The following is a 57,671-nucleotide window of genomic DNA, read 5'->3' on the forward strand; positions in this document are numbered from 1 at the left end:
ATGAGGCGCCTTATGTATATATCAACTTATTGCTAAGTCGCGATTAGCTCTTTTGTCTACGCATTGCGTCAAAGAACTCATCGTTAGTCTTGGTCATCGACAGCTTACTGATAAGGAAGTCCATGGCATCAATTTCAGACATTTCGTGAACAATTTTGCGAAGGATCCACATTTTCTGTAGTTCGTCTTGCGCAGTAAGTAGCTCTTCACGACGGGTACCTGAGCGGTTAAAGTCGATAGCTGGGAATACACGTTTTTCTGCAATCTTGCGGTTAAGGTGAAGTTCCATGTTACCTGTACCTTTAAACTCTTCGTAGATAACTTCATCCATCTTAGAGCCGGTATCAATTAGCGCTGTTGCGATAATGGTTAAGCTACCACCTTCTTCAACGTTACGTGCAGCACCGAAGAAGCGCTTAGGCTTGTGTAGTGCATTTGCGTCAACACCACCGGTAAGTACTTTACCTGATGAAGGAATAACCGTGTTATACGCTCGCGCCAATCGAGTGATTGAGTCAAGCAAGATAACCACGTCTTTTTTATGCTCTACAAGACGCTTCGCTTTTTCAATTACCATTTCTGCCACTTGTACGTGACGGCTTGCTGGTTCATCGAAGGTCGATGCAACAACTTCACCCTGAACAAGGCGGTGCATCTCGGTTACTTCTTCCGGTCGCTCGTCGATAAGTAACACCATTAACTCACAGTCTGGGTGATTAGCGGCGATTGACTGGGCGATATTCTGAAGCAGGAGTGTTTTACCGGCTTTAGGCGGTGCAACGATAAGGCCACGCTGACCTTTACCGATTGGCGATGCTAAATCGAGTACACGAGCCGTGATATCTTCCGTTGAACCGTTGCCGCGTTCCATACGCAAGCGGTCTGCTGCGTGAAGCGGTGTAAGGTTTTCGAAAAGGATTTTGTTACGTGAGTTTTCAGGCTTGTCGAAGTTAACTTCGCGAATTTTTAACAGAGCGAAATATCGTTCACTGTCTTTCGGTGGACGAATTTTTCCAGCAATCGTATCACCTGTACGCAAATTGAAGCGTCGGATTTGGCTTGGCGATACATAGATATCGTCTGGCCCTGCAAGATACGAAGAGTCAGCTGAGCGTAAGAAGCCGAAACCGTCCTGTAAAATTTCTAGTACCCCATCACCAAAGATATCTTCACCGCTTTTTGCGTGTGTCTTTAGGATTGAGAAAATGATGTCTTGTTTTCTGGCGCGCGCCATGTTTTCCAGGCCCATTTCCTCGGCCAGGTTAACCAACTCGCTTATTGGTTTGTTCTTTAATTCAGTTAAATTCATACTGGTGGGTCTTTGTGCTTGAACTTCGCTTACAGGACTTAAAGTCACTCTGTTCTAGTTTAGATTTGATATCACCCGGATGTGGGCGTAAGCAGAATGCTGCTCGGATGAGCGCTGAGGAAAAGTTAGCACTATATTTAATCAACGTCCAGCGTTTTACCACCGAAATGTTAAATAAATTGATACGCCCTTTTCTAAAACAATTTGTAAGTACCTGTGATGCAAATAAAAACCGGTGCTTTATTCGCACCGGTTTTTTATTTTGTTTCAATTACAGATTTTCGTTTAGGAATTCTGTTAATTGAGCTTTTGATAGCGCGCCAACTTTAGTGGCAGCAACGTTACCGTTTTTGAAAAGTAGCAATGTAGGAATACCACGAATACCATATTTAGGTGGAGTTTCGTTATTTTCATCGACATTCAACTTGCCAACTGTTAACTTGCCTTCAAACTCGGTCGCAACTTCTTCTAAGATTGGTGCGATCATTTTACACGGGCCACACCATTCGGCCCAGAAGTCAACCAGTACAGGACCTTCAGCATTGATAACATCTGCTTCGAATTTATCGTCAGATAACTGGATAATTTTGTCGCTCATTCTTTTCTCCATTATTGGTCTGTCGCTGATTTGTCTCAGCCCGACCATAAGTGTTATATAGAAACTGTTTTTTAATGCAAGCACTGATAAGCTATAAGCTATGCCTACTCACTTAACTGATACTCATTTTTCCGACCTGCCGATTAACGGCAAGGTTGTTGACGCCTTAGCGGCAGCTAATTTTTCACATTGTACACCAATTCAAGCACTTGCACTGCCTCCATTATTGGAAGGTCACGACATTGCAGGTCAGGCTCAAACAGGAACCGGTAAAACCATTGCCTTTTTGGTGGCTACATTTCACTATTTGCTAAGCAAAGCAGAAAATGCAGATAACAGCAAATCAAATGGCCCTCGCGCAATTATTATGGCGCCGACCAGAGAACTCGCCGTTCAAATTTATAACGACGCCAAACTGCTTAGTGAGCATACCGGATTGTCGCTTGGTTTGATTTATGGGGGCGAAGGTTACCAAAGTCAACGTGAAACTTTGGAAGAAGGGGTGGATATTATAATTGGTACGACGGGACGCATTCTTGATTACTATAAACAGAATGTGTTTACTCTGAATAATATTCAGGTTGCCGTACTTGACGAAGCCGACCGAATGTTCGATTTAGGCTTTATTAAAGATATCCGCTTTTTATTCCGCCGTATGCCACCAGCAAGCGACCGCCTAAGCATGCTGTTTTCAGCTACGCTAAGCTATCGCGTACAAGAACTTGCCTATGAGCATATGAATAACCCGACTCATGTTCAGGTTGCCCCGGAACAAACTACGGCGACTCGCGTTTCACAAGAGCTATTTTACCCGTCTGACGATGACAAGATGTTGCTTCTTCTTACGTTACTTGAAGAAGAGTGGCCAGAAAAAGCGATTGTTTTTGCCAACACTAAAAATAGCTGTGAAAAAGTCACCGACTGGCTTACCGCTGATGGACATCGCGTAGGCTTACTAAGCGGTGATGTGCCGCAGAAAAAGCGCCTAGGGATATTAGAGGGCTTTACCAAGGGTAGCCTTGATATCTTGGTAGCAACTGACGTTGCAGCGCGAGGCCTTCATATTGACGCGGTTACTCACGTATTTAACTATGACCTCCCTGACGATGCGGAAGACTATGTGCACCGAATAGGCCGTACTGGTCGCGCAGGTCAAAGCGGCGTCGCAATTAGTTTTGCATGTGAGAAATACGCACTAAACTTACCTGCTATCGAGCAATACATTCAAAAAGCAATTCCGGTTACCGATTACGACCGCAGTGCCCTGCTTGATGATGTAACGCCGCCCAAGCCACGTAGAAGACGCACGCCCAATAACCGCAACTCTTCACGCCGTGGTAACGGTAGAGGCCGTGGCAAGCCTCAAAACAGAAACAGCAGAGCGCAATAATAAGGCGTAAGGGTAGTTAATAAGAAACGAGATTTTATGCAGGCAGAACTTCAGCACGATGCACAAACCTACGGCGAGTATTATGCTGCCGTAGACTTAGGCTCTAACAGCTTTCATATGGTGATTGTTCACGTTGTTAACGGCAGTGTGCAAATAATAGGGAAAATTAAACAGAAAGTACGTTTAGCCGCTGGCTTAGACGATGACTTATCACTTGATGACGTGAGCATGGAGCGCGGCTGGCAATGTCTGCAAGTTTTCTCGGAACGTCTGCAAGATATCCCTTCATCTAATATCAAAATAGTCGCTACTGCTACCCTACGTCTTGCGACCAACGCCCATGTTTTCATCCGCAAAGCTGAAGAAATACTTAATCACAAGCTTAACGTGATAAGCGGCGAGGAAGAAGCGCGACAAATTTACCTAGGTGTAGCCTATACATCTGCAAACCAAGGTAACAGCCTAGTCATTGATATTGGTGGTGCCAGCACCGAAATTATTATCGGTAACGACATGCAGCCTATCCACTTGAAGAGTTTGGATATGGGCTGTGTGACTTTTATGGAGCGTTATTTCACGGGCGGTACCATAACCGAAGAGAACTTTATTAATGCCAAAAAAGCGGCCCATGCATTGATTGATGATGTATCAAGCGCTTTTTTGTGTTTCGACTGGGAAAATTGCTTAGGTGCGTCGGGGACGCCGCAAGCGATTACCGAAATTTTGGTAGCGCAGGGTATCAGCGATGCCATTCGTTTAGATTATCTGTATCACTTGGAAAAGCAGTGCATCGAATGCGGCAGTATTAAAAGCCTTGATATCGACGGATTAGAAGATAATAGAAAAGCTATTTTCCCTTCTGGGTTGGCGATTCTTATCAGCTTGTTTGAAGCGCTGAATATCAAACATATGAATATATCTGGCGGGGCATTGCGCGAAGGACTTATCTACGGGATGTTAGATAACGTTACTGAAAACGATAGACGCCAACAAACGCTCAACCAAGCAAAGCAGCGTTATCACGTTGATAAAAACCACGCTAATTCTGTTCGCCACGTAGCGCTAGCTTTATGCCACCAGCTTTGTGCTCAACAAAATATTTGCCATCTAGATACGGAAACTATTTTAGGGGCCGCTGCACAGTTGCATGAAATTGGTCTTCATATTGAATATAAACGCCATCATGAACATGGTGAATATATTTTGAGTCATATCGATTTACCGGGGTTTACTCGCTTGCAGCGATCAGCAATTCGCGACCTTGTTGCGCAGCATCGTTTAACGATTAATGCCGAAATTTTTGATAAGTACCACGAAGACTATCGCCCTATGCTAAAAGGCATGCTTCGAGTATTGCGCATAGCGGTAGTCTTATGCCTGCGCCGCCAAAACAAACATATTCCAGAAGTTTCGCTACAATGTGATGACAGTAAGTGGACACTTACTTTCCCTGAAGGCTGGTTAAAGTCTCATCCTTTAATTAACGCTGAGTTAGCTAACGAATGTTGGCTACAGCACAAAGCCGGGTGCGAGCTTGTATGTAAGTAAATACTTACATCTTTATTCTATAATTAAAAAAGCCGTGCTAAGCACGGCTTTTCTTTGGCACACGCAATTCAATGCCACTTAATTTTAACGTCTATTTACCATTTTGCTTTGCTAGCAGCTCTGCTGCTTTAGGTGCAAAATAGGTTAAAATACCATCTGCTCCAGCGCGTTTAAATGCAAGTAAAGACTCTAAAATCACTGCTTCTTCGTTTAGCCAACCGTTAGCAAAGGCAGCTTGATGCATGGCGTATTCGCCACTTACTTGGTAGGCAAACGTCGGCACTTTAAATTCGTCTTTGCAGCGTCGTACAACATCTAAATAAGGCATGCCGGGCTTCACCATTACCATGTCTGCGCCCTCTTCTATATCAAGAGCAATTTCATGAAGCGCCTCATCGGTATTTGCAGGGTCCATCTGATAGGTTTTCTTATTGCCGCCCTTGATGTTTGCGGCAGAGCCGACAGCATCACGGAATGGGCCATAGTAAGCCGATGCGTATTTAGCCGAGTAAGCCATAATACATGTGTTGATATGGCCTGCCTTTTCAAGTGCCTTACGAATGCTGCCAATGCGGCCATCCATCATGTCAGAAGGTGCCACAATGTCAGCACCAGCATCGGCATGTGACAAAGCTTGTTTGATGAGAACCTCAACGGTTTCGTCGTTCATCACATAACCCGTTTCATCTAGAAGGCCATCTTGTCCATGAGACGTGAAAGGGTCTAATGCAATATCAGACATCAGCATGACTTCAGGGAACGCCTTTTTAAGCGCCCTCATAGCTTGTTGAGCAAGGCCATCAGGATTAAATGCCTCACTGGCACATTCGGTTTTAAGGGACATAGGTGTTACAGGGAAAAGTGCAATAGTTCTAATACCCAATGCTACCCAATTTGCGGCTTCTTGAACCAGCAAATCAATAGAAAGTCTTTCAACACCAGGCATAGAGGGTACGGCTTCCCTTGCGTTATCACCAGGCAACACAAAAACGGGGTAAATTAAATCATCCGTAGTTAGCCTGTGCTCTGCCACAAGCCCTCTTAACGCATCTTTGGCACGTAGTCTACGCATACGACGGAGAGGGAAAGGTGAAGACGTCATAGTTTTTCCTGTAAATGTTTGTGTATTACTGTGTTTCGCCCTGAAGCTTTCGCTTCGTACAGGCAGTCATCAGCATATTTAAATAAACTTTGCGCGTGCTCTTCATCCGCGATAATAGTTGTAGAAACACCTGCGCTGGCGGTTAGCTTAATCATTTGTCCCTCGTATTCAAGTGGACTGTTTTCTAAGCTATGTCGAATATTCTCAGCAACGTGGTATGCGCCGCTCAAATCGGTATTAGGCAATATAATGGCGAACTCTTCACCACCTATGCGACACAAATCATCTGTTGGGCGATGGATGAGTTTTTGAAAGACATTTGTGACGTGAATTAAACACGCATCTCCGCCGTCGTGTCCGTATTCGTCGTTAATTTTTTTAAAGTGATCCACGTCAACAATGATCAGTGATAAAGGCGTTTGCTCGCGACGGCTGCGCCTTCCCTCCGACCGCAATCGCTTATCAAAGTGGCGGCGGTTATGGGCCCCTGTAAGCGGGTCTATTGCGTTAAGTCTTTCTAGCTCTTGATTCACATCGGAAAGCTCACGCAGTGTTATTTCTAACTCGAGTGTTCGCTCCTGAACTTTATATTCAAGATCGTCTTGGTAGCGCTTTTGCACCTCCAACAGATTTTCCTTAGCGATATTCGCCTGTTTTTCTTGTTCAAGGGCAAACTGCTGTGCATCAATTAAGTCGTCACGACTATGGCTGTAATTAATCGCCAGAATAAGCGCCAATATTAAGGTTTCAACGGTTCCACCTATAACTAATAAGTCATTAGACGAAATAGGTAGCTGAATAATATTCACATTATCTAAACTTGCACACAGCCCGCTAATTAATAGAAAGCCCCAAGCAATTGTAAAATAGCGCGCTACGGCTTCTCGCTTAAGCGACAGCCACACCCCCAGAGCTAGGATAAAAATGACAACAAGGCTTAATACTAAAAGAAACGCTTTTATCATTAGCCAATAAGGCAGAACAAGACCCGCAACAATGCTCAAGCCGCAAACCCAACCAATAGCTTTGGTCACGCTATCGAGTTTGTTACTGTAATTTTTAATGGGCAGAAGACTACGAGTAAATAGCGCCGCAAACATTATAGTAGCGTTTGCAAATACGATAATTGCTTTGCTCTGAAACCAAATATTTGTGGGCCAAATATAAGAAAAGCCATAACCATGAAGCGTCATTAAAATAAACGCTAGATTGATTACATAAGCCGAATAAAACAGAAACGACACGTTTTTAGTCGTGACAGTTAAAAACGCGTTACTCACGCCCATTGCTAGCAAAACGCCAAAAAAGATGCCTAATACCAAGTTTCTTGTTGATGTGTATTCTATAAACTCTGTCTCTTCCCAAATACGAATGGGAAGGCGAACGCTGCCCGATGTTTGCAGTTTAATAATGATGCGCTGAGACTGCGCACTGTCAGGTAAGGGGAACAAGGGTTTGACGTGCGCAATGGGTCTATCATCAAAGCTTTGTCCATCGCCGCTAGAGTAAGTCACAATGGGTCTAGTGCCTACTTGGCTATATACCGCTACATCCAGATGATCTAAAAGCGGATAGTCAATATGTAAGAGAAACCGGCTTTGGCTGCTTTTCGCTGGCTCAACTACCATTGAAAACCAGTGCACATCGGTGTTCATCCCTAAATTCACTGCAGACGAGACTTGCGTCCATTCGCTTGTTGGTGTTTGAACAACACTATTGAAATCAAGCGTCGTCCCTTGAGTTTCTTTTAGATAGGTTAACTGTGAAAACCGAGGGGACAGGCTTGAGGCTGGTGAAAGGTTAAGCAGAACTATGGCAAATGCTACCACGGCAAGGGCAGTGATAAGAATGAGACCCGCATCATACTTGCGCATCGCTTTTAGATTTGTCTGCATATAAACCTATGTTTAGCTGAGAGAAAACAACTCACAGCTATTAGCATAACTGCTAATACGCAATTTATCAGTGTCAAGTTGCAGATATTCGCCTAATTGCTGAGCGATATGGGGTAAAAAAGCGGGTTCATTATTGCGTTTACGCGGGCGAAGTGTTTTGGGAAATAAATATGGGGCATCAGTTTCAAGGATAAGCTTGTTCAGCGGTATATGCTTTACAGCATCACGTAAGTCAGCACCGCGCTTATCATCACATACCCACCCTGTGATACCGATATAAAGACCTAATGACACATACGCTTTTACCTGTTCAGCCGTGCCAGTAAAGCAGTGGGCAATTCCTCCTTTCAAACTTGGCATATACTGGGTCAACAAGCTAATCTGCTCGTCAAAGGCGTCTCTTTCATGTAAGTACACGGGTAAGTTTAATGACGTAGCTAATTTTAACTGCGCTTCAAAAACCGTTAACTGAACATCTTGAGGAGAAAAATTACGGTTAAAGTCTAACCCGCACTCACCTATAGCCACACACCCTTTATGTTGAGCAAGCTCACGTAAACGGTCATAGTCGCTTTCAGTGACATCTTTCGCGTTATGAGGGTGTACACCAATGGTAAAACAGCACTGGTCAGGGTACTTTTCACAAAGCGCTACTGCGGCATCCCACTCATTGGGATGAGTGGTAATGACACACAGTTTATCAACACCGGCGTCTTGCGCACGTTGTATGACTTCTTCGGCGTCAAAACGCTTATCAAGCAGATTGACGCCTGCGTCGAACCAAGACATTTACTTAACGCGTTTTACTTTCATGCGTTTGTTAACACCTTCTACGCTTAAAAAGAATGACCCTAGCAGGCCTCTTTCAATTGATACTTGCTGACCTTCTTCTATCTTCAAGTAAGCACTATCGCTTTGCTGCCACACTGAGCCATCGCTGAACGTAATAATCTTTTTGCCTCGAAGAGAGTCTTTAAACGATGCGATAGTGAGTGAAATTTCTGAGGCTTCAGCAGTTAAATCCCGTCTATGCTCTAGACCAAAATCATTCTCAGGCTTTTGTACGGTAGTAGGTTCGCTAACAACAGGACGTTTATTCGGCTCAGCTTGCAATCTTGGTTTAGCAACTGTCTGCGATTTATACGCTTGCAGTTGGCTGACAGTTGCATCTGTGCCATCATATTGATTCAGCGATTTAGCAATGTTGTCGTAACAAATTAGACGCTTTAAGCTATTGTCTGTGTTGCGGCATTTTTCCATAGCATCAGCTACAGTTTCAGCGTGAACGTTAAGCGCCCCAAAAGCACACAATAATGTGGCAATAGATATCAGTCGAGTTTTCATTCTTATTCCTTGCTCTTTATAACTTTTATGTATTGTCAGTAACTTCTTCTGACTCTTCTTCTTTTGGCTTTTTACCCGCATAAAAGCCACCTACAATAACGCCGACTTCAAATAGCAACCACATTGGTATCGCTAACAGAGTCTGAGAGATAATATCTGGTGGCGTCAGTAGCATGCCAACTACAAAAGCACCTACAACCACATACGGACGTTTAGCTCTTAGCGACTTGGCATCAGTGACGCCAGTCCAACACATCAGAATAATGGCTATGGGTATCTCGAATGAGACCCCAAATGCGAAGAACAGTTTCAATACGAAATTTAAGTAGCTAGATATATCGGTACTTACCGTTACTCCTTCGGGCGCCACGCTGGTAAAAAATGCGAACGCAATAGGAAATACGACAAAGTAGGCAAAGGCCATACCGGCATAAAATAGTAAGGTACTTGATAAAAGCAGAGGCGCAACAAGGCGTTTTTCATTTCGGTATAAGCCCGGCGCAACAAAGCCCCACACTTGATAAAGCACATAGGGGATAGCTATGAAAAACGACAGCACCAAAGTAAGTTTAAAAGGCGCGAAAAAGGGCGATGCCACATCGGTTGCAATCATACTTGAGTTTTCAGGTAGCGTTGCAAGTAATGGCATTGCTAACAACTGGTAAAGGTCTTGAGCGAAAGCGGCAAGACACACAAATACAATTAGCACGCTCAAAAGCGCTTTGAGTATACGGCTGCGTAATTCAATTAAATGAGAAATGAGATTGTTAGCGTCAGACATTTATTGCTTTTTATATGGTTCTTGAACCGACTCGGCGGCTTTTTTTAGCTCATCGACACTTTGTTCAAGTTCAGGTGAAAGATCTTTAAGGCCTTGCTGCTCTGCTTTTTTCAAGTTTTCATGCAATTCATGCACACGCAGCTGATGCTCAACTTCTTGCTTAAAGCCCGTTGCTACATTACGTACGCTGCGAATTGTATTTATAGTAGAGCGCATGGCACCTGGCAGTCGTTCGGGCCCTAGAATAAGGAGTGCCAAAACGCCTACTACCAATAGCTCCCAAAAGCCGATATCAAACATCAGGATTTTTCTTTAACGTCGCTCTGTGTTTTTGTCGAAACAGGCTCAGCCGCTGACTTTTCTTCAACTTGCTTCTTTTGCTCAAAGTCGGCGTCTTTGTCTTCTTCGCTCACTGCTTTTTTGAAGCCTTTAATTGCGCCGCCTAAATCAGTGCCGATACCTTTAAGTCGTTTTGTACCAAACAATAGCACTACGATAACCAGTACGATCAGCAACTGCCAAATACTAATACCACCCATAAAAATAATCTCCATTACATCGTTGTACACAGTATGCCATTGCCCGCCAATGCTTTCACCTGAATATTTACTCGAATGAATAAAGATTGACGTTTTAACAGCGACAATACATTCTCTGTATATCTTAAAAGCGAATAGTAAATACATTCAACTATTCTAATTTTTACAAGGAGTTAGTGAGCAATGCTGTGTCTTACCGTTGTCTATTGCCAATTATTGCTCTCTGCCCCCTCTACGTCGAATAATTCCCCGCACACGTTGAATTACCCCGTAAACACGACCAGTAGAAGTGCTGCTTACCAAGACGTCATTAAACCTTCGCATGTCCTCACTACAAATTCTGTCACGTCGAAGGATGACATAACGTCTGCCTCACAGGCGCAAGACAATGAGCAGTGGTTTGATATTTGGCAGCGCAGTTTTACTGACACTATGGACTTTACGGTAAAGCAGCTCGATGGTTTGTTTGTAAGCGATAGCCTTCCAATCACTTCAGGGCGTAAAGAAGCAAGAGCGGAAGGCCGTATTCAACTCTCATGGGAGCCAAGAAGCAGTATGCTTACAGATACTGACTTACGCTTTCGTATTCGCGTTCGTTTGCCTGCTTTAAAAGAGCGCGTTGATTTACTATTAAGTGACAATGAAGACGAAACGCAGAATAATACAATACGGGCAGCAAGAGATACCGGAAATAACGACCGCGATAGGACGACTATTGCACTAAGGTTTCGTCCAGAGCAGGATTCACATTATTCGTATAGAGTCGGCGCAGGACGTCGCGACCAACTCTATGCCATGACGCGATACAAAGACGCCTTCGCCTTTTCCCAACAGTGGGCCATGCTATATGACGCAGAGCTTTATTATTATACCCGTGACCGATTAGGTGCTGAACTTGGCTGGGCATTTCAATACGAGATGAGCAAAAAACACCTCATTCGCCAAAATAACCGTTTTTATTTTCGAGACGATACGAATGACTGGTTGTGGCGCCACGAAGTACATCATTTGTTTTCAGTGGATCAACACAACGCTGTTATACCCCATTTAATGGTGGAGGGGTTGAGCCAACCTAACTATCGCGTAGAAGAAATTTACGGCGGGTTTAGATGGCGTAACAACATGCTGCGCGATTGGCTTTTCTTTGAAGTAGAGCCTTTTGTATTATGGCTGCGTGATGAGGACTTCAAAACCTCGTATGGCTTAGCTTTGCGCGTTGAAGCCTATTATGGGCGCGATACTTAACTTAAGTGAGCACCCATAAAAAAAAGCTGTCGTAAGACAGCTTTTTTAAAAACGATACAATGAGTGATGTTTAAGGACGAAGCGCCCTATCACCTCTAGCTAGGCCACAAACACCAGTGCGTGATGACTCGATAATTTCAGCGCATTGCCCCATAGTTGCTGCAAACGCATCTAACTTATCTGTAGTACCAGTAATTTCAATGGTGTAGTTGTTTACGTTCACATCTACAATACGCGCACGGAAAATATCAGAATTACGCTTCACTTCAGCGCGTACCGACTCTGTGCGGGTAGCGACTTTAATCAGCATAAGCTCACGCTCAATATGCGTACCTTCAGTAAGATCCACGACCTTTAGCACATCAATAAGCTTGTTTACCTGCTTAGTGATCTGCTCGATAACCTTGTCGTCGCCATGAGTGATGATGGTCAAACGTGAAAGGCTCGCGTCGTCAGTCGGTGCCACACATAGTGAGTCAACATTATAACCACGTTGTGAGAATACACCAACGATACGAGATAGTGCGCCAGGGGCGTTTTCCATTAATACAGAGATAATACGTTTCATCAGGTTCGCTCCGTCTTGCTTAAGCGCATGTCATCCATTGCGCCAAACTTAATTTGCATTGGATATACGTGTTCGTTTTGGTCTACTGCTATGTCCATAAACACTAAGCGATCTGTGTAGCTGAAACATTTCTCCATTGCTGCATCTAGCTCTTCGAGCTTGTCTACTTTAATCCCTACGTGCCCGTAAGCTTCTGCTAACTTCACAAAGTCAGGCATTGAATCCATATACGAGTGTGAGTGACGCCCTTTATAGATCATATCCTGCCATTGACGAACCATACCAAGAGCACGGTTATTCAGTGAGATAATCTTGATAGGCAAGTTGTACTGCAAACAAGTAGACAGCTCTTGAATATTCATTTGAATACTGCCATCACCTGTTACTACCACAGAGGTTGAGCCTGGGTGCGCAAACTGCACGCCCATCGCCGCAGGTAAACCAAAGCCCATAGTGCCAAGACCACCTGAGTTAATCCATTGACGCGGTTTATCATAAGGGTAATAAAGCGCAGCAAACATTTGGTGCTGACCTACATCAGAGCTGACATAGGCTTTGCCATCGGTATGCTTATACAAGGCTTCAATAACGCGCTGTGGCTTAATAGTTTCTTCGCCTTGTGCGTAGTTCAAGCACTCACGAGAACGCCATGTTTCTATCTGCTGCCACCAATCGGCGAGCTTTTCACTTTGACCTGATAAATCTTTCTTATTTACCTGGCTTAAAATTTGATCAAGTACTTTATCTACCGAACCTACTACAGGAATATGCGCATTTACGGTCTTAGAAATTGATGCAGGGTCAATATCAACGTGGATAATGTCTGCATGAGGGCAGAATTTATCAACGTTGTTGGTAACACGGTCATCAAAACGTGCACCTAGCGCAATGATACAGTCGGCATTGTGCATGGTTTTGTTCGCTTCAAGCGTACCATGCATACCAAGCATACCAATGAATTGCTTGTGTGTTCCCGGCATAGCGCCAAGACCCATCAGCGTACAAGTTACCGGGGCATTTAGCTTTTCAGCTAACTCAATAACTTTTTCTGACGCGTCGCAAGCTACTGCACCACCACCTACATATAATACTGGACGTTCTGCTTTAAGTAGCGACTCAACCGCTTTCTTAACCTGCTTAGGGTGGCCCTTTTCGGTAGGGTTATAAGAACGCATGGTAACGTCAGTTGGATACACATAAGGGTGCTCTTCCGCTACGTTAACAATATCTTTTGGCAAATCTACAACCACCGGACCAGGACGGCCAGTGTTAGCAATATAATAGGCTTTAGCAATCGCTTCTGGAATATCAACCGCGCGCTTAACCAAGAAGCTGTGCTTAACGATAGGACGCGAGCACCCTACCATGTCAGTTTCTTGGAATGCGTCTTCACCAATGTGCTTCGACGGCACCTGTCCCGATAAGACTACCATCGGGATAGAGTCCATGTACGCAGTAGCAATACCTGTAATAGTATTCGTTGCGCCTGGACCTGATGTGACGAGCACTGTGCCGGTTTTGCCAGTTGAACGTGCATAACCATCCGCCATGTGGGCGGCTGCCTGTTCATGACGTACGAGGACGTGTTTGACATCATCTTGCGCAAATAACGCATCATAAATGTCTAGTACGGCACCACCTGGGTAACCGAACACGTGTGTCACTCCTACATCTTTTAGCGCTTCAACCACCATGGCTGCGCCCGACATCATTTTCACAGTGCTTTCTCCTGTAATGGGTTGGGGGGTTTGTCAGCGTACGTTGACTATGCCCCGACTATATCTAAGGTAATAGGAAGATAAAACACCAAATTGCGTAAAAGTGAGATATATATCCCAATATTCGTAATAATTAGGATAAATATTTCGACATTAGTATTAAATTGACGAAAAATAGGATAATTATTTACACAATATTAACAGCGTGAACAATAAAAATGACGTGCGAAAAGAAAGCGCCTTTATCTACCGCTTGTAAATGAAGGCAAAGCCTTAATCATCGAGGCTAATATCAATGTCACTGTTATCGCTTATATCTTCATCATCGTCAACCTCTTCTGAAGATGGGCGCTTAGAGCCATAAATGCTAGCGGTCTTTGGTCTATTGATTCGTGCTTGGTATTTTAACCACGCTTTTTCTTGAGGCGTTGCGGGCTCGCGATGGCCGAGAGCCGACTCTAAATAGGCTTGTTCTTCGTCGTTTTCCGGCGTTATCTTTCCGTCTACCAGTGCAGCAAACAAGCTTCCGTGACTTTGCAAAAGTTTGCTCTCGTTAATTGAAAAATCTCCTGAACGCGCAAAGCCGTAGGGGTAATTTTTCTTATCTGCGAAGGGTTTTCTGGTGATTTTTTCTTTTGTGATTACAGACATCTTAACCTCTTTCATTGCGGCCCCCTCGTGTTACATAAATAGAGGGCTGCCAGCTAATAGTTGAATGAAATAGACTTCCGATATAGCGCCTTAATCGCTTACCACGTTATTCTTAGATGTGTTTTTGAATACTGTCAATTAGAAATAAGCGTGTCGTAAAAACTTAATATTGTGTTTTAAAGCTGACATAAAAAAAAGGCCGCAAAAGCGACCTTCAAACAACACGACATAGTTTAGCGTTTTTCGCTTACCCAAACCGTAATAGTACCATCTACAACCACTGTGCCTTCAGCGTTGTACGCCTTAACTGAAATAGGTAAATCGCCAGGCTTCCACGCATCTGCTGGCACTTCGGCGACACAGCGAATGTCTGAGTCTGCTTTTGCTGGGTATTTCACTTCCATACCTTTTGGGATCCACCTAAGGTTTTTAGGAATTGATGCTTCACACATAAAGCCCATGGCCATTTCTAAACCATTACAAATCGCAATGACGTGAACCGTGCCAATGTGGTTTTCTACCCCTTTGCGCTTTTTAATAAGCACTTCACAGTAGTTAGGTTTAATGTCTGTAATAAGTGGTGAAACTGTTGAGAAATAAGGTGCTCTGCGCGCCGAATACCAGCTAAACAGCTTTTTGCCAAAGGGCAGTTTAAGGAATTTATTATAAGTATTGAGTACGTAGTTCTTTGACATAGTATTTAACGCCGCTTTTCTAGAAAGTACTAATTCAGAAGCACGATGATAACGCACCGACTTCACGCTCACCTGGTTAGACCAGTAGGTATAACGTTAACATAATCGTTACTTTTATACGTTGCAAATGAATCTGTATTTTTCTAATCATTAATACCTAAAGACTTCTGTAATGCTTCGGTGTATAAGGCATAGCGCTTCCAGCGTCCAATTGAACGAGTATTTATTGGCTCTCTTACCTGCACTTTGCTGGCTGTTGATACCGGAAGCTTGTTATTTTCAACACGCAAACATTGTTCTTCCCAAGGTAGATTGCAATACGCCAATAGCTCTTTAACTTCAGTTTCTGGGTGCTGAGCAAGTTGCTCATATGACTGCAGGCGAATAGCATCTGGGTAAGTTTCAGCAAATTTTCTCACCCATTTTTCGAAACTTTGATACAGCTTTCCTATGACATCAAGGTCGTAAGCATAGGCGTAATAAGGGCTATGGATAGAAAACAATTGTCTAAAATTACCCACGCAAGTATCCATAGGATCTCGCAATAAGCACACTATTTTCGCGTTAGGTAGAGCCTGCCGTATTAGGTCGATATAAAAGAAGTTAAACGGCAGTTTGTCGACTAGGTGTTTTGAATTTTGTCGCAAGAAAGCCGTACGCTGAAGATAGCGCTCTCCAACTTTAGCAAGATCGCATTCATATGCCCTTTCGATAGTATGCTTATCGAGCACTAGTTGACTGCTAGTTTGAGTTACCTCTTTAACAGCAACGCCAAAATCTTGTAGCTCTCCTCCAGAGGCAACTAACGAATGATGACTTAATATCCGCTCAACTAACGTTGTGCCGCTGCGCGGCATGCCTACAACAAAAATTGGAGCGTCGCTTTGTGAACCACTGCTAGAAAAGGAAACGGAGTTTACCTGTGCCTGCAGATTACTATGAAGAGTACTGAATATTGCCTGATAATCTTTCAGTGTACTTTCGCTACGAGCCTTTTGGGGTGCTTTCGCGTGGTTTAGCGCGTCGAAAGCACGCCTGTAATCACCTGTAGCTTCATACTCCTTGGCAAGCGCATGCCCTATATGAAGACGCGCATCAAAATTTTTCTCTACCCTTTCAACTAGGGGTTCAAGTCGTGCTAGATGATTATTTTCAGCTGAAACACCGCCAAGATCAGACAGCGCAAAATGAGCCTGAAAAAAATGAGGTTCGCTATCTATGGCTTTTTCAAAGTGTTTTCTTGCTAGTTCAAATTTCCCCGCAAACTTGCAGCTGACAGCATAGTTGTAGTGGTATTGCGGATTCGCTGGCGCTAGCGTAAGTGCTTTTTCAAAATAAGCGATAGCCTTTTCATGTAGGCCGACTCGAGATAACGATACGCCAACCGTATCTAAGTCGAGGGCACGAGTTAGGCTATCTACTGGCGCACACGATACAAACTCAAGCGCTTGCTGCATATCGCCTTTTAGTGCAAAACATTTCGCTAGATAGGCAAAAGTAATTGGACGTTTTTCTATCTCGTTAGACTTAGTCAACAAGGCAATTGCCTTTTCTATTTGGCCAATTTCAATATGAATAATGCCAAGTAAAAAATAGGCATGGGCATGCGGCCCGTATTGTTGAATCACTTCAACGCAACAGCGGTGTGCTTGCTTAAAATCGCGTTGTGTTAAGAACCTAACGGCATTGTCTAAGCGAGTTTGGCTTGTATTCATTTTTATCTTTTTTTTAAAACCGTTATTAAACAAAAAAGGCGCTTACACGTTAAGCGTAAGCGCCCCTATATTGTATCGTACAGCAGTAACTATACTACATGCCAAATTGATACTTAAACATCAATCCTACGGTACGCGGCGTTAACACATAATGACCATAGTTTCGCTGTATTTCAGTACCATTAGGTTCTAGGGTGTCGTTAAATTGACCTAAACCTATATCACCTACGTTACGACGAGTAGAAGTAAATGCATACTTATCAAATAAGTTGTCGATATAAAGCGTTACCGACCAGTCTTCATCTGAAATAGTGGCGTTTAGATTACTTACAGCATAGCCAGGTAGCGCTTCACCATCTTGGCGAAGACCAACAGTGGTATACACATCGCTTTGCGCAGTGATACCGTAGTTTACGTTTAGCATTTTATCGTCAAATACTTCTTGGCTGTAAGTAATACCGAATGAAAACTGATGCTCTGCCGTTCCTGGTAAACGATCACCCTCTTTACCATCGTAGAAATCTTGAAGCTCTGTACCTTGGTCATCGAACACGCCGAATAAGAAAGGTGCGTCGGCTGTTAACTCAGCTTTTGTGTAGGCATATGTTGCATAAGTCGTGATATTGTCGCCGATAATACCACGCACCGAGAACTCAGCTCCTTTCGACTCTGCACCCTCTGCGTTAACAATAATAGGCTGCTGACCATTGATTGTAGCCCCAGATACCTGTGGGTCCTGCCAATCTACGTAGAATAGTGCTGTATTTAATTGAAGCTTATTTCTAAAGAAACTGGTTTTAACGCCTAGCTCGTAGTTAGTAGTGGTGTCTGCCTCATAAAGTTGCTCGTCAGGCGTAGCACAAACTATTTGGTTATTAAGATCGTCAACATTATCAGGGCAAGCACCAACGCTATTCGCGCCACCAATTCTAAAGCCTTCACTGATGGTCAAATAACCCATAGTATTAGCGGTAAATTGATAGCTCGTGTTGAACTTAAATAACGTGCCACTATCGTCAGCCTCTGTCTCACCAAAATCTAGCACAATAGAATCAGACGCTCGGCTTTCAAATACAGAATTATAAAGCGGTAAATCTACTGCCGAACGCGAATAGACATCATATTGGTATGCGCGCAGACCTAATGTTACGTCCCAGTCTCTTGTTAACTCGTAAGTAAGTTCACCGAATAGGGCCTTTTCAGTAACCTCACTTTCGTCTACTGAAAAGTATTCAAGCGAGTCAGGGCGGTAGTTACCCTCTACGCCCCACACTTCGATAGCATACACATCAAAGTTAGGCGTAAATTCTTTACTGCTGCCTTCACTGTCTAAATCGTAATAAAAACCACCAACAATCCAAGAAAGAGGGCCGTCCGTTTGCGAAACTAGGCGAAGCTCTTGTGTAAAGACTTCGCGTTCAGATTCTTCTTCGGTGTAAGCAGAGAATGCTGGAAATTCTTCATAGCTATAGTCTAAGCGAATTAACAAGTCTGTTTGGTCACGCTGGCCGTTTGCATTAAAGTTAGACAAGCCTGTTGCAGACACTAATTCAGCAAAGCCCAAATCGGCACTCATTTCTAAGCTCAAAAGTTCGTCTTCTTTTTCGCGAGGCTCTTCATAGCGATACGCTGACTCATACTCACCAATAACTTCGCTCAAAGGATTTTCAGAGGAAAGTGAGTCGTAGTGGGTAATAGAACGGCCTTCAACGTCTTGCTTTTGATAGAAGTAAGTCAAAGTGCTGTCAAACCATTCGTTTGGCGCCCAACGCACTGCAATACGACCGGTTAGCGTGTCTTCGCCATTGGCATCTTCAACCTGCTTTAAGTTGCTATTTACTTCTTCTTCGTTAGACCAGTCTGGGTCAGGCAGCGATACACCGCCTTCTTTTACTACATAGTTGTAGTCAAGGAAGCCAGGGTTATTGAAATAGTTTAATGACGCACGTACCGCTAATTCACCATCAATAATAGGTGCGTTAAAGACAATGCTGCTTTCTCCGCCTAGAGAATCGCTTTCGCTGATGCTGAACACATCACCCGTTACTTCACCAGACATAAACTCTAGGTCAACTTTCTTCGGAAGGTAGCGAATAGCGCCACCTAAAGTTCCGGCCCCATAAAGCGTACCTTGCGGCCCAATAAGAACTTCAACCCGATCCACGTCGACAAGACGCATGTTTAGGAAAAGAGGAATGTCACCAAAATAAGTGGCTACGGTGCCCCCATTTGAACCAGGACCTGATGAATTAGTATTTAGACCACGTACGATAATTGGAGAGTCGTTTCGCCCGCCCTGATCTGTCACAGTAAGTCCAGGTACCCATCGGGCTACGCCGTCAAGATCTTCAATATTCTGTTGGTCTAACACGTCAGATGTTAGTGCAGAAATATTAATAGGCACTTCCTGAAGGGTGCCACTTCTGCGCGTTGCGGTTACTTCTACTTTTTCAATTTGTTTTTCGTCTACTGCAACCGTTTGGGCGTATGCGCCTTGGCTTGAGCAAGCGGCTAGTACTGCGCCTGCTACAGCGGAAATATGAAAAGGAGCACTTTTACTCTGCATGTTCTCTCTCTTTAAATGGACATTACTAAAAAGTCACTAGCCCATTCCGTTGGAATAACAGAGTCCTTCTGATTGAGTGTTTCTAGCGTGAATTGGGTAATTATGCGTACCGGCTCGTTCTTGGTCGCCTTACTCTTATCTATCGTTACTATTCGCTGAAAAGGGTCTAGAGCCTATAGCTCAGCAGAATACGTGCCGGAATTTGCGCGCATTCTAATATAAAAACCGGTAAAAGCCAGATAAAAACAGGGTATTTATTCATTTAAAGTGCAATTAATCTCAAAAAATGACTCAAGAAGAGGCAAGCGCACTGTATAAGAACTCACAGAACAATGGCTTTTTAACTTACACTTCAACTAGTTATAGAATTTAATCTACAACCTAACCACAAGCGCACCATTTTGATGCAAAGGCGTTGGAATTAATATCCAGAACCAGAGAATAATGTGATGTAAACGAGAAACTTAAAAAATCATTCGTTATTTAGTCGACGATTAATATAATCATTGAAGCGACTGTTATCCCTACACTTTACAGTTCCCTGGACGGTTGTAGAGCCGGGTGAAGAAGGAAAGTCGCGATCCTCAACCGTTACTCCCTTATTTTTACTGAGGGCGCTAAATAACTTCCCTTTTATTGAACTGCAATCAACGACTATTTCGATGCTTTTTAGAAAGTCTTCGTTTTCAGTATTGGAGGAGTTAGAAAGCTTAGGGTTTCTTTTCACATTCGAATGGGTTTTGTTTGAAGGTGATTGATTAGCGATGTCATGCAATCGTTGTGCGTTCAAACGATTGATATAATCTTGTGTGGCATCCCGAATTTTAACCTTGGTTTCTTCTGTTCTTGCTTTAAATTGTGGTGAAGGTTCTTTTACCAAAAGTTTCTGTGGTTCTTTAGGTTTGCCAACCACTTTGCTAGCGCTCGATACTTGCTCACCCTTTTTAGTTTTTTCAATGGCAGCGCTATGTTCTAGGTCACTACCTTTCTCATTCACTGGTTCTGAATCAATCTCGGTCTTTTGAGGGGCAGTCGTTGGCGTTACTAATACTGCTTTTAATAATACGGGTGGAAAGTGTTGCTTACTTACAGACTGGTTTTCTGTGGTGAATGCCAACGCGAGTAACAATGCCCCATTGATACCTAGAGAAAGTATAAACGCACCGAGTGCAGAAGCGTTTGGCAGGCTTATTTGAGTAAAACAGTTCCTCTCAAGCTCATATCTATCAATCCTTGGCTCTACCATTAATGCATCCATCCATAAAAGCACCTAGTAGTTGAGCATTAACAAAGAAGAAAGTTCAGATAGCTTTCACTTACGAAGTAACTGCGATTATGGGATATGAATACTGAAGAAAAAATTTAGAGCGGGAAACAGGTTTGAGCTCGTTACGAAGCAATGGCCGACACTCGGTCGCGGGCCCTTCAAGGGGTCGCATTGATACACTAATCAAAGGCTGTTACAAAAATAGGAGTGTAAAAATTTGGAGCGGGAAACGAGATTTGCCAACTGGCCGACACTCGGTCGCGGGCCCTTTAAGGGGTCGCATCAATGCATCTGCTAATGTTTAGATTTTCGTGATGTTTGAAAATTTGGAGCGGGAAACGAGATTCGAACTCGCGACCCCGACCTTGGCAAGGTCGTGCTCTACCAACTGAGCTATTCCCGCATAGAGTCGATGCTGTGCATCTTATAGGCAATCTAGAGACCTAGATTAAAATTTGGAGCGGGAAACGAGATTCGAACTCGCGACCCCGACCTTGGCAAGGTCGTGCTCTACCAACTGAGCTATTCCCGCAACAAAAGAGGTACTTCGTTTGAAGTGGTGCGCATTTTACAAAAATTTTGGGGTAACGCAACCTTTAATTCTACTTTTTTTGCACCTCGATGCTCGAATGCTTAAATCGTAAACACTTTCTCTCGATAATAGCGCATTTCTTCAATAGACTCGCGAATATCATCCAAGGCTAAGTGTACGCCTTTCTTTTCAAAACCATCTAATATTTCAGGCTTCCAGCGGCGTGTTAGCTCTTTTATTGTACTTACATCAACATTTCTATAGTGGAAGTAGGCTTCAAGCTCGGGCATGTACTTCACCATGAAGCGTCTGTCTTGCCCAATGGTGTTTCCACACAGCGGCGATTTACCTGAATCTACCCACTGCTCTAAAAAGGCTATGGTTTGTGCAGACGCCTCTTCTACGCTCACTTTACTTTCTCGGCAGCGCGCAGTTAATCCGCTTTCTCCGTGAACGCGTGTGCACCACTCGTCCATATTGTTTAATACATCATCGCTTTGATGTACCGCAATTACAGGGCCTTCAGCCAAAATATTAAGCTGTGCATCGGTAACTATTGTGGCAATTTCCATTACTACACAGGTTTCAGGATCTAACCCTGTCATTTCCATGTCTATCCAAACAAGGTTACTGTCGTGTTTACTCATTACTTTCCTCTTTGCGCTACAGACATGGCAACCATGCCCTACAAACGGTATTATTGACATAGTATACGTGAAACTAGAAAAGAATCGTGGCGAAAAAACCAAAACTTACACAACGACAGAAACGACAAGTTGCAGCAAACAGAAGCAAGCGCTTGCGTGAAAAGCACGCCTCTAAAGGCGCAGCGAACCTTGATGAAAGTACGTTAGCAAGCGGTACTGTGATTGGCCGCTTTGGAAAACACGCCGACGTTGAAGATGCCAATGGCGACGTATCCCGTTGCCACATTCGCCGTACCGTTGACTCTGTAGTGTGCGGAGACAAGGTGTTTTTCAGTAAAGGGGATGACGCCGAGTCGGGTGTAAGCGGAGTCATCGAAATTGTAAAAGACAGGCATTCTGTTCTTACCCGCCCTGATTATTACGACGGTATTAAGCCCATTGCCGCGAATATTGACCGTATCATTGTAGTAAGCGCTATTTTACCTACCCTTTCATTGAACATAATCGACCGCTATCTCGTTGCCTGTGAAGATATCGGTATCACGCCACTTATTGTGCTCAACAAAGTTGAGTTGCTAAGCGATGAAGAGCGCGAAAACGTTACGGATCAGCTTAAAACCTACGAAAAACTAGGCTACGAAGTACTGTTTACCAGCTGTAAAACGGGCGAAGGGATTAACACTCTTAATGAATACCTTAACGATAATATCAGCGTTTTCGTAGGGCAGTCGGGTGTTGGTAAATCGAGCCTTATTAACAAAGTTTTGCCAGACGCGGATGAGTTAACGGGTGACATTTCAGATAACTCAGGACTGGGGCAACACACAACCACAGCGGCTAAACTGCTTCATTTACCGGCTGGGGGTGATTTAATTGATTCTCCAGGGGTACGTGAATTTGGACTGTGGCATATTCCTACCGAGAGAATTACATGGGGCTTTATTGAGTTCAGAGATTATTTGGGCGGCTGTAAATTCAGAGACTGCAAGCACTTAAATGACCCCGGCTGCATATTAAGAGAAGCTGTTGAAGAAGGAAAAATTAGCGCTGAACGCTTCGATAGCTACCATAGAATTTTAACCACCATGGAAGAGCAGCGCCCTAGCCATAGTCAGCCACCTGGGGCATAACAACGGCCCTAGGGTTTTGACATCGCTGAAACGCCGAACCAGCAGAAGCGTCTGAAAAGCACATCATTTATTACTGACATTGAGCTTGCTGACATTGAGCCTGCTGACATTTAGTAGCGGGGCTAAGCCAGTAAAGAAAATGTTGCAGTGTGAACCATGTGCTTATGCTTTTGTGTAAGCACTCATAACCCTAAAGTTGCTCTTAATACTACGACTTACTATACAATAACGTTATCTATGCAATGCGTTATTGTTTGCATAAAAGAAACGGAGATATTTTGTGTTAGATTGGCTTAAAGTTAATTTACAATACGTTACACCCAAGCACCTGCTTTCACGCCTTGTAGGCAAACTTGCACAAGCGGAAATGGGTAGCGTCACCACCTTTTTCATCAAGCTGTTTATCAAACAATACAATGTTGATATGACTGAAGCGCTGCATGAAAAACCAGAACATTACCGAAGCTTCAATAAGTTCTTCACTCGCCCTCTTAAACCTGAAGCACGTACGATTGATGAAAACGAAGACGTACTGATCCACGCCGTTGACGGTACGGTAAGTCAGTTTGGCGATATTCATAGCGACAGTATCTTCCAAGCCAAAGGTCACGATTTTAGCTTAACGACGTTGTTGGGCGGAAAACCTGAAGTAGCAGCACCATTTAAAAATGGTAAATTTGCTACCATTTACCTAGCCCCTCGCGATTATCACAGAATTCATATGCCAGTTGAGGGCACCCTAACTGACATGCTGTATGTACCAGGCGAATTGTTTTCAGTAAATCCGCTTACGGCACAAAATATACCTGGGCTATTTGCACGTAACGAACGTGTTGTGGCGCTGTTTGATACCCCTGTAGGCAAAATGGCTATGGTACTAGTAGGCGCAACTATTGTGGCTAGTATTGAGACCGTTTGGGCAGGCACGGTTACGCCACCTGCAGGTAAAAACGTTCAGCACTGGTCATATGAAAAAGACACAGAAGCGTCTGTTTTCCTTGAAAAAGGTGCCGAACTTGGCCGCTTTAAACTGGGCTCTACCATTGTGGTATGTTTTGAAAAAGACATGATCAACTTTGAAGATATTGCCCCAGGTATGGTTACTCGCCTAGGTGAACCTATGGCTTCAAAACTATCTTCACAAGAGATAGCTTCACAAGACCTTGCTTCGCCAGAGCCTGAGCAAAATAGCGATGAGTTCGATGACGATGCAGGTGAAACAAAAAAAGAAACACCATCTGAGGGCGCTGACAGCTAGTTTATGGATGCTGTTAAAAAAAGCCTGATTTCGCTTCACCTCACGGTCATTTTATTAGGTGGTACAGCCCTTTTCTCTAGGCTTGTACCACTTAGTGCCATCGACATTACGCTGGTGCGTTCAGTATTTGCTTGCATCGCCCTGCTGGCATTTTTGAAACTGGCCGGAAATAAAATAAAGCTAAATTCCAGAAAAGATTATGGCGTCGCTCTTGGTCTAGGGCTTTTAATGGCGCTACATTGGGTTACCTATTTTGCCGCAATGCAATATGCTGGCGTATCCGTTGGCATGATTGCGCTATTTACCTTTCCTGTCATCACAGTGCTTATTGAACCTTTTTTCGAACGGGTTAGGCTGGTGTGGCAGGACATTGTATCCACGTTAACGGTAGTCATTGGTGTTTATTTAATTGTGCCTGAAACGTCGTTAAAAAATGACGTTACCCTTGGGGTACTTATCGGTATTGCATCTGCCATCTTGTACTCGTTTAGAAACCTAATTCACCGTAAGCATTTTAAGCACTACAGCGGTGCGCAAGCTATGGCATGGCAAACTTTGGTTATCAGTGTATTAATGCTGCCAATAGGCAGTGCGGAAATAGCCTCGGCGTCAACGAGCTCTTGGCTAATGCTGTTGCTTTTAGGCACTGTATTTACCGCTCTTCCCCATGCTTTGATTGCGGCGAGTCTGCGTCACTTACGGGCAAAGACATTTTCACTTATTGCCTGCATGCAGCCGCTTTACGGTGTTTTTCTTGCCATAATTTTACTTAATGAAAAGCCCGGCTTAAGCGCATTGCTAGGCGGCATTCTTATAACGTCGGCGTCAGTCTATGAAACGCTCAACACGCATAAGTTACACAGCGCGAACGATAAGTAACGTTCGCTCTGAGACTTAAGAAGGGAATGTAGATGCTAATTTTTGCCCACCGTGGCGCTAGTAAAGCCGCCCCAGAAAATACGCTAAAAGCCTTTAAACTGGCCTTCGAACAAGATGCCGACGGCATTGAATTTGATACTTATCAACACGAAAGCGGCATTATTGTTTTTCACGATAGAACCCTTACACGTAGAGCCCGCGAGACAGGTTATTTGTTAGATACGCCTTGGCAATCCCTCAAACAAATGGACATTGGCGATGGAGAGCACATACCCTCTCTTTCAGAAACCCTTCAATGTGTTCCAAGTGATAAGTGGTGCAACATTGAAATTAAGCATCTGTATGACGTAAATAGCTGGGTAGAAGACGTAAAGAAGGCAATAAAGCAAAGCAACATAAGCACTAGCCAGCTACTTATCTCTTCATTTAATCATCACTGGCTTAATGCGGTCACAGACCTATGGCCGGAAATAAAAATTGGCGCTTTAACCGCTAGCTATGAATTAGACTGCACGGCAAGCGCAAGGGCCCTTAGTGCTTACTCGGTAAATATTGCGCTAGACGCGGTTAATAAGCAGTTCGTACAAACTGCGCTGCAGGAGGGCTTTGATGTATTCGTTTATACGGTAGACGAACCTAGAGATATGCTAATGCTTAAAGAGTGGGGAGTGACGGGCATATTCACTAATCTGCCAAATGTAGCATTTAATACCCTATCTGATTAGGTCACGTTTTTTCGTAAGCCTATGTTCTTTTAATAACACCTGATACAAAAAAACGAGCCATTGGCTCGTTTTTTAATACTCTGTTTTACTGGTTACTTAAACTCAGTAGATAGGTGGTCTGAAAACACTGTATTTTTGCAGCACTTACACTGTCGACACAGGCGCATATTGACCCAGTGACCCGCTACAATTAATCCTGCGCCTAACGCAATAGTAAATGGCTCGTAATGATGCCCAAAAATATCTTTATGCCAGTAAATTGCGCCACCAGTAAACAGTAGTGCCAGCGGGTAATATTTGCCGTGGTAGCGAATGGCACCGCTAATCAAGGCTACCGCCCCAACAATCAGTGAAAACGTTAAAATAGTTCTTTCAAACCATACTTGTGCAAAAAAGCTAGAACCGATAAGCGGTAACAGAGGCACCAAAACAGGTAGCGCAAGGCAATGCAGCGCACACAAGCTCGACACCCAGATGCCAAGTTTGTCTAGTTTTGTTGGATTCTCGTCAATTGGAGTCATTACTCTAATTACCACCGTGCTTGAAAATGTATACGCGAATTATTCGCCAGAGACGTTATATTATAACAGACTTACAAAAATGAGAAACGTTCCCACATTAAATTTTGATCTTATCGAGATGAAAATAGACTAATTAAGTAAGAAAAAAAGCGAAGACGTTACTCGTTAGGCGCTGTAGTCGAGAGTTCAGTCATCTCTTTAGCCAAGATACTTTCTTTGGTTGCAGTACTCTCTTTGGGCAAAGTACTCTGCACAAACCTTCTGCTAACAAACCTATCCTGTTCACTTATTTCAGAGCCGGTTTTGTTTACATCTGCACGAGTGAGTTGAGCAGTCTGATTCCGTTCTTTACCAAACTGTTTAGCCACTTTGGGTGCGTGTGAAAAATAGTCGGCTACGGAAGTAAGGGTAAAACCTTCTTTTTCAAGTGAGGGTAAATGCGTTTTTAAGAACTCGACAGTTTCAGGGTGAGGGTGACCAATCACCACAACGTGCCCATTCTTTTCAGCGATGCGTTTCATTTGGTTAAACTGCTTCAGTAAGAACGATGGCTCTAATTTATGGTCCAGAAATACCTGCCTGCTTGCGCTAGGCACACCCAAACGTTGAGCAATTTCTTCACCTTTAGTTAGCACAGTAGTTCTGCTATCAACAAAGAACAGGCCTTGGCGCTTCACCTCTTTTAACAGCGCTTCCATTCCTTCTTGCTGACCGGTAAAGGCACTGCCCATGTGGTTGTTTACACCTACTGCGTTTGGCACACTTTTCATCGCTTTGCGCAAGTTATAAGTAATAGCCCCGGCAAACATATCCGTGGTTAACCCAAGCGGCCCCATGTTTTTACCATTTTGGGCTTGCATGGGCATATGAAGCATAACCGCCCTGCCCTCTTGCTCAGCACGATACGCAATTTCAGATGCCAATGGGGTTTGTGGAAGAATGGAGAACGTAATTTCTTTAGGGAGAGAAAAAGCAGCGACATCGGACGGCCTGTATCCCAGGTCATCTAATATTATTATTATGTCTGACTTTGCGTTTACTTTAGGGCTAATTAGCCCGCATAAAACAAAGATTATACAAGGCATTAGCAGACGCAAAAGCATCTAGATCACATCCGTTTTTCATCATTATTATTAAGCGCACTGTGTGAATGTATTCACTTTAACGTTAAGCATACCAACAACAAGCGTACTTTCAACAAAACTAGTTTTTTATTACCGTCTTATTACAGGTGAATCATAAACAACCTTTGTAAAGGGAGGTAAATATTGCGTAAATCTGGTACTACGCACTAAAAAAATCAGTGATAGGTCGATACTTTATGGTTAACGACCACCCAGCATTTAAGGTTTCACTATGATTTCAGGTATTAATGATTCTTCAGCAGCACAACAACTAAGACCAAGTACTCCACCACCGCCACCAAAGGGTCAGCAAACATCACTTACTGACGAGCAAACACAGGCTTTGCAATCGATTTTAGAACAATACGACGCTAATTCACTCACCAGTGACAACGCGACGTCTATTGTTGAGCAATTAAAAAGTGAAGGCATAGAGCCAGGAAAGGCATTAGAAAGTGTGCTTAGTAGTGCAGGTTTCGATGCTAAGCAAATTGGTGAACTGGCAGGCTTAGGTGAAGGCAAACCTCAACGCCCTTTACCAGATACAGCGACATTTGAAGTCACTGCTTAAACATTATTGTGGCGTTAACGATTTAATCCAACCAAGCTTTCGGATTTAGCGCCTTGCCTTTGTGACGAATTTCAAAGTAAAGGTTAGGATATTCCTGACCACCGCTTCGACCGACAAGGGCAATACGCTCTCCTTGACTTACATCATCACCTGCCTGCTTAAGTAGCGCTTGATTGTGACCATAAACACTCATGTAGCCTTCGCCATGATCGATAATAGCCACTAGACCAAACCCTCGCAGCCAATCGGCATACAAAACTCGCCCTGGCGCAATACTTTTTACAGGATCGCCCTCAGCGCCGTCTATCACAATACCTTTCCAAGATACTTCGCCTTGGCGGCGACTACCAAATAAATGGCGTATTCTGCCTTTCACAGGTGCGGGAAGTTTACCCTTTCGCTTAGCCAGTCCATTCATGCTGAACTCAGCGGCACGCGCAGCGCGTTCAGCGGCTATGCGAGCTGCTTCTATAGCACCTTTAAGTGCTTTCTCATCAGCCTGCAAAGACGCAATTCGCTGATTTTCTGAAGCAATGGTTTTATTTATTTTCTTTAGCGTCGCTTTGCGGTCGGCTTGCCGGGTGATAAGCACTGCCCGCTGACCTTCTTGCTCCTCTTTGAGCGCGACGAGAGATAATGCTTTTTCACTGAGTTCGGCAGTAACGTCTTCAAGTCTTGCGACATTACTTCTAAAACTTTCGATTTCTTTTTGGCGGGCTTTCGCCACGTATTGGTAGTAGGTAATAACACGTTCAAAAGTACGCGCATCGTCTTGATAGAAAAGCATTTTAGCGTAGTCATAGTGACCTGCCATGAACACACTCTTAAGTTGACTTGCCAATAGAGATTGCTGTTTGCGAATAGCAACTTTCAATGCATCTTGCTCTTCTTTTAGCGTAGCTTCTTCTTGCTCAACACTTTTAAGCGCTTGTTCGGTGGTAGATAATGCTTTTGCAACTTTTGCGATATCAAGCTCTGAAGCCTTTAGCACGGCTTTTAGCTCTTCTGCACTGGCTTTATTGTTTTCAAGCACTTGCTGTCGTGCACGTAACTCGGCCTGAAGTTTAGCTAACTTTTCTCTTTGCGCACTAGCGTCGCCGTCTTGCGCTAACGCATCACTTCCAATTGGCATAACAGCCAGAGCTAGTATGCACCCGATAACTGAAAGAAAAGAACGTGCTGACATAACGTGCGCTTAAAACCTCTACCTTTGCAATGAAGCCAACAGCCTGACCAGCTGTATTTCACCACTACTATTAATAACAACATCCAGTGTATCTGACGGCTTCCCATATGCCCAGTGCAATTTATTCGTAATATCAATCATCTAAAGTATTTATGATCAAGGCATGGTGAAAGTCTCTTAGCTAACTGAAAGGTAAGCTGGTTTCTCGCCCATTTTTCTATATACTTTGCACTCTTTTCATGGTCTGTAGACAGGGTTAGAGGTAATGGATCAACTAATAGAATTTGCTAGCAACAATATTATTCTTGCTGGTATTTGGGTTGCGCTGATTGCCATGTTGATATTTAGCTATATCAGTACATGGACATCTTCGGTAAAAGAATTAAGCACACATGAAGCAACACTTTTAATTAATAAAGATGATGCGATAGTGTTAGATACACGACCTGCAAAAGAGTTTAAAGCTGGCCACATTTTAGGAGCCAGACAAATTAAACCTGAAGAAGTGCGTGAGAAAAACTTCAAGAAACTTGAAAACAGCAAAGACAAACCCATTATCGTAGTATGCGCTATGGGTAATCAGGCTCGTGGTACAGCAAATGCGATGCTTAAAGATGGCTTCGCGAATGTGAATGTATTAAAAGGCGGAATGAACGCGTGGCAAAGTGCCAGCCTTCCCGTTTCTAAATAACAGGTAACCTTTATGAGCAAAGTAGAACTTTACACCAAGGGTCACTGCCCTTACTGCCATCGTGCGAAAGCACTGTTAACGCAAAAAGGTGTAGAATTTATCGAATACCCAATAGACGTTAAGCCCGAGCTACGCGACGAAATGATTGAACGCGCAAATGGCGGCTGGACTGTCCCACAAATTTTCATTGACGATCAGCACGTTGGTGGCTGTGACGATATGATGGCTTTAGAAGCTCAAAGCAAACTAAACCCTATGCTGGGTTTAGCGTAAGCGTCAGCGCATAGAGCAACGCACTACATTAAATTAAAACGACAATTAAATAGGAAATACCATGGCTGACGAAAATCAGACAAATCCAGGTGAAGCAGCAGGCGCACAGGCGCAACAAGGTGCTCAGTTCAATATTCAGCGTATCTATACAAAAGACATTTCTTTTGAATCTCCAAACGCACCGGCTATCTTCACTAAAGAGTGGAAGCCAGAAATCAAATTAGACATCGACACTAGCACTAACAAACTAGAAGAAAACACTTTTGAAGTTGTACTTTCAGTTACTGTTACTGCAACACTAGGTGAAGAGACTGCTTTCCTTTGCGAAGTACAACAGGCAGGTATTTTTGCTATTGGCGAGATGCCAGATCAAAACAAAGCGCACACGCTAGGCTCGTTCTGTCCGAACATGCTTTTCCCATATGCGCGTGAAACTATTTCTAACTTGGTTAACCGTGGCACCTTCCCTCCACTTAACCTTGCGCCTGTTAACTTTGACGCTATCTTTGCGGCTTATGTGCAAAAACGTGCACAACAAGCGCAAGGCGAAGCGCCTAAAATGGATGCCTAATTAGGTCCATGGAGCAGGTGAACATGAAGTCGAATTCGGTTTCTGAGTCGGTTTCAGTATTAGGGGCGGGGTCGTATGGCACCGCCCTTGCTTTTTGTCTTGCCAGAAATGGCAACCCAACACTGCTTTGGGGTCGCGATGAAAAGCACATTACTGAAATGGAAGCGAATCGAGAAAACAGCCGTTATCTTCCTGGCGCAACTTTTCCCGATTCACTAATTGTAAATGCCAACTTAGAAGAAGTGGTTGCCGCCAGCCGAGACATCTTGGTAGTGGTTCCTAGTCATGCTTTTGCAGCTATGCTTCAAAGCTTAAAACCATTGCTTAAGCCGCATCAACGTATCATTTGGGCGACCAAGGGGCTTGAACCTAAGACTGGGCGCTTGCTTCGCGATGTGGCAGAAGAAATTCTGGGAACGGATTACCCTTTAGCTGTTTTATCCGGGCCTACCTTTGCTAAAGAAATGGTAGCTGGTCTACCCACCGCTATTTCACTTTCTTCTACCGACGATACTTTAAGTGACGAATTTGCAGCAAAGCTTCATTGTGCAAAGTCGTTCAGAGTATACAAAAACTCAGACTTTACCGGTGTTCAATTAGGTGGCGCGGTTAAAAACGTTATCGCTATTGGCGCTGGACTAGCCGACGGCCTTGGGTTTGGTGCAAATGCGCGAACGGCACTTATCACTCGTGGTTTGGCAGAGCTTTCTCGTTTAGGTGTGAAGTTAGGGGCCAACCCAGAAACCTTTATGGGCATGGCAGGCCTTGGCGATTTAGTATTAACCTGTACTGACAATCAGTCGCGTAATCGACGCTTCGGCTTGGCATTGGGCCAAGGAAAGAGTGTAGATGTTGCTATTGAAGAAATTGGTCAGGTTGTTGAAGGTTACCGCAATACAGAAGAAGTGCATGTATTATCTAAAAAGGTGGGTGTAGAAATGCCTATTTGCGAACAGATATATGCTGTACTTTATAATGGTAAATCACCGAAGGAAGCGGCCTTAGCCCTGCTTGGGCGAGATTTGAAAAACGAAGCGTAATTTCTCATTACGCTTCGCTTTAATTCCTGCTGACGACCTTATCATTCAGACCCAATAATTAACGCCCCTCCCTTACTACAATAACTTTCTTGTTGCCTTGGTAGCTATATTGGCTGCGTGTATAGCGTTTAGCTTTTTTCGCGTTTTTATAGGGTGACTCTACAACCACATAGCGGTTTCCATGTTTGCGATAGTAGTGGTTGTTCGCAACGTAATAGCGGTGGTTATTAACAACTTCAACCCTATGTGCGCTTGGTAACACGTTAACGAATACCCCAATCTCAGGCACGCTAATGACTACGTCAACCAAAGAACGGACGGGCTGCGAGATAACTGTTACTGTTTCACTTTTGCCATGAGAGTGATGGCCTGAGTGCGCGCTAGCCTGACCGGCCACTAGTAAACAAACGCCGGTAATGATACTCAGTGTTATGCGTTTCATAATGCTACTCCTAACTCATTTGTGTATATTCAAAGGCTATACTAATGAGCGAAGCTGAATGAAAACTGACTTTGAAGGGCTTTACGCTGTCTTTACATTAGGCATAAAAAAGCCCTTGTTACAGGGCGTTTTTAACAGGTATATCTTCAGGCAACTTTTGCCTACCTTCTACTATCGGGCACCTTCGTAGCCAAACTGACGCCAGCTTTCGTATACAAAGACAGATACGGCATTAGATAGGTTCATGCTGCGACTGTCTGGCAACATGGGAATGCGAACGCGCTGCTCTGGAGGTAACGATTGAATATAATCGTCCGGTAAGCCGCGAGTTTCAGGGCCAAATATAAGTGCATCGCCTTTTTGATACGATACATCACTATGAAACGCTTTGCCTTTTGTTGTACAAGCGAATACGCGGTTCGGCTTCGCGTCTTCAAGGTAGGCTTCTAAGTTTGCATGGCGCTTAACGTGAGCAAATTCATGATAATCTAAACCTGCACGTCGTACTCGCTTGTCGTCCCACTCAAAACCTAAGGGCTCGATTAGATGTAGTGTGAACCCACTGTTTGCGCATAGACGGATAATATTTCCCGTATTTGGCGGGATCTCTGGCTGATAAAGTACGACATCAAGCATGTTTTTCAAGCTACCTTCACTGTTATTAACCGACTCATTCTATAACGAAACACAGCAATTCATCACCTACTCTGCAGACAAGAAGTCTAAAATTCTGGAAAGAGAGCGCTCGCGAATGTCGTCTGACTCGGTAAATAACTCATGATAAGCCCTTGGTATAATCTCAAGCTCAGCATTTGGCATTAGGTGTGCCACCCGCCGTTGGCGCTTATTATCTATTATGGCGTCATCGTCGGCGCTTAAAACCAGCGACGGGGTAGTGATTGCCCCCGCACTAGTTTCAATTCTATTCATGGCCTGATGGGCTGCGGCCAACCACTCGGTAGTTACGCCCCCAAGCTGAATATCTTGCTCTTCATCATAAAGCTCGCGAAACAACGCGTAGCGGGATTTGCTATGGGTAAGCTTATTCAAAGAAAAAGGAAACGCGATATACGGGGTTTGCCCAAAAAAGTAGCCTGCATCGGCTTTTTTCATTCTATTCACCGCAAGACCAGTGCGAATTAAACCGTTTGCCAACCAATTGGGCAATGAAGGTTTAATACCGAACATGGGGGAAGCCAATACAGCTTTAGAAAACAAATTGGGTAAACGCAATAGCGTAAGCGCACCAATAGCGCCGCCCATTGAATGGCAAACTAACAACAAAGGGCCTTGTTGCATAGGCTTAACGATAGACTCGACGAAGGCAACGAAATCGTCTACATAGTCATCGAAATGCGCGACATAGCCGTGTTGGGGATCCCGTGTCATTCTGTCTGACAGGCCTTGCCCTCGGTGATCAAGAATAAAAACGGCAAAGCCATTTTGATAGAGGTCGTAAATAAATTCTTTGTATTTTAAGTAAGACTCTATACGTCCAGAACAAATAACGATGGTTGCTCGCGGCGTTTCTGGAATGCAGTAGGCGTAGCGCACCTTTATATCATCTTTGCCGGTGAAGTGGCTTTCAGTGACACTCTTCTGCCAAAACGGGTTGATGTGAGTGGCAAAGGTGCTGGCTAAATTCTCTTCCGACGTGAACGTCCAGTTCATAAATACCCTATAACGGTCAATTTGCGCTCATTGTGAAGCTACATACTACTGTCAAAGTATAGGTTACTACTTCGGGAATGACAGAGTGACTCGCAGCCCACCGCGCTCAACAGGTTCAGCGATAATGCGCCCATGATGCAACTCAACCGCCGCGTTTGCAATGGATAAACCCAGACCAACACCTCCTGACTCCCGCTCTCTGGCAAGCGTAGCTCGGTAAAAAGGTGAAAATATACGTTCGCATTCCTCTACAGTCAGTCCCTCGCCGTCATCGGTAATATGAATGCACCATTGCTTAGCATCTTCGCTAAAAGAAACATGTGTTAAGAACTCGCTATGTCGTATAGCATTGCGTAGAACATTCTCAACCGCTCGGCAAAGCATCATATGGTCAACAACAACAAGCTTTTTGGGAATATCATCAATTTTTAGCTGCTTGTTTTTATTTGCTGCTTCAAAATTCGCATCGGTGAAGACATCGTTGAGCACTAACGAAAGCATTTGTTTTACCATCGTCGCTTCGCCAGCTTCAGCTCGGCTTAATGTAAGCAACTGACTCACTAGTGCTTCCATACGCTCAGCCTCTCGCTCGACTCGAGATAGCGTTTCAGGATCTACGTTTTGCTGATGAGCAAGCCCAAGCGCCATTTGCAAACGCGCCAGCGGAGAGCGAAGCTCGTGGGATACATCGGCTAACAAGCGCTTTTGCGCCCCCCACATAGACTCTAATTGCTCAGCCATTTTATTAAAGTCACGAGAAAGCTGTCCTAGCTCATCCTGACGCTTAGCTGCCCGGCCCACTCGCGCTTGCCAGTCACCGCTCGCTATGCGTTTGGCTGAGCTTTGGATACGCAGTATGGGATTAGTCAGTGATTTCGCAAACAACCAGCTCAATAAAATGGTGGTGATCAACGCAATTGTAAGAAACAGTAAAATGGGAGGAGTTTGCTTGTCAGGCATTTCCAGTCTTACTGAGAAAAGCGCAAATCGGGTACCGTTGCGCTCAAAGAAAACCGGCCCCAATATTTTAAATGCGCCACGCTTCACCGCTATGGGTGACGTTTGTGTTACCAATCTAAGTAAATCATCTCTGTCTTCGTTACGAAGCGGTGGACCACCACCTGAAATGACGCGGTTATCACTTATATCGATGGCCACCATTCGCCCTCTCCCTCCACGGGAATGACGATCTAGCGCTCCGCGTAATGGTGCGTCTTGGAAACGATCCTCTTGTATGCGCTCCACCACTTGATTAAGAGCAGCAACTTCACGTGGCTTTATGGGCACAATTTCAAGATCTTCAAAGAAAAGGCGGCTGCCCCATATAGCCAATAAGGCGGTTACAATGAATGTAGCCCAAAACCAAAGAAACAATCGACCCATGATGGCCCGCGTTGGACTTATACTGCGTAACAGTTTTACCATCAATGACTTCCAACAATTAGCATATACCCTACACCTCGGATGGTTTTAATTTTTTCATCCCTGGCCACTGCACCGATTTTCTTGCGCAAGTTACTCACGTGCATATCAATACTTCTATCAAAAGCCTGTAATGGCTTACCCAGTATTTTTAAGCTTATCTCTTCTTTTGTTACTCGCTGAGCAGCGTTGAGCATTAACAGGCGCAGAATTAAAAATTCCGTTGTTGTAAGCGTTAGTTCGACATCATCCACTTTCGCCAGCTGACTGCTAGGGCTTAAAAATATACCGTTAACGAATAAGTCCTGTTCAACGGCTCCGCCCGTAGATGACAAATTATGACGGCGAACAATCGCTTTTATTCGCGCAACGAGCTCCCTGTGATTAAAGGGCTTAGGTAGATAGTCATCGGCCCCCATCTCAAGGCCCAAAATGCGGTCGTAGTCATCGCCTCTAGCGGTAAGCATAAGCACCGGCGTACTGTGGCTTGCTCGAAGCTTTTTCAATACGTCAAATCCATCCATTTTAGGCATCATCACGTCAAGCAATATCAGGTCGTAATGACGCCCAGAGATCGCTTCGGATAGCCCCTCTTCGCCATCGTTGCGCACTTGCACCTGATAACCCATAGCTGATAGGTACGTGGAAAGCATTTCTGTCAGCTCTAAGTCATCATCAATAACAAGGATAGACTGCAAGTGAAAATCTGTACTCATGGTATTAAACTCTTTAACTGCTAGATTCATGAAAATGCCTGTAAATTAGATAAAACTCAACCTACGCTTTCGGGGTGCTTCGCCTTCAGCTTACAAACAACACTGACAAAACGCGTACTATATCTTTTCAGACCTTTACAATCACAAATCGGTTTTACCTTTACATAAGCTTTACACTGCATTGACTGCTTTTTTAGGTGCGCACGCTAGAGTTAGCATGCCCGAAAAAAGGAGACGACAATGAAAAAGTTATTAATTGCTAGTGTAACAGTAGCAGCGATTGGCTTAGGTGGCCTTGCACTGGCGCAGCCAGCCGAGCCTGGAATGCGTCACCACGAACCGGTAAAAGAAATTGTTAAACATCTTCGCGGCATCAGCTTAAGTGACGCTCAGCGCGAAGAAATAAAAACACTCGTAAGCGCATTCAAAGACGCTAACCCTCGACCTAAATTTGGTGATATTGAAAAACCTAACCTAGATTTTGCGAGCGCCACTGAAGCCCAGATCAGCGCTTTTATCCAAACCCAGATTGAAGAGCGCGAAGCAACGCATTTTGCTTTTGCTCAACTGCGCCACGATATCTACAACGTGCTAAATGAAGAGCAACAGGCAACTCTCTTAGCTCGAGACGCTAAAAGAGAATTAGATAGACAAAAACATCATGATGCTTTCGTAAAACAAGAAGCACGCTTTGCAAAACGTACAGATGGTGAGGTTAAAGGTCCTAAACGCAAGCCTAGTGAATTTTTGTTCGAAGGCATTGAATTAACCGACGAACAAATAGCCAGCCTTACAGAACTTCGCGAGTCATTCAAGGACGTATCTAAAGCGAATAGAGAGAAGCTACGCAATTTTAAAGATGCCCAGCGGGATTTGGTTCGTAGCCAGTCTTTCTCTCAAGACGCTTGGGACGCGCTTTTCGCCCAATACAAAGACGACCTTGTAAGTGCTAAAGTTGAGAAAGCCAAACAGCATCAAGCCATGTTTCAAGTTTTGTCATCTGAACAACAAGCGAAACTAGAAGCATTGCGTGAAGAAGAACGTAAGCTACGCGAGATATTTAAGCCTTAACGCTTAGCCCATTTTTACCCATCTTACCCACCGTAAAAAGTGCTGGCTTCGGCCAGCCTTTTTTATGGCTGAGCCTCAGATAATTTTTGTTTCACGGATAAGGTTAGTGGCGTCACAAAATCACCAACATGTACGCTATCACTACCTGGCTCAGCCTTAAGCAAGCTAACTTCGTCAGCCACTTCAAATACTTCTAAAGTAAGGGTCTTACTAGAAAATAAACCCGATTTTCTTGATAACCCTAGGGTGGGTAACGCGCGCTGCTTTACGAGTGAAAATTTATCTCCTGCCACCAAACCGCTATTTTTACCTAGGTCGATTGCAATATAGTCAGGCGATATATCTATAACCTGCGCATAGGTTGTTTCGCACTGTAATGCCCCATGAATATCGGTAATGGCAGCATGTATAGTGTTTAGCACCATTCGACCAAAATCACTTCGCCACAGAAGGCTATTGTTACTGTCTACAGAATCGTGTTGGGAGAACGGCCAGTCTGCTTCACTGTGATAGCTATCGTTAAAGATAACCTTCGCTTTAAACGTATCGAGTACGTAAACCTGAACAGTAAAGTTTCTGCGAAGTGCCGTACTATCGCTTTCAAATACCGACGTTGCTTGTGACACTTGCTCGAAAAGTGAAATGTCTTTAACAAACCCAAATACCACGAATTGCTGACCATACTCATTGCGAAGGTACGTGGACATCGCCGTCAAATCGACATCAGAGAGACTAGAGGTTAGCCAGGTATTTACGTTAATGAGTGAAACGGGAATCTGGCTAACACTATTGCCGTTATAAAGCCCATTGAGCTGCTGTGTAAAGCGTTGAGATACATGACTACCAAACGAATAGAGCATACCGGTTGCGGCTTGCTGCGGTGAAGTTAAAGAAAACTCCGTTACTAGTATCCGATGGGCTAACCCATTATTAGTACAGTTAAACAAAGGCGTAATATTAACGTTTACCACTACCGTAAGTAGGTCGTCTTTAAGTGTTTCACTTATAATCTCTACACGTTGTATTCTTCCCTGAGAGCGAATTTCTGCCTTACTAGAAAGCAGCAAACCATCTACCATAATATCTTGCGCTGATATCGTGCTGCCACTTTGAAAAGCCGCATCTGCGATAGCGTTTTGTATAGCACTTGTTCTTATATCGCTTAACTCAGCCCCTGCGAGAGCCACGGTAGACTCGCCTTGCACCCATTGAGCACACGCTTGCTTAGTCACAATTAGAAAAGAGAACAAAACTAACCCAGTAAGCGTTTTACGTAATCGGCTTTTATACATGTGATTCTCGTCACTAACCAAAAATTGAAAACAGCTTGCCGATCACCGAAGGCTGCTGATTGTCCTGCAGATCACCCGTACCGCTGTATTCAATTAATGCGTTACCGACTTTAGATGACAACACGGTATTACTTTCATCAACGTCTTTTTTACGTACTTCTCCGGAAAAGCGAATGTACTCTTTTCCCCTATTCATGGTTATCCACTTTTCTCCGGTAACAAGTAAATTTCCAGCAGGGGTTATGCCGGTTACGTACACTGTAATACTGCCGCTCATTGAGTTTGATTGTTTGGTTTGAGCGGAGCTAGCAAATTCGCTGTCTTGCTCATGCTCTACTTCAACATCATCTCCTTCAACCTGAATACCACCTAGTTTCAATGTGACAGGCGCTAAATCGAACGAAGTATTTTTGTCGGTATTAAAATCAAGAGACTTCTCTGATTGGGTCTGCTCATCGAGCTTAACCAATATCATATCCCCTACTTTAAAGTTCGCGTGGCGCTCATAAAGCCCTATTGATTGCTCAGGGTTAAATAAAGACCCGGTAGGTACATGTAAAGTGGGCGTGGGCTGCGCTCTGGGTGGTGAATAGCGCGGATGACCAGGTTTCGGTTCGTCTTCTACTTGACTAACTGCCCGTTGCGACACATTGGGGTTAGTGGGGCTATTTTGAACCACCTGCTCTTCTTCAGTAATTGTTTGGGCGCAGCCCCCAAGTGTAAAGATTGCGATAAGTGTGTGTATATGGCATCGAACTTTCATGACATTGCTCAGTATTATTTTTTATGCAGTGTGTAATTTAAGTGCCATCCATGACCTGACAGGAGCAAGTTTAAACGAACAAATCAGAAGAAATCTCGTTCACTTTCTCTATTTGCAAAACCTTTACAAATCAACTATATGCCTGCGGGTAAGGGGATGTTATGGCCTTAGAAAACACAACCACCACCTCTGTTGGAACTGGCTTCAATGCACTGTTATCAAAGCTTGATTTAGCGTCAGGTTTCAATGACAGTAAAGCTACGGATTCGACAAACTCTTCAACAACATCAGGTATTGAAGCGGCAAAAAGCGGCGAGTCTTTGCCGTCTATTTTCTCATTATTACTTGAACAACAGAGTCAGACGAATAAACCAGTGGGTACATCAGATACCGTTGCGGATATCAGTGAGGATAAAAAAGAGGTTATCAGGGCTACAAGTCTTGCAGTAGATGCTCTCTCACCACTGACAACTATAAGTAATGCACTTTCAGATGATGCTATAGCCGCTATGCAAGGTACGCTATTAACTGCATTGCAAAACAATATATTTCAAGCGTTATCCACCAATAGCGACACCACCAATACAGCTACCAGCGCAACTTCTAACCTTAGCAATGCTAGTATTAATCAAAGTGAAACCAGCCCAACTTTATTCGACACGCTATACACAAACGCATTCGGTGATGACGGGCTTAACCTTAAAGATGGCTTTGATGTCTTAAATATTGCAAACCACCTGCCCGTAGTTTCTGATATTTACGAGGCAACCACCTCTAGCCACACTGCCGCCGCGGCAAGTTTGGCTGGTAGCTTTTTATATGGCGGCATAGGCGGCCTTATGTATAACGCTGTAGACTTAGCCGTAGAAAACGTTACTGGGCAGAGTATTTCAAATAACCTGTGGTCAATGGGCCAAGCTTTTGTGTCATCGTCCTTCAGCAACATCAATACTGATAGTGCTTCACAGGTGTTGGATGAAAGTGTATTGGCCTCAACGCCCATCGAGACTAATGATATAAAGGCAGGAATTGCCAATAAAGCCGCGGACGCTACTTACCAATTCGTTCAACGAGGCTTAAATTAAAGCCTCTACTTTGAACAAATGTATGTAACGACAATAGTGTGTACCTTAAAGCCTTAGAAGTTAGGTTTAACTGGCTTGTATTCGGGAGATAGGAAGAGCGGTGATGTGATCACTAAATCTGCTGTGGCTGGTGTACAGGCTACTGGTACGTTCCACACTGAACACAGCCGCAATAGCGCTTTTACGTCGGGGTCATGGGGCGCTGGATTCAATGGGTCCCAAAAGAAGAATAGTGCGTCTAGCTTGTTTTCTGCGATCAACGCGCCTATTTGCTGGTCCCCACCAAGCGGGCCACTTTTATAGCGTGTGACGTCTAACCCTGTTTCGCTAGCAATTAAGCCGCCCGTAGTTCCTGTCCCCACCAAATTACACTGCTTAAGCACGTCAATATGCTGTTTAACCCATGCTAGCAATTCGGGCTTCTTATGATCGTGCGCAACCAGCGCTAAAGTAAGTTTGCTCATTTTATTTTCCGAGTTTAATCCCAACAACCTATTTTAACAGTCTTCTGTTTAGGCCTATAGCAACCTATCACTTATCACTGTCTGATTTCATGCGCTACTTGCGCTTTACAATTAGGGCCCGTTTTCCTTTGCAAAAACAGACTAGATTCTTAGCTTATTAAGCAGCAACGCTGCCATAAATAAGTACAACGACTACTTATTAGGTGCCAAATATAAATATTCAGTTCTATTGAGCTTGTTGTCAACTTACTGTCATAACTATAAATATATTATTAAGTATCTTTTTACAGACGAAACAGTATAAATATAAGATAAAATATTTATACATTTTTATTGCATAAACATTCAAATTAGATACACTAGTCCACGGTTAAAGCATCCAACCCCTAAATTCGGGTTGTAACTTTATAGGAATTGATGATGACACAACCAACTCGCGTTGTTGGTTCAACCACTAGCAACGATAAAGAGTTTATCTCTCCCCTGGCTGGCTACACCATGCATAGCGCACGACGATGCGTGTGCACATCTATGCTTATTCAGTAGCACACTTTTTACCTTTGTAATGTGGTCGCGGTTAGGCAAGGATATTCGCCCAACCAGTTTACAAAGGTAAAAAGTGATTTTTTTCTCCTTTTATTGAATTTTTAAATTATGTATAGCGTTTCAATTATTGGTGCCAGTGGTTACACAGGTGCACAACTTGTTCAGTTGGTTAATCAACATCCAAAACTTGAGTTAGTGGGTACTTATGTATCTGAGAAAAGTAGCGATGCGAATAAAAATATCGCACAGCTTCACGGCAACTTGGCCCATGTCAACGCTACGCTCACGCCTATCTCAGATGATGCCCTGAAAGAGATGGCTAACGGTGTTGATTTTATTTTTTTAGCAACGCCACATGAAGCAAGCCACGACTGGATGCCTGTCTTATCTTCAGGTAAAGCAAAGGTACTTGATTTATCAGGTGCCTTTAGGTTGAAAGACACCCAAGTTTTCGAACAGTTTTATGGCTTCCCTCATACGCAAAAGGAAAGCCTAACTCAAGCCGTTTACGGTCTTGCCGAATGGCACGAAGCAAAGATTGCCAGCGCAGATGTTATTGCTGTTCCGGGTTGCTACCCCACGGCCAGTCTTAGTGCACTTAAACCACTTGCTGAAAATAACATGCTTGATGCAAATGTACGCCCTGTAATTAACGCCGTTTCCGGCGTATCAGGTGCAGGTAGAAAAGCCAGTTTAACCACCAGCTTTTTTGAGGTCAGTCTTCAAGCATATGGCGTACTAGGTCATCGCCATACGCCTGAAATTGAAGCGTATTTAGGCACGCCCGTTATCTTCACCCCGCACCTTGGCAACTTCAAAAGAGGTATCTTGGCAACGGTCACCGTGAAGGTAAAAGCTGGTACCACCAGCGAGCAGCTTGAACAAGCGTACACTGACGCCTATGCTGATAAGCCTATTGTGCGTTTGCGTACCAGTTTCCCAAAAATTGACGACGTTGCTCATACCCCATTTGTTGATCTTCACTGGAAGCTAGATGAAGCATCTGGGTATGCGGTGGTTACCGCTGCAATAGACAACGTAATGAAAGGCGCAGCCTCTCAGGCTATTCAGTGCCTTAATATAATGACGAAACAACCAGTAGAAACAGGGTTAGTACTATGAGTGTTTCACCTATCGTAATTAAAGTTGGTGGTGCATTGCTTGACGATGCAGCAGCAATGACACGCTTATTTTTAAGCGTAAAAGAAGTTCAAGCCATACGCCCAGTTGTGGTAGTTCATGGTGGCGGCCCGTTGGTTGAGACCCTAATGGCAAGTCTAGGTCTTCAAAGTACGAAAATTGATGGCCTTCGCGTTACGCCCGATGAGCACATGCCTTATATCTGTGGTGCACTTGCGGGCTCTGCGAACAAACAGCTTTGTGCAGCAGCACTTGCCACGGGTATTACGCCAGTTGGTTTATCTCTGCTAGATGGAAATATGGTGGTATGCGAACCACTGGCTGATCAATATGGTGCAGTAGGTGTACCTTCAACAGCTGATGCTTCTTTCCTAAAAAGCGTACTAGCACAGTCTACACTTCCGGTAATTAGCTCTATTGGATCAAGCCCACAAGGTAGATTACTGAATGTAAATGCTGATCAAGCAGCCACGGTTATTGCTGAACTTCTTAACGCGGAACTTTTATTACTTTCTAATGTTGAAGGTGTACTAGATGGCGACAAATCGCTAATTAGCGAACTTAACGCTGCAAGTATTTCAAAGTACGCAGATAAAGGCGTAATCACAGACGGAATGAAAGTAAAAGTAGATGCGGCACTTGCGTCTGCAGAAAGCCTAGACCGCGCGGTTTACATCGCAAGCTGGGCAGCTGATATCAACGATATTTTAAATAAGAAAACGGGCACACAAATTCTGCCCGCAGCGCTGGCAAACTCAGAGTCGACAAACCCTGACTTACACCACACCGACGTAACAAAAGGCAATGCCGGAGAAGTACAATGAAACAGGACCTACTTACTTTTGCAGACTGGACACCAGACGCAATGAAAAACTTGCTGCAATTGGCTGTAGAAATTAAACAAGCACCGGCAAGTTACAGCAATGTGCTAGCAGGAAAATCAATTGTTGCCCTGTTTGAAAAACCGTCTTTGCGAACCCGTGTAAGCTTTGATATTGGTATTAATAAGCTTGGCGGTCATATGGTGTACTTAGATGCACAGTCGGGCAAATTAGCAGGTCGAGAAGATGCAGTAGATACCGCAGCTAACTTAGCCTGCTGGGCTGACGCTATTGTTGCTCGCGTGTTTTCTCACGAAACTCTAGAGACCTTTTCTAAAGCGTCCAAAGTACCGGTAGTTAACGCACTGTGCGATAAATACCACCCATGTCAGGGCCTTGCCGATTACCTCACTATGTTTGAACGCTTTGGCAAGACCGAAGGTCTTACCATGGCATACGTAGGCGACGGCAATAATGTGACCCATTCACTATTAATTGTTGGTGCGCTTTTAGGTTGCAACCAAGTGGTAGTAACACCAAAAGGTCACGAAGCGGCCCCTGAAATTGTGGCGCAAGCCAAAGCGATTGCAAAAAAGACAGGTGTATCAATTGTTGAAAGCACGGACCTTAGTGCCGCTAACGGCGCAGACGTTATCTATGCAGATACATGGCTTTCAATGGGTGACGATACGCCACTTGAAGTGATCAAAGAAAAGTTCATGCCTTATCAGGTGAACGAAGCGTTGATGGAAGCAACCGGTGCTAGCTACGTAATGCACTGTCAGCCTGCCCATCGCGATTTAGAAATTACGGGCTCGTTGATTGATAGCGATAAATCGCTATTAATGCAGCAAGCCGAAAATAGAATGCATGGCCAAAACGCCATTCTTACTCAATTACTTAACGCTTAAAAAGACGCCTAAAAAGACGCTTAGAAGGATTATTTAGATGCAAAACGTTAAAAAAATCGTGCTGGCCTATTCAGGCGGGCTTGATACATCAGCCATCATTCCATGGCTTAAAGAAAACTATGGCTGTGAAGTTGTCGCGTTTGCAGCAGATGTGGGTCAAGGTGATGAAGAACTAGAAGGTCTTCATGAAAAAGCTATCGCGTCTGGCGCGAGCGAATGCCACATTGTTGATTTAAAAGAAGAGTTCGTAAGCGAATATATCTTCCCAACTATCACGACAGGTGCGGTATACGAAGGTGAATATTTATTGGGTACGTCAATGGCGCGCCCGGTAATCGCAAAAGCGCAAGTCGAGATTGCGCGTAAAGTAGGTGCCGACGCCCTATGTCACGGTTGTACCGGTAAAGGTAACGACCAGGTGCGTTTTGAAAGCACCTTTGCCGCCCTTGCTCCAGACCTTACCGTTATCGCGCCGTGGCGTGAGTGGGATATGGTAAGCCGCGAAGACTTATTGGCTTATCTAGCTGAACGCAATATTGCGACAACAGCGTCAGCGACAAAAATTTACAGCCGCGATGCAAACGCATGGCACATTTCACACGAAGGTGGCGAGCTTGAAGATCCATGGCAAGAGCCTACCAAGCAAGTGTGGACCATGACCGTTGACCCAGAAGATGCCCCTGATGCCCCTGAGCGCGTTACCCTGACTTTTGACGAAGGTAAGCTGACGCACGTTGATGGTGAAGCATTATCGCCTTATCAGGCACTTGTTAAGCTAAACACAGTAGCAGCAGCCCACGGTGTTGGACGTATCGACATTGTTGAAAACCGCCTTGTAGGCATGAAGTCTCGCGGGTGCTATGAAACTCCTGGCGGCACTGTATTGCTTAAAGCGTACAAAGCGCTTGAAACCATGGTGTTAGATAAAGCCGCACTTAAATACCGTGAGCAGATTGGTCTTGAGTTCTCACACGTGATGTACGACGGCCGTTGGTTCACCGCCCTTAACGATGCGCTATTAGCTGGTGCAGCCTCTTTTGCGAAGAAAGTAACAGGCGATATCGTGGTTAAGCTATATAAAGGCCAAGCTACTGTTACCCAGCGTAAATCGCCCAACAGCCTTTACTCTGAAGACTTTGCAACCTTTGGTGCAGACGATGTTTACGACCAGAAGCACGCTGAGGGCTTTATCCGCCTATTCAGTCTTTCAAGTCGTATTGAAGCACTAAAAAATCAAGGTTAATTGTATACCGCGCGTAGCTTTTAACAGCTACGCGCGGGTAGCAAAGGCAACAAACAGTATTTAAGGAGCATCGCATGGCGTTGTGGGGTGGCCGGTTTGAATCCGGTGCAAGTAGTATGTTTAAACAGGTTAACGACTCGCTGCCGTTTGACCAAGTTATGGCAAGCCAAGATATTCAAGGCTCTATCAGCTGGTCTCGTGCGCTGCAAAAAGCAGGCGTACTAACTGCTGACGAACAAGCCCAGCTTGAAGCAGCACTTAGCGAGTTGAAAGCGAAAGCCGATGCTGGAAAATTAGATTTTAACGCATCGAGTGAAGAAGATATTCACAGCTTTGTAGAAGCTGCGCTTATTGAAAAGCTTGGCGATATTGGTCGTAAACTACACACAGGTCGTAGCCGTAACGACCAGGTGGCTACTGACTTTCGCCTGTGGGTACGAGAACATATTGCCTCACTTCGCGCTGATGTTTTAGGTGTTATTAAATCACTTCTAAATGCCGCAAGCCGTCATCAAGAAGCGATCATCCCAGGTTACACTCACTTACAGCGTGCACAGCCTATTCACTTTGCACACTGGTGCTTAGCTTACGTTGAAATGCTAAAGCGTGACTTGAGCCGCTTAGACGACCTTAAAGCGCGCATGAATCAGTGCCCTTTAGGCTCTGGAGCATTGGCAGGTACCACGTTTCCTGTAGACCGTCATGCCATTGCTGAAGAACTGGGCTTTGACTCTCCATGCCTAAACAGCCTAGACGCAGTGTCTGACAGAGACTTTGTGTTAGAGCTTTTATTTGTAGCCAGCACTAGCATGATGCACTTGTCACGTCTTGCTGAAGATATGATTTTCTATAACTCTGGCGAAGCTGGGTTCTTACAGTTAGGCGATAGCGTAACCTCAGGTTCATCGCTTATGCCGCAGAAGAAAAATCCAGACGCGCTAGAGCTTATGCGCGGTAAATGTGGCCGTGTATTTGGTTCTTTGCAGGCGCTGTTAGTTACTATGAAGGGCCTTCCACTTGCGTATAACAAAGATATGCAAGAAGACAAAGAAGGCGCTATCGATACGGTAAATCAGTGGCATATTTGTTTATGCATTGCCAGCGAAGTGCTCGACTCACTGCAGCTTAATGAAGAACGCTGCCGCGTTGCGGCAACTCAAGGCTTTTCTAACGCAACCGAGCTTGCCGATTACTTGGTAGGTAAAGGCGTGCCGTTTAGAACAGGCCACGATATCGCGGGCCGTGTCGTGCTTCAGGCTATCGACAAAGGCTGCGCTATTGAAGATTTACCGCTAAGCGACATGCAGGCGATTTGCGATAAAATCGAAGACGATGTTTATCCAGTACTTCAATTGGAATACGGTGTAAACCAGCGCAATATCCTTGGCGGAACCAGCAAAGAAACAGTCACCAAAGCACTGTATCAAGAGTTGGAAGATTTGGATAAGCAAGGGTAGCGGTAAGGAACTACTTAGATGGTACTAGCGCAGCAAGATGGCATAAAACTGTTTCGCAGTTCACTGCCATATATTAATGCTCATCAGGGAAAGACCTTTGTACTGATGTTCGGTGGCGAAGCCATTGAACATCCTAATTTTCCCAACATTATTCAAGATATCGCTTTATTGAACAGCCTTGGCGTACGTGTGGTAGTGGTGCACGGTGCCAGACCACAAATAGACCAGCGAGTTGCGTTACGCAATATAGAAGGCCGCTTCGAAAACGGCGTGCGCATTACCGACAAGCAGACCCTTGAATGTGTAAAAGACGCAGCAGGCTCGGTTCGTTCACAGGTAGAAGCCTTACTTACTATGGGGCTTCCAAACTCCCCCATGCACGGTGCACAAATACGGGTGTGCTCGGGCAACTTGGTGGTGGCCAAACCTATGGGCGTACGTGGCGGTGTAGACTTTGAAAACACGGGTTTAGTTCGTCGTATTGATACTACTGGCATTAACGACCATCTTAACGACGGTTCGATTGTGCTGCTATCGCCTATGGGCTATTCATCAACAGGTGAAGTGTTTAACTTATCCCATGAAGACGTAGCTACACAGGCAGCTATCGCCCTTAAGGCTGACAAGCTGATTGTGTTTTCAAACTTTGATGGCGTATACAACCGTGACGGAAGATTACTTCGCACCATTGAACGTCCTCAGCTAGAACAGCTAACTCTAGCAGGTGACATCACCACCGAAGATACGGTACTAAGCGCACTTACCACCAGCGTTGCTGCCGGCGTTCCCCGTGCGCACTGTATCAGTTTTGAAAAAGACGGTGCCCTGCTTCAAGAATTGTTCACCCGCGACGGTACGGGCTCGCTTGTAATGGAACACCATTATGAGCAATTACGTGCAGCGACCATCGAAGATGTGGGCGGGATCTTAAAGCTAATAAAACCGCTAGAAGAAAGCGGCGTGTTAGTGAAGCGTTCTCGTGAGCGTTTAGAGAACGAGATTAACCAGTTCATAGTGATAGTGCGCGACGGCATGATCATCGCCTGCGCTGCTTTATACTTGTACCCAGAAGATGGCTGCGCCGAATTAGCCTGTGTGGCGACCCACCAAGACTATCGCGGCAAAAACCGTGGCGAACGGATTTTAGATGAAGTGCGAGTGCGTGCTAAAGAAGCCGGTATTAACAGTATTTTTGTACTGACCACAGTTACCGCACACTGGTTTTTGGAGCAAGGATTTGAACCTGCAGACATAAGTGCGTTACCTGCCGTAAAGAAAGAGCTATATAACTTCCAGCGCAATTCTAAGGTATTTACCTTGATAGTCTAATCTGCAAAGTTAGGTCATACGAAACACTTGTGTGGTAAAAACATAGTGTTTCGTATGTTTTTGTAACATCTTGTGAAAATTGTCCTTAATCCTTCCTAATGCCTATCACTAGCACTATTTAGCGGTTATATTAACTTATCTAGTTACGTGAATTAGTTTCAATTTTTTGTATTGAACTAATACTAATCCCAGCGGTTAAATAGTGATTTCTCGCGCATTAAAATTAATAAAAAACTACCTTCTTCTAAACGACGACAACTTAAAAACAACTGACGCAAATATATGGCGGCTTAGCGTACTAAGGTCAATTTTACTGATAGGGGTCATTCTCACATCGGCTATTGTTGTCCACTCATCCTACACTGCTTACGTTCAAGAACTATATTATGTTCTGTACTTAACAATAGGGTTTACTGCCTTTCTGCTAGCAACCCTCTCAATAGGTTTGAAACACATCAAAATAGCGTCTGCCTTTTTAGTTCTAGTTGTACTTGCAGCATCCATGTGTATTTTGTTTTTTACTACTGATTTAATTTCAGCTCAGTATGGCTTGCTCTTTCTTTTTACCCTTCCCATCATCGTTCGTATTCTCTACGGTATAAAAGCGTCTATTGCGACCATGCTTTTTAACCTTGTTCCCTATTATTTGTTAGTTACCAAAACTAAAGTTTCGCCTTTATTTGGTATAGATATCACATTGCCCGATACGCACACCTATCTGGCTTCGTTACTATTCTTATTCTTTAACTTCTGTATTCCTATGGCCGTATTACGTGTCATGTCTTCGTTGGAAAAACAGTCTGAATATAATCAGTTACAGAGCAAAAAACTCAATAAAATAGTAAAAGGATACCAAGAGATATTTAACAACGGGGGAACCCCTTCGTTTTTTTGTGATGAGCAAGGACGAATACTGCAAGCAAATAAGGCCGCCAGATCATTAGTTAAAAAGTTTCGTCCTAACAGCGAGTATATTCAGGACCTATTTTCTTTATCTTTGCCGATAACACGGGGGGTTAATCAAACCGCTTCAATTTACAATCACCCTGAGCAGGAATTTGAAATTCAGCCAGCTAGCTTAATGCACCATAAAAAACAGCTCGTTCACTGTCATGATTTGTCTGTAAATAAAAAAAATTTGATGGAATTCGATGCGTACAAAAAGCAACAGTATGAAAAACATTACTTTAATGAGCTGACGGGTTTAAAGAACCATCACTTTTGGAAACAGGTAGAAACTAGCGACAGCATTTTGAACCAACATATTGTGCTATTGAAGCTGGCCAATCTACGAGAAATAAACCTTCAGTATGGCTACAGCCAAGGCGATAAACTTTTAATAAAAGTTATATCGCAGCTACAAAACGAATTCTCTAGCGGCGCAAGGTTCTATCAATTCCCTGGTGCTAAATTTTTATTTACTTTAAGCACCAAGCAACTATTTTCTAATTCTATCGAGCACTTTTTAACTCGCAAGCTACCAAAAACTATCACCGTTACCTCTAATAATGTCGATGTGGAGCACACGCTAAAATGGCGTGTAGGACATTATCATGTAAGTCGAGAGATAAGCGCTGATGCTGCAGCTGAGTGTTGTGCTATCGCATTAAGTCAAAGCAGTGAATCGTCGCCCTACATGTCATTTAGTATTAATACAGTAAAGTCTATTAGGGAAAACACTCAACAAAAAGATAAGGTAAAAGCGCTTATTGATAATGGCTGCCTTGCTATATATCTTCAGCCACAGGTATCCATCGATGAAACTATTGTTGGCTTTGAAGCCCTAGCTCGTTTGAAAGAGCTAACGACTGGGTCAATATTGCAACCCCATCATTTTCTTCCTTTAATAGAAGCAAACGGCTGGGAGGTGTTATTTACTCAAAAAATTCTGGACGCTACTCTGAAACTTCTTGATAGTTGGCCTGCTAACCTGCCGCGAGTACCTGTCGCTATCAACCTATCTGGCCCAGAACTCTTAAATGATATTTTCTACGAAAAGCTTTTACGCCGCTTCTCAGAAAGTCCAGAGCTATGCAAAAAATTAAAATTAGAGCTTACTGAAACCTCTGTACTAGCGAGCCATAGTGAAACAAAACGCCGTCTAACCTCTTTAGCTAATGTAGGTGCAACTATCATTATTGATGACTTTGGAACAGGTCACGCTTCTCTCTCTCAGCTTATAGACATGTCAGCAAGTGTCATAAAGGTTGATAGGGAGTTCGTGGACCGTGTTGAAACTTCTGAACGACACCGGAAGATTGTAAAGATGACTTTAGATCTAGCTAAAAGTTTAGAGATGCAGACAATAGCAGAGGGAGTAGAAACACGAGCTCAATTGTCGGTTCTAAAAGAAATGGGGTTTAAACATTTTCAAGGTTATCTCTTCGGTAAACCCGCCCCCATTGAGCATTGGATGAGTGAAATAAAGGCGCAGGCTTAATTAGGTTACCAAAGGTTTAGTTAAACAAAATATTTGTTTATCACGAATTGAAATAAATCTTTTTATTGCAAACTCTAATGAAGAACGCTTTACTGGTATGACCAGATAACAATTAGAGAGAAAGGTACGCCTAGTGAGCACCTCGAAACCTAACAACATTACTGTAACGTGTAAGGACAGCATGCGTTTAAGCGCAACGCTTTTTACTCCTAAGCAGCCCGTGAAGGCAGCAGTCATGATTGGTCCAGCGACAGGTATTAAACGCCAATTCTACAGCGCATTTGCCACTTACTTGAGTGAGCAAGGGTTTGGCGTTATCACGTTCGATAACCGTGGCATTGGCGGTTCGGTCTACGGCAGCGTTAAACAAAGTGACGCTTCACTCGTAACCTGGGGCGAGCAAGATATGCCAGCGGTGCTCGAGACACTAAAGATTCACTTCCCTAATGTGCCCTATTTTCTTGTTGGTCATAGTGCGGGAGGTCAGCTATTAGGGTTGATGTATAACGTACACGACCTCACTGCTTTTTGTAATTTTGGTAGTTCATCAGGTAGCCTCAGAAACATGCGTAAAAGCTATCTGCTTAAAGCGCATTTCTTTATGAATTTCTATATTCCCGTGAGTAATTTATTGTTTGGCCATACTAAGTCTCAGTGGGTAGGCATGGGCGAGCCACTACCTAAAAAAGTGGCGCGCCAATGGCAGAAATGGTGTAACGGTAAAGGCTACGTAAAAACAGGCTTTGGCAGTGATATTAATCAGCATCACTACGATACCATTCAAATTCCTTCTAAGTGGTTACTCGCCAACGACGACGACATTGCTAATATTCACAACGTTCACGACATGATCAGCGTTTTCCCCAACATGGAAGCGCAAGTGGAAGAACTCGACCCCCAGGCTCATAACGTCAAAGAAATCGGTCACATGAAGTTTTTCTCACGGAAGTGTCAGCATCTATGGCCTAAAGTCACCGATTACTTTAATCAATACGTGTGATATTACCTTCGAACGAGCGCTTATATTAAAGCGCTCGAACTCGATACGGGTGCTCTGATTACGCGCTAAGCAAGTGTGTATATTCTTCCTTCATTTGAAGGAATGTGACCTTGTTGATGTTCGCTAAAGTCATCTTTTAGCGCGCTTAACCCTTCACGCTCTTTGACGTTTAACCAACCGGCGCTCCACGCAATGGCTTTTGATACAAACCCGCTACTTAACTTCTGATACTCAGCAGCCCCAATCTCAGACATACGCTGCTGTATATGAGCAGGAGCAAAGAAGAACTCCTCATCGCTTGACGGCTTAATGTCCTGCCAGTGAGTAAGCCCTACGCTGATGTATCTTGTTAGGTGTTCACCAAGTCTATGTTTGATTGATGCTTTGACCTGAGCATTACCTGACATGTCGACCACAACGGTGCTTTTCAGTTGCAACATGTCCAGCTGTTCAAAGCTAATAACAGCGCTGTAAACATCTAACCCTTTGAGGGGTGCGACACGCTTATCTGACGTGACGCCTATCGCGCTAATACCAGCTTCTTTTAACGCAAAAGCAAGCCCTAAACTGGTTTTGCTTGAAGCACTTAGCACCAGCAACTGTTCTCGCGCTGAAGCGGGGATGGATTCGACCACTTCCGACAAACAAAAGGACGTTGCATAAAGCGGCCACAACAACATCTGAAAGTTTTCTTGTTCGTGCTGCTTAGCGTTAACTTCAGCGTTAGCATCGGCCGCTAGTGCAGGAAGTGGTCGATAGACATTGTACCCTTGGGGCAACTTCAAACGATGAGGGCTACAGTCTATTAAATTGTTGTTTGCTACCGTTGTGTTGGCCATAACCAGATACTCAGCGGGCGGGAAATAGCCTAAAAAACGACTGCCAACTTCTACCGAATCATTACTAGAGCTTATTACCTGGCCCACACCCCATACTGGAATAACACCCCAATTTTCATTACTGCTGGTGTTAATCGGTGGAAAAAACTGCCAATAACCAAGCTTGTCACCCACCATATAGTAGGTGAGGTTATTGGCAGTAAACGCGAACCTTTCAATTTTGAATACTAGGCTTTTTGGGTTTTCAGTACTCGCTATTCGCGCGTTATCGGGGCTACCTTCTGCTTGCATTATTCGAAAGCAGTTTGGGTTAGTTTTGTCTATTTGAAACTGTTTCATCGTTATTTTTAACCTTTTAAAGTTGTCCGCTCGCTTTTAAGCCCTGTATGTAAGTCATCAGCTTTTGCATGGCCGGAGCCGCTGCTTCTTTCAATCGCCCTAACACCTGCATTTTTTGCATATCGTCTTTTGCCACGCCGTGTACTATTTTTGAAAAGCCATCTAATCGACAGTGATAGATCCACGCTTTAAGCGCTGGATCTTCACCCCAAATTTGCATATTCCGTAACATAGTCGCGGTCATTGGCAACCAGTCGACGTCGCGATTAGGTAGCGGAACCACTTGTGTCAGCATTTGCTTTTGTCGTTCATCGCTGTAAGCAGCCTCAACGTGGGCAATAAGTGCAGCACTAAAAACAGGTTGATAGGCACGCACTGTTTGAGGGGTGATGGTGTCGCCATCGAACACCGCTTTAATCTCTAAGTTAGTCAGTGCAGAAGCTGAGCAGTCAATAACCAACGCGTTATCTGGCATCTTCCATGTTGTGCTTTCAAAACACAGTTCTTCGCGGCTGATATGTTTAACACGACCTTGTCTAACGACAGATGGCAGCGTTTGTAAGGCTTTAAGCTCTAATTCGCTCACCGTTGCGCCGTGAAACATACTGGGTCTTACTTTCTTATCAATACGCAGTAAAACGCCCCGCTCTTCCAATTTGTCGAACATATCCTCGATGGAAGTTGACGCTGCGATAGCTTCCATTTGGTTTGCTTGTGCCCCAATAGAATCAAAGAAGAAGTCATCCAAGGGCTGGGTATTTTTCCGGTTCAGTAACCATGCATCTCGCGATACTACCCAGTGGATATTATGCGGGGCGACGTGATTTTCAAGCAGCCATAGGCAGGTATCAATACCTGTTTTACCACCACCGACCACCACGTAGTTATCAAAGCCTTCGATATTTTCAACCACGGTATTAACTGGCGTAAATGCAACATCGTTGTCGCGAGTAAAGCTTGGAGTATGGGTAAGTGGAATATTGGTATTTAAATAAGTGGCATCAACAATTTTCTTGTTTACGGTGACGTTGTAGTGCTTGCCATTTAAGGTTGATACAAACTGTTTATTTCCTTTGTACTCGCAAAGCGGGTAATACTGCACACGACTTGAAGGTAAAAAGGTTTCGTTCATTACCGCATCGAGATACGCGCTAACTTCTTGCCCTGAAGCTAACCCCATTAGGCCTTCATTCATTCCGCACTTGTCGATTACGCCTCGATTAAGCTCTTTTGAGCACACACCATAGAACGCTGAAGGCTGGTGTAGGGTGACGAAGGGGTAAGCGTAGTTCCAATGCCCGCCGGGCTTCGCATTTTTATCTACAATCAGAATGTTAGCGTTTGTTTCGTGGAGCAGTACATCAGCGAATGCCATCCCTACCGCGCCAGCGCCTACAATCAAATAATCGCAGGTTAATTGCTCAGTTTTCATATATAGTGTCCTTATGGTTAACCTGCGGGCAGGCAGGTTAAGTGTTAAACCAAGAGATATAACAGCGTTATAAACACACCTTACATAACGGTGTTATATTGCGCAACATGTAAATGATGTGTAAATGAAAAAAGATACCCGACAAAAGATCTTAGATGCTGCTTCAGCACTGTTTTTAAAAGGCGGTACAAATGCGCTGAGCGTGCGTGCTATAGCCGAAGGCGCTGGTATGTCTACTATCGGCATTTATAGCCATTTTAAAGGTAAGCAGGGCATCCTAGATGCGCTCTATATTGAAGGTTTTGGATTGGTAGAGCGTGAAATGTTGGCGGCGGATGGCAATACTGCGGCGGAAAAAGTGATTAATGGCTGCGAGCGTATTTTAACGTTTTCAGAAACTCACGCGGCTCATTATCGACTAATTTTTGCTTCTAATTTGAAAGACTATACGCCATCAGATGAAGCTATCGAGGCAGGTGAAAAAGCGTTTATTACGCTAACTAAGCTTACCGCTGCGTTAATTAAAAAAGATCTGTCTGTTGAAGAAAAGCAGGATGTAGCTATGCAGGTATGGGCGCTTAATCACGGGTACATTACCTTAAATCAGCATGAAATTAGCAACCGCATTACCTGGAACAATTGGAAAGAACGCGCGCTTCAAGCAATTCGCTTACACGTTTATGCCCTAGTCGCTACCCAGTAAAAAAAGGGGTCATAGTACATTTTGTTAAAGTACTATGACCCCATTTACCTTATCTGCTGGCTACCGCCTCTCTTACACGAGCACCGTAGTCACTATCAGCTAGGTCGTATTGTACGAACATGGCTTCTTGAACATCTTGTGTCGCTTGGCTTAGACCGTCAGCGATATTGTTTACTAACTGCTGCTTTTGATCTTCACTCATAATGCGATACAGATCGCCTGCCTGAGAGTAGTTGTCTTCATCACGGTTATCATAAATGTCTAACCATGCATCTTGCTCTAATGGCATCGGTGGCTCTTGTACCTCCGACATTTCAGCAGGCTCACCAATTCGTGCTCGGTTATTCGGATAGAAGTTTGCTCCACTTCCCGCAAGCGCTGGGTTAATCCCTGCAAAAGCGCCATCTCGCTGATAATTGTGTACCGGACAACGTGGTGCGTTTACCGGTATTTGATTGTAGTTTGCACCAATGCGGTATCTGTGCGCATCTTGATATCCAATTAGTCGCGCTTGAAGCATTCTGTCTGGCGATGCGCCAATACCCGGTACCAAATTGCTCGGCGCGAACGCTGCTTGCTCAGTTTCTGCAAAGTAGTTATCAACATTGCGGTTTAACTCCAACTGTCCTACTTCAATTAATGGGAAGTCGCTGTGCGGCCATACCTTGGTCAAGTCAAACGGGTTAATATGATAATTGCGAGCTTTCTCTTCGGTCATGATCTGCACGTTCACTGTCCATGACGGGAAATCACCTTTATCAATACTTTCAACCAGGTCTTGTTGGGCACCAAAGGCAGGCATTTTCGCTGCTTCTTCGTTAGTTAGCGTTTTGATACCTTGGTTAGTTTTAAAGTGCCACTTCACCCAATAGCGCTCACCTGCGTTATTCCAAAAGCTTAAAGTATGTGAGCTATAGCCATTCACGTGGCGATAGGAAAGTGGAATACCGCGGTCAGACATCAAAATTGTTGATTGGTGTAATGACTGCGGGTTGTTAGCCCAAAACTCATATACCGCCTGCGGATCTGGCAGGTTAGTACGTGGGTTCTTCTTCTGGCTGTGTATAAAGTCAGGAAACTTAATACCGTCCCGCAAGAAGAATACAGGTGTGTTATTTCCCACCATATCCCAGTTACCCTGTTCCGTGTAAAACTTCACCGAAAAACCACGAGGGTCACGAGCGTAATCGCTTGAGTCTTGACCGCCACCTACAGTAGAAAATCGCAAGAACACATCGGTTTTCTGCCCTTCCTTTTGCAAAAAGTCGGCAATAGTATAATCAGACAAACTTTTAGTTAGCGTGAAAGTACCATATGCTGCGCTGCCTCTGGCGTGAACTACACGTTCTGGAATTCGCTCGCGGTTAAAGTGCGCAAGCTTCTCGAACAAATAGTGGTTATCGAAAGTAACAGGGCCGCGGGGGCCTGCAGTTCGACTTTGATTGTCATTGGCAACGGGCGCACCATTGCTAGACGTTAGCGTGGTAGGGTTTATAGCTGTACCTGAAAATGGACACTTACTCATTGCGAATTCCTTCTAGTTCTTTTCTCGCCCTCTTTTCAGCTTTACTTAACATCTCGCTAAAATTGGGCACTACGTACGTAACTAACAACGATTGTTAATCACCTTTTTCGTTTAAAAAGATGATCGCTGATTCAACCAAACAATTAAAGTAAACAAAATAGATAATGATAATCGTGTTTTTAAATCACGCTAAAACACTTATCGTTAGGTGAATTTTTTGTATATCCGCTTTTGCTGCTGGAACATCGTTCGATGAGGGTAAGCGTCGGGGAGTTTTATATAACTGGAAGGAGTGAAAGCTACTATTCGCTATTGTTTGGCATCTTGAATAGTTGATTAAGCTTATAGGTCCGATGGACTTTTTCGGCTCAAGCATTGGTTAACGGAAGTCAAAAACGCTATACAGAAATAAGGTAAAGCGAATTACTTTTTTGCAATGAAGGTCTAGCATTGTGCTTTTTTCGTAGCAAAAAACTAAACATTCGTAATCTACTAGGGGCTTGTGCCATGACAAAGCCACTCATATTCATCACCGGTTTTATAATGTTGTGCGTCATTGTCTTTGCATCTTGGAATACTTTTGAAACGCTTTGGCGTTTTAACCACAAGAACAACGAGCTAACTTTTATGGGAAGTTCAGGTTGGCAGTGGCATAACAAATCACAAGGGCTTCAAATTAAGCGAGTCGATGGCTATTTGCCTGCGATGAGGAAAGTATCCGACAGCAAAGAATATGCTTCGCTTATTTCCATTACGGAAAGCGGAAATTATCGCGGCTTTGTATTTTTTGATCAGAACTGTGAAGAAGGCGCTATTGTCTCAGAGCGTGTAACTTACAGTGCGGCAGAGCCGCCAAAACTTGAAGTATTACACTGCCTGCATGGAAAGCTAGTGTATATGAAAAACTGGACAACAGCACCTACAGAAAGATGGCGTGGCCG

56 protein-coding genes and 2 tRNA genes (1 of these 58 running past the window's edge) are annotated in these 57,671 nt (G+C 44.1%); 25 read left to right on the plus strand and 33 right to left on the minus strand.

Annotated features, from left to right (window positions below):
- Positions 1–43: 43 nt before the first annotated feature.
- Positions 44–1,309 (minus strand): transcription termination factor Rho, encoded by a 1,266-nt coding sequence (gene rho, locus ACYTPF_RS18525; protein ID WP_014948094.1) that lies wholly within the window; start codon positions 1,307–1,309, stop codon positions 44–46.
- 271 nt (positions 1,310–1,580) lie between these two features.
- A complete protein-coding gene (gene trxA, locus ACYTPF_RS18530) occupies positions 1,581–1,907 on the minus strand; it encodes a thioredoxin TrxA (RefSeq protein ID WP_118490421.1) in 327 nt (108 codons plus the stop codon).
- 100 nt (positions 1,908–2,007) lie between these two features.
- Here trxA and rhlB point away from each other — a divergent pair, with 100 nt between their 5' ends.
- Both rhlB and ACYTPF_RS18540 read left to right on the plus strand, forming a co-directional pair.
- Entirely contained in the window at positions 2,008–3,297 is a 1,290-nt protein-coding gene (gene rhlB, locus ACYTPF_RS18535; protein ID WP_461853236.1) for an ATP-dependent RNA helicase RhlB, read from the plus strand.
- A gap of 36 nt (positions 3,298–3,333) precedes the next feature.
- On the plus strand, positions 3,334–4,845 hold the full coding sequence (locus ACYTPF_RS18540; protein ID WP_461853237.1) for a Ppx/GppA phosphatase family protein: 1,512 nt from the start codon (positions 3,334–3,336) through the stop codon (positions 4,843–4,845).
- A 91-nt stretch (positions 4,846–4,936) separates the two neighbouring features.
- On the opposite strand, the gene hemB is transcribed toward ACYTPF_RS18540, so the two are convergent.
- Genes hemB through tatA form a run of 7 tightly spaced genes read right to left on the minus strand, consistent with a single transcriptional unit; the run spans position 4,937 to position 10,512 of the window.
- The gene (gene hemB, locus ACYTPF_RS18545) at positions 4,937–5,947 is read right to left on the minus strand and encodes a porphobilinogen synthase (protein WP_461853238.1); all 1,011 of its coding nucleotides are present in this window, start codon (positions 5,945–5,947) and stop codon (positions 4,937–4,939) included.
- Positions 5,944–7,842 (minus strand): sensor domain-containing diguanylate cyclase, encoded by a 1,899-nt coding sequence (locus tag ACYTPF_RS18550; protein WP_461853239.1) that lies wholly within the window; start codon positions 7,840–7,842, stop codon positions 5,944–5,946. The genes hemB and ACYTPF_RS18550 overlap by 4 nt, the downstream gene beginning before the upstream one ends.
- 12 nt (positions 7,843–7,854) lie before the next feature.
- Positions 7,855–8,631, minus strand: a complete 777-nt coding sequence (locus tag ACYTPF_RS18555; RefSeq protein WP_461853240.1) for a TatD family hydrolase — start codon at positions 8,629–8,631, stop codon at positions 7,855–7,857.
- Positions 8,632–9,186 (minus strand): hypothetical protein, encoded by a 555-nt coding sequence (locus ACYTPF_RS18560; RefSeq protein ID WP_461853241.1) that lies wholly within the window; start codon positions 9,184–9,186, stop codon positions 8,632–8,634.
- Between the two features lie 25 nt (positions 9,187–9,211).
- On the minus strand, positions 9,212–9,967 hold the full coding sequence (gene tatC, locus ACYTPF_RS18565) for a twin-arginine translocase subunit TatC (RefSeq protein ID WP_179982206.1): 756 nt from the start codon (positions 9,965–9,967) through the stop codon (positions 9,212–9,214).
- Complete coding sequence (tatB, locus tag ACYTPF_RS18570; RefSeq protein WP_012517066.1) at positions 9,968–10,267, minus strand: Sec-independent protein translocase protein TatB; 300 nt, start codon at positions 10,265–10,267, stop codon at positions 9,968–9,970.
- Entirely contained in the window at positions 10,267–10,512 is a 246-nt protein-coding gene (gene tatA / locus ACYTPF_RS18575) for a Sec-independent protein translocase subunit TatA (RefSeq protein WP_232091269.1), read from the minus strand. Before tatA ends, tatB begins: the two co-directional genes overlap by 1 nt.
- Positions 10,513–10,689: 177 nt before the next feature.
- Between tatA and ACYTPF_RS18580 the strand changes: the two genes are divergently transcribed.
- A complete protein-coding gene (locus tag ACYTPF_RS18580) occupies positions 10,690–11,751 on the plus strand; it encodes a hypothetical protein (protein WP_461853242.1) in 1,062 nt (353 codons plus the stop codon).
- Between the two features lie 70 nt (positions 11,752–11,821).
- Here the strand turns inward: ACYTPF_RS18580 and ilvN are convergent, their stop codons facing one another.
- The 10 genes from ilvN to orn all read right to left on the minus strand — a co-directional run bounded on the left by ilvN (position 11,822) and on the right by orn (position 22,110).
- A complete protein-coding gene (gene ilvN, locus ACYTPF_RS18585; RefSeq protein WP_118490430.1) occupies positions 11,822–12,319 on the minus strand; it encodes an acetolactate synthase small subunit in 498 nt (165 codons plus the stop codon).
- Positions 12,319–14,037 carry an acetolactate synthase 3 large subunit gene (locus tag ACYTPF_RS18590; protein WP_461853243.1) on the minus strand — a complete coding sequence of 573 codons (1,719 nt, stop codon included), beginning with the start codon at positions 14,035–14,037 and terminating at the stop codon, positions 12,319–12,321. The genes ilvN and ACYTPF_RS18590 overlap by 1 nt, the downstream gene beginning before the upstream one ends.
- 273 nt (positions 14,038–14,310) lie before the next feature.
- Entirely contained in the window at positions 14,311–14,703 is a 393-nt protein-coding gene (locus tag ACYTPF_RS18595; protein ID WP_179982202.1) for a MaoP family protein, read from the minus strand.
- Positions 14,704–14,921: 218 nt separating this feature from the next.
- Positions 14,922–15,383 carry a hotdog fold domain-containing protein gene (locus tag ACYTPF_RS18600; RefSeq protein WP_012517059.1) on the minus strand — a complete coding sequence of 154 codons (462 nt, stop codon included), beginning with the start codon at positions 15,381–15,383 and terminating at the stop codon, positions 14,922–14,924.
- A gap of 143 nt (positions 15,384–15,526) precedes the next feature.
- A complete protein-coding gene (locus ACYTPF_RS18605; protein WP_461853244.1) occupies positions 15,527–17,098 on the minus strand; it encodes a tetratricopeptide repeat-containing sulfotransferase family protein in 1,572 nt (523 codons plus the stop codon).
- 94 nt (positions 17,099–17,192) lie between these two features.
- Entirely contained in the window at positions 17,193–19,664 is a 2,472-nt protein-coding gene (locus tag ACYTPF_RS18610; protein WP_461853245.1) for a TonB-dependent receptor, read from the minus strand.
- A 472-nt stretch (positions 19,665–20,136) separates the two neighbouring features.
- Positions 20,137–20,922 carry a hypothetical protein gene (locus ACYTPF_RS18615; protein ID WP_461853246.1) on the minus strand — a complete coding sequence of 262 codons (786 nt, stop codon included), beginning with the start codon at positions 20,920–20,922 and terminating at the stop codon, positions 20,137–20,139.
- Between the two features lie 336 nt (positions 20,923–21,258).
- Positions 21,259–21,334 (minus strand) — tRNA-Gly (locus ACYTPF_RS18620).
- 53 nt (positions 21,335–21,387) lie between these two features.
- A tRNA-Gly gene (locus ACYTPF_RS18625) sits at positions 21,388–21,463 on the minus strand.
- Between the two features lie 101 nt (positions 21,464–21,564).
- Positions 21,565–22,110 (minus strand): oligoribonuclease, encoded by a 546-nt coding sequence (gene orn / locus ACYTPF_RS18630; protein WP_461853247.1) that lies wholly within the window; start codon positions 22,108–22,110, stop codon positions 21,565–21,567.
- Positions 22,111–22,196: 86 nt separating this feature from the next.
- Here orn and rsgA point away from each other — a divergent pair, with 86 nt between their 5' ends.
- From rsgA to ACYTPF_RS18650, 4 genes are all read left to right on the plus strand, one after another.
- On the plus strand, positions 22,197–23,240 hold the full coding sequence (gene rsgA, locus ACYTPF_RS18635) for a small ribosomal subunit biogenesis GTPase RsgA (RefSeq protein WP_461853248.1): 1,044 nt from the start codon (positions 22,197–22,199) through the stop codon (positions 23,238–23,240).
- Between the two features lie 280 nt (positions 23,241–23,520).
- A complete protein-coding gene (gene asd / locus ACYTPF_RS18640; protein ID WP_461853249.1) occupies positions 23,521–24,498 on the plus strand; it encodes an archaetidylserine decarboxylase in 978 nt (325 codons plus the stop codon).
- A gap of 3 nt (positions 24,499–24,501) precedes the next feature.
- Complete coding sequence (locus ACYTPF_RS18645) at positions 24,502–25,377, plus strand: DMT family transporter (protein ID WP_461853250.1); 876 nt, start codon at positions 24,502–24,504, stop codon at positions 25,375–25,377.
- A 32-nt stretch (positions 25,378–25,409) separates the two neighbouring features.
- Entirely contained in the window at positions 25,410–26,102 is a 693-nt protein-coding gene (locus tag ACYTPF_RS18650) for a glycerophosphodiester phosphodiesterase (protein ID WP_461853251.1), read from the plus strand.
- 92 nt (positions 26,103–26,194) lie between these two features.
- On the opposite strand, the gene ACYTPF_RS18655 is transcribed toward ACYTPF_RS18650, so the two are convergent.
- Together ACYTPF_RS18655 and ACYTPF_RS18660 are read right to left on the minus strand one after the other, a co-directional pair.
- Complete coding sequence (locus ACYTPF_RS18655) at positions 26,195–26,623, minus strand: MerC domain-containing protein (protein ID WP_461853252.1); 429 nt, start codon at positions 26,621–26,623, stop codon at positions 26,195–26,197.
- Between the two features lie 158 nt (positions 26,624–26,781).
- Entirely contained in the window at positions 26,782–27,726 is a 945-nt protein-coding gene (locus ACYTPF_RS18660; RefSeq protein ID WP_461853253.1) for a divergent polysaccharide deacetylase family protein, read from the minus strand.
- Between the two features lie 253 nt (positions 27,727–27,979).
- Here ACYTPF_RS18660 and ACYTPF_RS18665 point away from each other — a divergent pair, with 253 nt between their 5' ends.
- On the plus strand, positions 27,980–28,318 hold the full coding sequence (locus tag ACYTPF_RS18665) for a hypothetical protein (protein WP_461853254.1): 339 nt from the start codon (positions 27,980–27,982) through the stop codon (positions 28,316–28,318).
- A gap of 22 nt (positions 28,319–28,340) precedes the next feature.
- Here the strand turns inward: ACYTPF_RS18665 and ACYTPF_RS18670 are convergent, their stop codons facing one another.
- Positions 28,341–29,504: a murein hydrolase activator EnvC family protein gene (locus ACYTPF_RS18670; RefSeq protein ID WP_461853255.1), complete on the minus strand. Its 1,164-nt coding sequence runs from the start codon at positions 29,502–29,504 to the stop codon at positions 28,341–28,343.
- 265 nt (positions 29,505–29,769) lie between these two features.
- On the opposite strand from ACYTPF_RS18670, the gene ACYTPF_RS18675 reads away from it, so the two are divergent.
- The 4 genes from ACYTPF_RS18675 to gpsA all read left to right on the plus strand — a co-directional run bounded on the left by ACYTPF_RS18675 (position 29,770) and on the right by gpsA (position 32,079).
- On the plus strand, positions 29,770–30,195 hold the full coding sequence (locus tag ACYTPF_RS18675; RefSeq protein ID WP_179982192.1) for a rhodanese-like domain-containing protein: 426 nt from the start codon (positions 29,770–29,772) through the stop codon (positions 30,193–30,195).
- 12 nt (positions 30,196–30,207) lie between these two features.
- Positions 30,208–30,468 carry a glutaredoxin 3 gene (gene grxC / locus ACYTPF_RS18680; RefSeq protein ID WP_014948069.1) on the plus strand — a complete coding sequence of 87 codons (261 nt, stop codon included), beginning with the start codon at positions 30,208–30,210 and terminating at the stop codon, positions 30,466–30,468.
- 61 nt (positions 30,469–30,529) lie between these two features.
- Positions 30,530–31,039 carry a protein-export chaperone SecB gene (gene secB / locus ACYTPF_RS18685; RefSeq protein ID WP_269918203.1) on the plus strand — a complete coding sequence of 170 codons (510 nt, stop codon included), beginning with the start codon at positions 30,530–30,532 and terminating at the stop codon, positions 31,037–31,039.
- A gap of 8 nt (positions 31,040–31,047) precedes the next feature.
- Positions 31,048–32,079 carry an NAD(P)H-dependent glycerol-3-phosphate dehydrogenase gene (gpsA, locus tag ACYTPF_RS18690; protein ID WP_461853256.1) on the plus strand — a complete coding sequence of 344 codons (1,032 nt, stop codon included), beginning with the start codon at positions 31,048–31,050 and terminating at the stop codon, positions 32,077–32,079.
- A 58-nt stretch (positions 32,080–32,137) separates the two neighbouring features.
- Here the strand turns inward: gpsA and ACYTPF_RS18695 are convergent, their stop codons facing one another.
- From ACYTPF_RS18695 to ACYTPF_RS18715, 5 genes are all read right to left on the minus strand, one after another.
- On the minus strand, positions 32,138–32,521 hold the full coding sequence (locus tag ACYTPF_RS18695; protein WP_461853257.1) for an NAD(FAD)-dependent dehydrogenase: 384 nt from the start codon (positions 32,519–32,521) through the stop codon (positions 32,138–32,140).
- A 171-nt stretch (positions 32,522–32,692) separates the two neighbouring features.
- Positions 32,693–33,157, minus strand: a complete 465-nt coding sequence (trmL, locus tag ACYTPF_RS18700) for a tRNA (uridine(34)/cytosine(34)/5-carboxymethylaminomethyluridine(34)-2'-O)-methyltransferase TrmL (RefSeq protein WP_039219267.1) — start codon at positions 33,155–33,157, stop codon at positions 32,693–32,695.
- Positions 33,158–33,223: 66 nt separating this feature from the next.
- Positions 33,224–34,192, minus strand: coding sequence for an alpha/beta fold hydrolase (locus tag ACYTPF_RS18705; RefSeq protein WP_179982188.1), 969 nt, complete (start codon positions 34,190–34,192; stop codon positions 33,224–33,226).
- A gap of 66 nt (positions 34,193–34,258) precedes the next feature.
- A complete protein-coding gene (locus tag ACYTPF_RS18710; RefSeq protein ID WP_461853258.1) occupies positions 34,259–35,617 on the minus strand; it encodes an ATP-binding protein in 1,359 nt (452 codons plus the stop codon).
- Positions 35,617–36,360: a response regulator gene (locus tag ACYTPF_RS18715; protein WP_461853259.1), complete on the minus strand. Its 744-nt coding sequence runs from the start codon at positions 36,358–36,360 to the stop codon at positions 35,617–35,619. Before ACYTPF_RS18715 ends, ACYTPF_RS18710 begins: the two co-directional genes overlap by 1 nt.
- 210 nt (positions 36,361–36,570) lie before the next feature.
- Between ACYTPF_RS18715 and ACYTPF_RS18720 the strand changes: the two genes are divergently transcribed.
- Positions 36,571–37,401, plus strand: a complete 831-nt coding sequence (locus tag ACYTPF_RS18720) for a Spy/CpxP family protein refolding chaperone (RefSeq protein WP_461853260.1) — start codon at positions 36,571–36,573, stop codon at positions 37,399–37,401.
- A 62-nt stretch (positions 37,402–37,463) separates the two neighbouring features.
- On the opposite strand, the gene ACYTPF_RS18725 is transcribed toward ACYTPF_RS18720, so the two are convergent.
- On the minus strand, positions 37,464–38,693 hold the full coding sequence (locus ACYTPF_RS18725) for a flagellar assembly protein T N-terminal domain-containing protein (protein ID WP_461853261.1): 1,230 nt from the start codon (positions 38,691–38,693) through the stop codon (positions 37,464–37,466).
- Positions 38,694–38,706: 13 nt separating this feature from the next.
- Positions 38,707–39,456 (minus strand): flagellar basal body L-ring protein FlgH, encoded by a 750-nt coding sequence (locus tag ACYTPF_RS18730; protein WP_461853262.1) that lies wholly within the window; start codon positions 39,454–39,456, stop codon positions 38,707–38,709.
- A gap of 161 nt (positions 39,457–39,617) precedes the next feature.
- Here ACYTPF_RS18730 and ACYTPF_RS18735 point away from each other — a divergent pair, with 161 nt between their 5' ends.
- Positions 39,618–40,541: a hypothetical protein gene (locus ACYTPF_RS18735; protein ID WP_461853263.1), complete on the plus strand. Its 924-nt coding sequence runs from the start codon at positions 39,618–39,620 to the stop codon at positions 40,539–40,541.
- A 53-nt stretch (positions 40,542–40,594) separates the two neighbouring features.
- On the opposite strand, the gene ACYTPF_RS18740 is transcribed toward ACYTPF_RS18735, so the two are convergent.
- Positions 40,595–41,005 (minus strand): methylglyoxal synthase, encoded by a 411-nt coding sequence (locus tag ACYTPF_RS18740; RefSeq protein WP_461853264.1) that lies wholly within the window; start codon positions 41,003–41,005, stop codon positions 40,595–40,597.
- A gap of 420 nt (positions 41,006–41,425) precedes the next feature.
- Here ACYTPF_RS18740 and ACYTPF_RS18745 point away from each other — a divergent pair, with 420 nt between their 5' ends.
- The 9 genes from ACYTPF_RS18745 to ACYTPF_RS18785 all read left to right on the plus strand — a co-directional run bounded on the left by ACYTPF_RS18745 (position 41,426) and on the right by ACYTPF_RS18785 (position 51,892).
- Positions 41,426–41,551, plus strand: coding sequence for a hypothetical protein (locus tag ACYTPF_RS18745; protein ID WP_259462663.1), 126 nt, complete (start codon positions 41,426–41,428; stop codon positions 41,549–41,551).
- A 108-nt stretch (positions 41,552–41,659) separates the two neighbouring features.
- Positions 41,660–42,673 (plus strand): N-acetyl-gamma-glutamyl-phosphate reductase, encoded by a 1,014-nt coding sequence (gene argC / locus ACYTPF_RS18750; protein WP_461853265.1) that lies wholly within the window; start codon positions 41,660–41,662, stop codon positions 42,671–42,673.
- Positions 42,670–43,515, plus strand: a complete 846-nt coding sequence (argB, locus tag ACYTPF_RS18755) for an acetylglutamate kinase (RefSeq protein ID WP_461853266.1) — start codon at positions 42,670–42,672, stop codon at positions 43,513–43,515. The genes argC and argB overlap by 4 nt, the downstream gene beginning before the upstream one ends.
- Positions 43,512–44,423 (plus strand): ornithine carbamoyltransferase, encoded by a 912-nt coding sequence (locus ACYTPF_RS18760; RefSeq protein WP_461853267.1) that lies wholly within the window; start codon positions 43,512–43,514, stop codon positions 44,421–44,423. The genes argB and ACYTPF_RS18760 overlap by 4 nt, the downstream gene beginning before the upstream one ends.
- Positions 44,424–44,460: 37 nt before the next feature.
- Entirely contained in the window at positions 44,461–45,666 is a 1,206-nt protein-coding gene (locus ACYTPF_RS18765) for an argininosuccinate synthase (RefSeq protein WP_461853268.1), read from the plus strand.
- Positions 45,667–45,740: 74 nt separating this feature from the next.
- Positions 45,741–47,123, plus strand: coding sequence for an argininosuccinate lyase (gene argH / locus ACYTPF_RS18770; protein ID WP_461853269.1), 1,383 nt, complete (start codon positions 45,741–45,743; stop codon positions 47,121–47,123).
- Between the two features lie 18 nt (positions 47,124–47,141).
- Positions 47,142–48,452 (plus strand): amino-acid N-acetyltransferase, encoded by a 1,311-nt coding sequence (gene argA, locus ACYTPF_RS18775; RefSeq protein ID WP_461853270.1) that lies wholly within the window; start codon positions 47,142–47,144, stop codon positions 48,450–48,452.
- Positions 48,453–48,654: 202 nt separating this feature from the next.
- Entirely contained in the window at positions 48,655–50,892 is a 2,238-nt protein-coding gene (locus ACYTPF_RS18780; RefSeq protein ID WP_461853271.1) for an EAL domain-containing protein, read from the plus strand.
- Between the two features lie 133 nt (positions 50,893–51,025).
- Positions 51,026–51,892, plus strand: coding sequence for an alpha/beta hydrolase family protein (locus tag ACYTPF_RS18785; RefSeq protein ID WP_420809579.1), 867 nt, complete (start codon positions 51,026–51,028; stop codon positions 51,890–51,892).
- 65 nt (positions 51,893–51,957) lie between these two features.
- Here ACYTPF_RS18785 and ACYTPF_RS18790 read toward each other — a convergent pair whose 3' ends face one another.
- Both ACYTPF_RS18790 and ACYTPF_RS18795 read right to left on the minus strand, forming a co-directional pair.
- Positions 51,958–53,070: a DUF2855 family protein gene (locus ACYTPF_RS18790; protein WP_461853272.1), complete on the minus strand. Its 1,113-nt coding sequence runs from the start codon at positions 53,068–53,070 to the stop codon at positions 51,958–51,960.
- 16 nt (positions 53,071–53,086) lie between these two features.
- Complete coding sequence (locus tag ACYTPF_RS18795) at positions 53,087–54,502, minus strand: NAD(P)-binding protein (protein WP_461853273.1); 1,416 nt, start codon at positions 54,500–54,502, stop codon at positions 53,087–53,089.
- 124 nt (positions 54,503–54,626) lie between these two features.
- On the opposite strand from ACYTPF_RS18795, the gene ACYTPF_RS18800 reads away from it, so the two are divergent.
- Complete coding sequence (locus ACYTPF_RS18800; protein ID WP_141151490.1) at positions 54,627–55,205, plus strand: TetR/AcrR family transcriptional regulator; 579 nt, start codon at positions 54,627–54,629, stop codon at positions 55,203–55,205.
- Positions 55,206–55,254: 49 nt separating this feature from the next.
- On the opposite strand, the gene ACYTPF_RS18805 is transcribed toward ACYTPF_RS18800, so the two are convergent.
- A complete protein-coding gene (locus ACYTPF_RS18805; protein ID WP_461853274.1) occupies positions 55,255–56,730 on the minus strand; it encodes a catalase in 1,476 nt (491 codons plus the stop codon).
- Positions 56,731–57,237: 507 nt separating this feature from the next.
- Between ACYTPF_RS18805 and ACYTPF_RS18810 the strand changes: the two genes are divergently transcribed.
- A protein-coding gene (locus ACYTPF_RS18810) for a hypothetical protein (RefSeq protein ID WP_461853275.1) crosses the window boundary here: on the plus strand, positions 57,238–57,671 show its 5' portion. Its footprint extends 94 nt past the window's final position; only the first 434 of its 528 coding nucleotides appear in the window; the start codon lies at positions 57,238–57,240; the stop codon falls past the right edge of the window.

This window comes from Alteromonas sp. HB246098, from assembly GCF_054890645.1.

What these genes read in the sequence shown, in the direction of transcription:
- rho (WP_014948094.1), bottom strand. Translation starts at nt 1,309, where the DNA reads ATGAATTTAACTGAATTAAAGAACAAACCAATAAGCGAGTTGGTTAAC.
- trxA (WP_118490421.1), bottom strand. Translation starts at nt 1,907, where the DNA reads ATGAGCGACAAAATTATCCAGTTATCTGACGATAAATTCGAAGCAGAT.
- rhlB (WP_461853236.1), top strand. Translation starts at nt 2,008, where the DNA reads ATGCCTACTCACTTAACTGATACTCATTTTTCCGACCTGCCGATTAAC.
- ACYTPF_RS18540 (WP_461853237.1), top strand. Translation starts at nt 3,334, where the DNA reads ATGCAGGCAGAACTTCAGCACGATGCACAAACCTACGGCGAGTATTAT.
- hemB (WP_461853238.1), bottom strand. Translation starts at nt 5,947, where the DNA reads ATGACGTCTTCACCTTTCCCTCTCCGTCGTATGCGTAGACTACGTGCC.
- ACYTPF_RS18550 (WP_461853239.1), bottom strand. Translation starts at nt 7,842, where the DNA reads ATGCAGACAAATCTAAAAGCGATGCGCAAGTATGATGCGGGTCTCATT.
- ACYTPF_RS18555 (WP_461853240.1), bottom strand. Translation starts at nt 8,631, where the DNA reads ATGTCTTGGTTCGACGCAGGCGTCAATCTGCTTGATAAGCGTTTTGAC.
- ACYTPF_RS18560 (WP_461853241.1), bottom strand. Translation starts at nt 9,186, where the DNA reads ATGAAAACTCGACTGATATCTATTGCCACATTATTGTGTGCTTTTGGG.
- tatC (WP_179982206.1), bottom strand. Translation starts at nt 9,967, where the DNA reads ATGTCTGACGCTAACAATCTCATTTCTCATTTAATTGAATTACGCAGC.
- tatB (WP_012517066.1), bottom strand. Translation starts at nt 10,267, where the DNA reads ATGTTTGATATCGGCTTTTGGGAGCTATTGGTAGTAGGCGTTTTGGCA.
- ACYTPF_RS18580 (WP_461853242.1), top strand. Translation starts at nt 10,690, where the DNA reads ATGCTGTGTCTTACCGTTGTCTATTGCCAATTATTGCTCTCTGCCCCC.
- ilvN (WP_118490430.1), bottom strand. Translation starts at nt 12,319, where the DNA reads ATGAAACGTATTATCTCTGTATTAATGGAAAACGCCCCTGGCGCACTA.
- ACYTPF_RS18595 (WP_179982202.1), bottom strand. Translation starts at nt 14,703, where the DNA reads ATGAAAGAGGTTAAGATGTCTGTAATCACAAAAGAAAAAATCACCAGA.
- ACYTPF_RS18600 (WP_012517059.1), bottom strand. Translation starts at nt 15,383, where the DNA reads ATGTCAAAGAACTACGTACTCAATACTTATAATAAATTCCTTAAACTG.
- ACYTPF_RS18605 (WP_461853244.1), bottom strand. Translation starts at nt 17,098, where the DNA reads ATGAATACAAGCCAAACTCGCTTAGACAATGCCGTTAGGTTCTTAACA.
- ACYTPF_RS18610 (WP_461853245.1), bottom strand. Translation starts at nt 19,664, where the DNA reads ATGCAGAGTAAAAGTGCTCCTTTTCATATTTCCGCTGTAGCAGGCGCA.
- ACYTPF_RS18615 (WP_461853246.1), bottom strand. Translation starts at nt 20,922, where the DNA reads ATGGATGCATTAATGGTAGAGCCAAGGATTGATAGATATGAGCTTGAG.
- orn (WP_461853247.1), bottom strand. Translation starts at nt 22,110, where the DNA reads ATGAGTAAACACGACAGTAACCTTGTTTGGATAGACATGGAAATGACA.
- ACYTPF_RS18645 (WP_461853250.1), top strand. Translation starts at nt 24,502, where the DNA reads ATGGATGCTGTTAAAAAAAGCCTGATTTCGCTTCACCTCACGGTCATT.
- ACYTPF_RS18650 (WP_461853251.1), top strand. Translation starts at nt 25,410, where the DNA reads ATGCTAATTTTTGCCCACCGTGGCGCTAGTAAAGCCGCCCCAGAAAAT.
- ACYTPF_RS18655 (WP_461853252.1), bottom strand. Translation starts at nt 26,623, where the DNA reads ATGACTCCAATTGACGAGAATCCAACAAAACTAGACAAACTTGGCATC.
- ACYTPF_RS18660 (WP_461853253.1), bottom strand. Translation starts at nt 27,726, where the DNA reads ATGCTTTTGCGTCTGCTAATGCCTTGTATAATCTTTGTTTTATGCGGG.
- ACYTPF_RS18665 (WP_461853254.1), top strand. Translation starts at nt 27,980, where the DNA reads ATGATTTCAGGTATTAATGATTCTTCAGCAGCACAACAACTAAGACCA.
- ACYTPF_RS18670 (WP_461853255.1), bottom strand. Translation starts at nt 29,504, where the DNA reads ATGTCAGCACGTTCTTTTCTTTCAGTTATCGGGTGCATACTAGCTCTG.
- ACYTPF_RS18675 (WP_179982192.1), top strand. Translation starts at nt 29,770, where the DNA reads ATGGATCAACTAATAGAATTTGCTAGCAACAATATTATTCTTGCTGGT.
- grxC (WP_014948069.1), top strand. Translation starts at nt 30,208, where the DNA reads ATGAGCAAAGTAGAACTTTACACCAAGGGTCACTGCCCTTACTGCCAT.
- secB (WP_269918203.1), top strand. Translation starts at nt 30,530, where the DNA reads ATGGCTGACGAAAATCAGACAAATCCAGGTGAAGCAGCAGGCGCACAG.
- gpsA (WP_461853256.1), top strand. Translation starts at nt 31,048, where the DNA reads ATGGAGCAGGTGAACATGAAGTCGAATTCGGTTTCTGAGTCGGTTTCA.
- ACYTPF_RS18695 (WP_461853257.1), bottom strand. Translation starts at nt 32,521, where the DNA reads ATGAAACGCATAACACTGAGTATCATTACCGGCGTTTGTTTACTAGTG.
- trmL (WP_039219267.1), bottom strand. Translation starts at nt 33,157, where the DNA reads ATGCTTGATGTCGTACTTTATCAGCCAGAGATCCCGCCAAATACGGGA.
- ACYTPF_RS18705 (WP_179982188.1), bottom strand. Translation starts at nt 34,192, where the DNA reads ATGAACTGGACGTTCACGTCGGAAGAGAATTTAGCCAGCACCTTTGCC.
- ACYTPF_RS18710 (WP_461853258.1), bottom strand. Translation starts at nt 35,617, where the DNA reads ATGGTAAAACTGTTACGCAGTATAAGTCCAACGCGGGCCATCATGGGT.
- ACYTPF_RS18715 (WP_461853259.1), bottom strand. Translation starts at nt 36,360, where the DNA reads ATGAATCTAGCAGTTAAAGAGTTTAATACCATGAGTACAGATTTTCAC.
- ACYTPF_RS18720 (WP_461853260.1), top strand. Translation starts at nt 36,571, where the DNA reads ATGAAAAAGTTATTAATTGCTAGTGTAACAGTAGCAGCGATTGGCTTA.
- ACYTPF_RS18725 (WP_461853261.1), bottom strand. Translation starts at nt 38,693, where the DNA reads ATGTATAAAAGCCGATTACGTAAAACGCTTACTGGGTTAGTTTTGTTC.
- ACYTPF_RS18730 (WP_461853262.1), bottom strand. Translation starts at nt 39,456, where the DNA reads ATGAAAGTTCGATGCCATATACACACACTTATCGCAATCTTTACACTT.
- ACYTPF_RS18735 (WP_461853263.1), top strand. Translation starts at nt 39,618, where the DNA reads ATGGCCTTAGAAAACACAACCACCACCTCTGTTGGAACTGGCTTCAAT.
- ACYTPF_RS18740 (WP_461853264.1), bottom strand. Translation starts at nt 41,005, where the DNA reads ATGAGCAAACTTACTTTAGCGCTGGTTGCGCACGATCATAAGAAGCCC.
- ACYTPF_RS18745 (WP_259462663.1), top strand. Translation starts at nt 41,426, where the DNA reads ATGACACAACCAACTCGCGTTGTTGGTTCAACCACTAGCAACGATAAA.
- argC (WP_461853265.1), top strand. Translation starts at nt 41,660, where the DNA reads ATGTATAGCGTTTCAATTATTGGTGCCAGTGGTTACACAGGTGCACAA.
- argB (WP_461853266.1), top strand. Translation starts at nt 42,670, where the DNA reads ATGAGTGTTTCACCTATCGTAATTAAAGTTGGTGGTGCATTGCTTGAC.
- ACYTPF_RS18760 (WP_461853267.1), top strand. Translation starts at nt 43,512, where the DNA reads ATGAAACAGGACCTACTTACTTTTGCAGACTGGACACCAGACGCAATG.
- ACYTPF_RS18765 (WP_461853268.1), top strand. Translation starts at nt 44,461, where the DNA reads ATGCAAAACGTTAAAAAAATCGTGCTGGCCTATTCAGGCGGGCTTGAT.
- argH (WP_461853269.1), top strand. Translation starts at nt 45,741, where the DNA reads ATGGCGTTGTGGGGTGGCCGGTTTGAATCCGGTGCAAGTAGTATGTTT.
- argA (WP_461853270.1), top strand. Translation starts at nt 47,142, where the DNA reads ATGGTACTAGCGCAGCAAGATGGCATAAAACTGTTTCGCAGTTCACTG.
- ACYTPF_RS18790 (WP_461853272.1), bottom strand. Translation starts at nt 53,070, where the DNA reads ATGAAACAGTTTCAAATAGACAAAACTAACCCAAACTGCTTTCGAATA.
- ACYTPF_RS18795 (WP_461853273.1), bottom strand. Translation starts at nt 54,502, where the DNA reads ATGAAAACTGAGCAATTAACCTGCGATTATTTGATTGTAGGCGCTGGC.
- ACYTPF_RS18800 (WP_141151490.1), top strand. Translation starts at nt 54,627, where the DNA reads ATGAAAAAAGATACCCGACAAAAGATCTTAGATGCTGCTTCAGCACTG.
- ACYTPF_RS18805 (WP_461853274.1), bottom strand. Translation starts at nt 56,730, where the DNA reads ATGAGTAAGTGTCCATTTTCAGGTACAGCTATAAACCCTACCACGCTA.